This is a genomic window from Archangium sp. (assembly GCF_036277355.1).
Classification (GTDB): domain Bacteria; phylum Myxococcota; class Myxococcia; order Myxococcales; family Myxococcaceae; genus Archangium.
This window is the reverse complement of sequence record NZ_DASUNC010000136.1, coordinates 1-45,154: the sequence shown is the minus strand read 5'-3', so window position 1 is coordinate 45,154 and position 45,154 is coordinate 1. Positions and strand designations below refer to the sequence as shown.

The 45,154-nt window shown below is 70.9% G+C and carries 27 protein-coding genes and 1 pseudogene; 10 read left to right on the top strand and 18 right to left on the bottom strand.

Annotation, left to right across the window (positions count from 1 at the left end):
- Nucleotides 1-267: 267 nt before the first annotated feature.
- The 5 genes from VFZ09_RS32730 to VFZ09_RS32710 form a co-directional block, all read right to left on the bottom strand.
- Nucleotides 268-726, bottom strand: a complete 459-nt coding sequence (locus VFZ09_RS32730) for an immunity 26/phosphotriesterase HocA family protein (RefSeq protein ID WP_329731654.1) — start codon at nucleotides 724-726, stop codon at nucleotides 268-270.
- 3 nt (nucleotides 727-729) lie between these two features.
- Nucleotides 730-1,515 (bottom strand): hypothetical protein, encoded by a 786-nt coding sequence (locus VFZ09_RS32725; protein ID WP_329731653.1) that lies wholly within the window; start codon nucleotides 1,513-1,515, stop codon nucleotides 730-732.
- A gap of 471 nt (nucleotides 1,516-1,986) precedes the next feature.
- Nucleotides 1,987-15,723 (bottom strand): non-ribosomal peptide synthetase, encoded by a 13,737-nt coding sequence (locus VFZ09_RS32720; protein WP_329731652.1) that lies wholly within the window; start codon nucleotides 15,721-15,723, stop codon nucleotides 1,987-1,989.
- Nucleotides 15,724-15,736: 13 nt separating this feature from the next.
- Nucleotides 15,737-17,533 (bottom strand): hypothetical protein, encoded by a 1,797-nt coding sequence (locus VFZ09_RS32715; RefSeq protein WP_329731651.1) that lies wholly within the window; start codon nucleotides 17,531-17,533, stop codon nucleotides 15,737-15,739.
- A 102-nt stretch (nucleotides 17,534-17,635) separates the two neighbouring features.
- Complete coding sequence (locus VFZ09_RS32710; RefSeq protein ID WP_329731650.1) at nucleotides 17,636-18,247, bottom strand: hypothetical protein; 612 nt, start codon at nucleotides 18,245-18,247, stop codon at nucleotides 17,636-17,638.
- A 118-nt stretch (nucleotides 18,248-18,365) separates the two neighbouring features.
- Between VFZ09_RS32710 and VFZ09_RS32705 the strand changes: the two genes are divergently transcribed.
- From VFZ09_RS32705 to VFZ09_RS32690, 4 genes are all read left to right on the top strand, one after another.
- Nucleotides 18,366-18,533, top strand: coding sequence for a Xan family putative trans-acting RiPP leader peptide (locus VFZ09_RS32705; RefSeq protein ID WP_329731649.1), 168 nt, complete (start codon nucleotides 18,366-18,368; stop codon nucleotides 18,531-18,533).
- Between the two features lie 26 nt (nucleotides 18,534-18,559).
- Nucleotides 18,560-19,555 (top strand): aromatic ring-hydroxylating dioxygenase subunit alpha, encoded by a 996-nt coding sequence (locus VFZ09_RS32700; RefSeq protein WP_329731648.1) that lies wholly within the window; start codon nucleotides 18,560-18,562, stop codon nucleotides 19,553-19,555.
- A 130-nt stretch (nucleotides 19,556-19,685) separates the two neighbouring features.
- Nucleotides 19,686-21,599, top strand: a complete 1,914-nt coding sequence (locus VFZ09_RS32695; RefSeq protein WP_329731647.1) for a hypothetical protein — start codon at nucleotides 19,686-19,688, stop codon at nucleotides 21,597-21,599.
- Between the two features lie 17 nt (nucleotides 21,600-21,616).
- Nucleotides 21,617-22,717, top strand: a complete 1,101-nt coding sequence (locus VFZ09_RS32690; protein ID WP_329731646.1) for a hypothetical protein — start codon at nucleotides 21,617-21,619, stop codon at nucleotides 22,715-22,717.
- A 36-nt stretch (nucleotides 22,718-22,753) separates the two neighbouring features.
- Here the strand turns inward: VFZ09_RS32690 and VFZ09_RS32685 are convergent, their stop codons facing one another.
- Entirely contained in the window at nucleotides 22,754-24,031 is a 1,278-nt protein-coding gene (locus tag VFZ09_RS32685) for a TldD/PmbA family protein (protein ID WP_329731645.1), read from the bottom strand.
- A 279-nt stretch (nucleotides 24,032-24,310) separates the two neighbouring features.
- On the opposite strand from VFZ09_RS32685, the gene VFZ09_RS32680 reads away from it, so the two are divergent.
- Nucleotides 24,311-25,663 (top strand): metallopeptidase TldD-related protein, encoded by a 1,353-nt coding sequence (locus VFZ09_RS32680; protein ID WP_329731644.1) that lies wholly within the window; start codon nucleotides 24,311-24,313, stop codon nucleotides 25,661-25,663.
- 12 nt (nucleotides 25,664-25,675) lie between these two features.
- On the opposite strand, the gene VFZ09_RS32675 is transcribed toward VFZ09_RS32680, so the two are convergent.
- Nucleotides 25,676-27,055 (bottom strand): hypothetical protein, encoded by a 1,380-nt coding sequence (locus tag VFZ09_RS32675; RefSeq protein ID WP_329731643.1) that lies wholly within the window; start codon nucleotides 27,053-27,055, stop codon nucleotides 25,676-25,678.
- A 62-nt stretch (nucleotides 27,056-27,117) separates the two neighbouring features.
- Here VFZ09_RS32675 and VFZ09_RS32670 point away from each other — a divergent pair, with 62 nt between their 5' ends.
- Together VFZ09_RS32670 and VFZ09_RS32665 are read left to right on the top strand one after the other, a co-directional pair.
- Nucleotides 27,118-28,476: a cytochrome P450 gene (locus VFZ09_RS32670; protein WP_329731642.1), complete on the top strand. Its 1,359-nt coding sequence runs from the start codon at nucleotides 27,118-27,120 to the stop codon at nucleotides 28,474-28,476.
- A 36-nt stretch (nucleotides 28,477-28,512) separates the two neighbouring features.
- Nucleotides 28,513-29,286 (top strand): 2OG-Fe(II) oxygenase, encoded by a 774-nt coding sequence (locus VFZ09_RS32665; RefSeq protein WP_329731641.1) that lies wholly within the window; start codon nucleotides 28,513-28,515, stop codon nucleotides 29,284-29,286.
- A 7-nt stretch (nucleotides 29,287-29,293) separates the two neighbouring features.
- Here the strand turns inward: VFZ09_RS32665 and VFZ09_RS32660 are convergent, their stop codons facing one another.
- The 6 genes from VFZ09_RS32660 to VFZ09_RS32635 all read right to left on the bottom strand — a co-directional run bounded on the left by VFZ09_RS32660 (nucleotide 29,294) and on the right by VFZ09_RS32635 (nucleotide 35,559).
- Nucleotides 29,294-30,568, bottom strand: a complete 1,275-nt coding sequence (locus VFZ09_RS32660; protein WP_329731640.1) for an acyltransferase — start codon at nucleotides 30,566-30,568, stop codon at nucleotides 29,294-29,296.
- Nucleotides 30,569-30,953: 385 nt separating this feature from the next.
- Nucleotides 30,954-32,165 carry an NAD(P)/FAD-dependent oxidoreductase gene (locus tag VFZ09_RS32655; protein ID WP_329731639.1) on the bottom strand — a complete coding sequence of 404 codons (1,212 nt, stop codon included), beginning with the start codon at nucleotides 32,163-32,165 and terminating at the stop codon, nucleotides 30,954-30,956.
- A 78-nt stretch (nucleotides 32,166-32,243) separates the two neighbouring features.
- Nucleotides 32,244-32,468, bottom strand: coding sequence for a heavy metal-associated domain-containing protein (locus VFZ09_RS32650; protein WP_329731638.1), 225 nt, complete (start codon nucleotides 32,466-32,468; stop codon nucleotides 32,244-32,246).
- 105 nt (nucleotides 32,469-32,573) lie between these two features.
- Nucleotides 32,574-33,890, bottom strand: coding sequence for a copper oxidase (locus VFZ09_RS32645; protein WP_329731637.1), 1,317 nt, complete (start codon nucleotides 33,888-33,890; stop codon nucleotides 32,574-32,576).
- Between the two features lie 3 nt (nucleotides 33,891-33,893).
- Nucleotides 33,894-35,297, bottom strand: a complete 1,404-nt coding sequence (locus VFZ09_RS32640) for a TolC family protein (RefSeq protein WP_329731636.1) — start codon at nucleotides 35,295-35,297, stop codon at nucleotides 33,894-33,896.
- A complete protein-coding gene (locus VFZ09_RS32635; RefSeq protein ID WP_329731635.1) occupies nucleotides 35,287-35,559 on the bottom strand; it encodes a hypothetical protein in 273 nt (90 codons plus the stop codon). The genes VFZ09_RS32640 and VFZ09_RS32635 overlap by 11 nt, the downstream gene beginning before the upstream one ends.
- Before the next feature lie 175 nt (nucleotides 35,560-35,734).
- On the opposite strand from VFZ09_RS32635, the gene VFZ09_RS32630 reads away from it, so the two are divergent.
- From VFZ09_RS32630 to VFZ09_RS32620, 3 genes are all read left to right on the top strand, one after another.
- Nucleotides 35,735-38,038 (top strand): heavy metal translocating P-type ATPase, encoded by a 2,304-nt coding sequence (locus tag VFZ09_RS32630; protein ID WP_329731634.1) that lies wholly within the window; start codon nucleotides 35,735-35,737, stop codon nucleotides 38,036-38,038.
- An 85-nt stretch (nucleotides 38,039-38,123) separates the two neighbouring features.
- On the top strand, nucleotides 38,124-38,504 hold the full coding sequence (locus VFZ09_RS32625; protein WP_329731633.1) for a cupredoxin domain-containing protein: 381 nt from the start codon (nucleotides 38,124-38,126) through the stop codon (nucleotides 38,502-38,504).
- Between the two features lie 10 nt (nucleotides 38,505-38,514).
- Nucleotides 38,515-39,093 (top strand): RNA polymerase sigma factor, encoded by a 579-nt coding sequence (locus tag VFZ09_RS32620; protein WP_329731632.1) that lies wholly within the window; start codon nucleotides 38,515-38,517, stop codon nucleotides 39,091-39,093.
- 40 nt (nucleotides 39,094-39,133) lie between these two features.
- On the opposite strand, the gene VFZ09_RS32615 is transcribed toward VFZ09_RS32620, so the two are convergent.
- The 5 genes and pseudogenes from VFZ09_RS32615 to VFZ09_RS32595 all read right to left on the bottom strand — a co-directional run bounded on the left by VFZ09_RS32615 (nucleotide 39,134) and on the right by VFZ09_RS32595 (nucleotide 44,271).
- Nucleotides 39,134-40,309 (bottom strand): HlyD family efflux transporter periplasmic adaptor subunit, encoded by a 1,176-nt coding sequence (locus VFZ09_RS32615; protein ID WP_329731631.1) that lies wholly within the window; start codon nucleotides 40,307-40,309, stop codon nucleotides 39,134-39,136.
- Nucleotides 40,310-40,314: 5 nt separating this feature from the next.
- The gene (locus VFZ09_RS32610) at nucleotides 40,315-42,804 is read right to left on the bottom strand and encodes an ATP-binding cassette domain-containing protein (protein ID WP_329731630.1); all 2,490 of its coding nucleotides are present in this window, start codon (nucleotides 42,802-42,804) and stop codon (nucleotides 40,315-40,317) included.
- The gene (locus VFZ09_RS32605; RefSeq protein WP_329731629.1) at nucleotides 42,801-43,106 is read right to left on the bottom strand and encodes a hypothetical protein; all 306 of its coding nucleotides are present in this window, start codon (nucleotides 43,104-43,106) and stop codon (nucleotides 42,801-42,803) included. The genes VFZ09_RS32610 and VFZ09_RS32605 overlap by 4 nt, the downstream gene beginning before the upstream one ends.
- 134 nt (nucleotides 43,107-43,240) lie before the next feature.
- Nucleotides 43,241-43,588, bottom strand: a pseudogene (locus VFZ09_RS51760) (protein kinase); the annotation flags it as partial.
- A 512-nt stretch (nucleotides 43,589-44,100) separates the two neighbouring features.
- Nucleotides 44,101-44,271 carry a hypothetical protein gene (locus VFZ09_RS32595; RefSeq protein WP_329731627.1) on the bottom strand — a complete coding sequence of 57 codons (171 nt, stop codon included), beginning with the start codon at nucleotides 44,269-44,271 and terminating at the stop codon, nucleotides 44,101-44,103.
- Between the last annotated feature and the right edge of the window lie 883 nt (nucleotides 44,272-45,154).

Sequence of the window (45,154 nt, the reverse complement as noted above, 5' to 3'; positions counted from 1 at the left end):
GAGTCCATCCGCAAGCGGGATGGAAAGTTGACGACCGAGCCGAAGCCGGAGAAGTGAGAGGCACCAGCGTCGCTCCGCTCCGATGATCGGCTTCGCCCGGAACTGGTGATCGGCTTGAGCCGGAATCGGTGATCGGCTTCGTCCGGAACAAGTGATCGCAATGGCCGGAATACGCAGTATGCGTCACGCCGCGTCATCCACGGTGAGCAGTGGGATGCCGCGCTTCTTCAGTTCGGGAGCGCGGCGCCCCCTGCGAGTAAAGGCCCCCTACTGACTCAACTCCCTCTTGATGCGCTCTAGTACTGCGTTGGGACGCCCCATGAAGGCATCAAGCAGACGTCTTTCGACACCGTGCGGTTCCCAAACAGTCGCTGGCTCGAGCCCGATACATTCTTCGGGGGTCGCCTCTCTCGAATTGCCGAGGGTGTCGAAAATCCAACAACGCCGGAGTGGGCCCACTTCCATTCTGAATTGGACAATGGGTTGCGTCAGGCGCTCCTCAATCTCTCTCCACCCAATGAGCTCCCATGACTTCGGGTAGGGATGCTTGACCATGATCCTGAAGAGAACGGGCTCGGATGCGATCCTGTCCAGGTCCGAGTCTGGACTGGTGGTCCTGTGATTGTAGAAGGCATCAAAATGCAATTCGAGAACCCTTCCATAGCCGAAGGAGCCGTCTGGGAGGGGAATTCTCCAAAATGAACCTGGCTTATGCGTTGGCTGCATGCCCTAGTACCCTGTGTAACGGTGAAGTTCGCCCCAGCGAATCGTGGCAGCATCATGAAGCCGTCTGCCCCGAGGGTTGTCTTTTGACACTGCGCGCACGATGTTCTCGGTTCGATGGGGCTTGCCAGTGTCGGACTGGGCGCCTCCACTGAAGTCTATCAGTTGCTGCTCTCTTCCGCGAATCCGCCAATACGCAGGGTCATCATACCTCTGAGCGTAGTCGATGGCGGCTCCAACGTCGAACACATCAAGTTGTGCATCATCGAATGAAACACCCCTCGGCTCTTGGTTCTCGTCAATGTGATGATTCCTGTCTCGGAGCCTGATGGCCAACTGTGCCTGGAGGTCAAGGGGCAGGCTGAGGTCAACGACCATGCTGGTCCGGCCAGAGTAGTAGAGGTTGGTTGCCTCATTGAACTTTCTGTAGGCCGCATAGAGACGGCCGCGTTTCTTTTTGCTTTCTCTGGCGGATTCCGTATCTGGCCACTCACTGGGCGGAGCGCGGGGAGAAGACACCGACTCAGGTTGGGGCGTGGGCGCGCTTGTCTCTACTGACACCGTGCCATCAGGCGCATGGTGAATGAGGATCTCCATCTCGATGGTGCTCGGAGTCGCAGAGTCCTTTGGGGAATACCGGCCTTGAACCCATCCAGAAACATCTCCGAAGTGCGTGCCGTAGAACTTGTCCGCGACGTCGATAGGGGTCTGCTCACCGTCCACAACCGCTTTGATGGTGAAGCAAAGCAGCAGAACACTGCCTGCGGCCGCGGCGACCGCGCCACTCGTCACCAGGGATTCTCCTACCGCAGCGCCAGTGCCTGCTCCTGCCGCGGTCGTGCCGCCTTGCGGCACCGGGCGAAGCATGCCGCGGGGGACCCCATCTCCTGTGCCTCCGCCCGGAATCCCTCGCAGCGGTGGCCGGGAAGGGAGAAGTGGAGCCGTCGGCTGCCTCGCTCCCGGCGCAGGCACGGCGGCAGATGCTCCACCTTGTTCTGCCTTCTCGAAGCCGCTGCTCGGGACGTAGACGCAGTACCTTGTCTGTGCAGTGGCAGGGAGAGCGCTCCGGGGTGCGCTACTGCACCCCACGAGCAACATGCATGTCAGCAAAGCCACCCCTCTGGGCACTCGGCGCCTCCTGGCATGGGCTCAGCTCGCGAAGAGCCCCTCGCGGTATTACAGGGAGGCGGAGCGTGCCGTTCAAGACTCCGTAGCACGGCATGAGGGAAGGGCGGCCTGTGCAGCCGGGGGCGGTGCCTTCTTTCACTCCCCACTCACTCCGAGCACCGCGCGCAGCCGTGCCGCCATGGCGTCCACCTGCGGCGGGTGGATGCTCCCGACGTGGCTTCCCGGCAGGGGCACCAGGTCCAGTTGCTCCCGCTTCACGTACTGGTCCCAGCCGAGCGTCTCGTCGCGGATGGAGCGGGACTCCTCGCTGGTGAAGAGCATCACCCGGCCGTGGAGCGCCGGCACCGTCCAGCGCTGCACCTGGGGCACCAGCACCTCGCCGAGCACGTGCCACACGCGCGCCAGGTGCTTGCCGTCGAAGTGCGGCGCCACGACTCCGGCGTCACGGGCCCGCTCGGCCACCCGCTCCCATTGGGCGGCGAGGCTCATCCCGGCCAGCTCGCCCTCCAGCGTCTCGTCCAGCACGCCGAACTCCTGCGCCATCAGCCGCACGCCCTCCATCTGCTGGGGCGCGTGCGTGGCGAGCGCCGTGAAGGTGTCCAGCAGCGCCAGCAACTCCACCTTCTCCCCCGCCGCCTCGAGTGCCGCCGCCACGCCGAACGCCGCGCAGCCTCCGTATGAATAGCCGAGCAACCGGTACGGCCCGTGCGGCTGCACCGCGCGGATGTCCTTCACGTACGAGGCGATGCGCTCGTCGAAGGTGGCGAAGGGACGCGCCGCCAGCGTCTCCGGTGCCTGGATGCCGAAGTGGCGGAACTTCCGGCCCAGCCGCTTGATGAGCGGGTAGTAGTGGTGCAGCTCTCCGTCTCCCGCGTGCAGGAAGAAGAGCGCCGGGGCGTCCTCCGGCGTCTCCGCTCCCGACAGGTGCACGATGCTCGTGGGCGGCGGTCCGGCTTCCAGTTGCTCGCGCAGGGCCTCCGCCGTCTCACGCAGCACCGGGTACTGGAACAGCGTGGCCAGCGGCACCGGGATGCCGAACTCCTCTTCCAACCGTCCCAGCAGGCGCATCGCCAGCAGCGAGTCGCCGCCGAGCTCGAAGAAGTTGTCTCCGGCGTTGACCTCGGGCCGCTGCAGCACTTCCTTCCACAAACGCTGGAGCGCCATCTCCAGCGTGGAGCGGATGGGCATCTCCAGGGTTCCCATCGCCGGGGTCTCGGCGGGGGCCGGGGCCGTGGGGGCCGCTGCCTCCGGAGCCGGCAGCGCCTTGCGGTCCACCTTGCCGTTGTTGTTGACCGGCAGCCGCTCCATCACGACGAAGGACGCGGGCACCATGTACGTGGGCAGTAGCGCCGCCACGTGCGCGCGCAGTGCCTCCGCCCGCACCGCCGATGGGGCCTGCACCCAGGCGCACAGCTGCTGCATCCCCGTGGCTCCCGTGCGCGCCATCACCACCGCCTCCTCCACCTTGGGGAAACGCCGCAGGCACGTCTCGATCTCCGACAGCTCGATGCGGAAGCCGCGGATCTTCACCTGGTGGTCCGCCCGCCCCAGGAAGCGCAGGCGTCCATCCGGCTGCAGCCGCGCCAGGTCCCCCGTGCTGTACATGCGCGCACCGGGCTCGTGGGAGAACGGATCCGGCATGAAGCGCTCGGCCGTCATGTCCGGCGCGCTCAGGTAGCCGCGCGAGAGCGCCGCCCCGCCGATGTACACCTTGCCCGGCAGGCCCGGCAGCACCGGCTCCAGGTGCTCGTCGAGCAGGTAGACGCGCACGCGCGGAATGGGCCGGCCAATCGGGAACGTCGGCGCCGTGCCCACGCCCTCGGCACCCGGGATGTCACACGTGGCCGAGGTGATGGTGCACTCGGTGGGCCCGTACACGTTGACCCACGGGGCATGCGCGCCTCCCACGCGCACCCAGGACTCGAACGTCTCGCGCTTGAGCACGTCTCCGCCCGGCGCCAGCAGGTGCAGCTTCGCCGGCACGCGCTGGCCCTGCGCCTCCATCTCGCGCACCCACTCCTCGATGTACGTGGGCGGCAGGCTGATGACCGTGATGCCTTCCTGCTCCAGGTAGGGCGTCATCGCGTGCGCCGGCACGAGCCCGCTGCGCATCACCACCGTGGCTCCCACCACCAGCGGCGGGTACAGGTCCTCGGCGGCCGCGTCGAAGCTCAGCGGGGCGAACTGCAGCATCCGGTCTCCCGGCCGCAGCCCGAAGCGCTTCGCGATGGCCACGTTGTGGTTCACCACCGAGCGGTGCTCCACCATCACGCCCTTGGGCTCACCCGTCGAGCCCGAGGTGAAGATCATGTACGCCAGCTGCGCGTCGGATACCTCGCGAGGCCCGGGGACGAGCTCGCCCGGGACGTGCCCGGGCTGCTCGGGGACTTCCACCACGGGGGCGTAGTCGTCGTGCGTCTCCATCGCCTCCGCGTCCACCCAGAGGCGGCGCACGCCGGCCCGCTCCAGCACCGCGCGCTTGCGAGGCTCCGGCCAGCCCGGATCCAACGGGACATAGGTGCCGCCCGCCTTGAGGATGCCCAGCAGCACGGCCATGGCCTGCGCGGTGGGCTCCATCATCACGCCCACCCGGTCCTCGGGCCGCAGCCCCTGCGCGACGAGCCGGGCCGCCAGCAGGTTGGCGCGGGCGTTGAGCTCGGCGTAGCTCCAGGTGGTGGTGTGGTGGGCCACCGCGGGCGCGTCCGGCGAGCGGCGCACCTGGGCCTCGAAGAGCGTGTGGATGCACGCCCCGGCCGGGATGTCCTGAGGCCCGCCGTCGAGCGCCGCCAGCACCCGCGCCCGCTGCGCGGAGGACAGGAGCGACAGCCGGGACAGCGCCACGTCCGGGGCTCGCACCGCCTCGGAGAAGAGCTGCTCGAAGGCGCGGGCCATGCGCTCGGCCGTCTCCGGCGTGAAGAGCGCGCTGTCGGTGGCGATGACGCCGGAGGTGGGGCCCTCGGGCTTCTCCACCAGATGCAGCACCACGTCGTACGCCGGGATGATGCTCTCTCCCTCCAGCGTGGACACGCCGAGCCCCTCGAAGGCCGGAGCCCCGAGCGTGTCCAGCAGCAGCAGTGCCTGGGCCAGCGGCGGCGCCGAGCGGTCCGCGTCCGGGTGGACGGCGTCCGCGATGCGCTTGAAGGGCACCTCCTGGTGGGCGGTGGCGTGGACCACGGTGCCGTGCGCCCGCTTCAGGAGCGCGCGGAAGGAGGGCTCGCCCGAGACATCGGTGCACAGCGGCACCACGTTGGCGAAGTAGCCCACCAGCCGCTCCGTGCCCGGCAGCAGGCGGCCCGAGAAGGGCGAGGCCACCACCACGCTCGACTGGGCGCTCAGCCGGTGCAGCCACGCCTGCATGAGCGCGAGCATCGCGGTGAAGGTGGACACGCCCTCCTGCCGGGCCAGGGCCTTGAGTGCGGCCACGTCTCCAGTGCGCAGGGACAGCCGCACCGGCCGCATGTTGGCGTTGAGCGCGGGCGCCCGGCGCGGGAAGTCGAGCGGCAGATCCAACACCGGCGGCGCGTCCGCCAGCGCCCGCTTCCAGGACTCGAGGCCCTCGTCGAGCCGGCGGAGCTGCTCGGGCCGGCGCTGCCAGAGCGCGAAGTCCGCGTACTGCACGGCCGCGGGAGGCAGCAGCGAGGGCTGTCCGGCGATCGCCGCGCGGTACGCCTCCGCCCACTCACCCAGCAGGGCCTGCAGGCCCATGCCGTCCAGCACGAGGTGGCTCACCGCCGTGACGAGCACATGCCGCGTGCCCGCCTCGTCCAGCCGCACCAGCTCGAAGCGGTACAGCGGTCCCCGGAGTGCGTCGAAGGGCTGGTGGTCGTGCCGCGTCGCGATGGCGCTCGCCGCCTTGCGCGCCTCCTCGGGCGGCAGGTGCGAGAGGTCCGTCCGCGTGAGCACCGGAGCGCTCCTCGGGTTCACCTGGGCGAAGACGGTCCCCGCCTCCTGGGTGAAGGTGGTCCGCAGCGTGTCGTCTCGGTCCACCACGGCCTCGAGCGCCGCTTCCAGCTTCGCGACGTCGAGCGGGCCCTCGAGCACGAGCGCGGACACCACCACGAAGGGCGGGGCCTCGGGCAGTTGCAGCGCGTACCAGAGCCGCTCCTGCACCAGCGAGGCCGGGAGGCGCGCGGGACGCTGTCCGGACGGCTTCCACTCCGCTTCCCGACGGGGCTCGCTGCCGAGCAGGGCCGCCAGTCCCGCGACGGTGGGCGAGGCGAAGAAGGACGCGAGGGGCAGCTCGGCACCGAGGGCCTGGCGCACGCGCACCACCAGCCGGGTGGCGCTCAGCGAGTGGCCGCCGAGGCGGAAGAAGTCCTCGTCGCGGTGCACCGTGTCCACACCCAGCACCTGGCAGAAGAGCTGAGCGAGCAGCTCCTCCACGGGCCCGCGCGGTGGCTCACCCGTGGGCCGGGCCTCGGAGGCGTCCAGGGGCAGGGCCTCCAGGGCCTTGCGGTCCACCTTGCCGTTGGCGTTGAGGGGCAGGGCCTCCCGCGTGACGAAGCGGGAGGGCACCATGTACGCGGGCAGCGAGCGCGCCAGGGCCCGGGCGAGCGCGGTGCTCTCCACTCCGGGCCCGGCGGGAACCACCCAGGCCACGAGCTGCTTCTCTCCGCCGTGGAGCTCGCGTGCCAGCACGGCGGCGTCGCGCACCTCGGGCAGGGCGAGGAGGGCGGCTTCGAGCTCCGCCAGCTCGATGCGCACGCCGCGCACCTTCACCTGGAAGTCGGCGCGGGTGACGAACTCCAGCAGGCCATCGGCGCGCAGCCGGGCGAGGTCTCCCGTGCGGTAGAGCCGCTCTCCGGGCCGGGCACTGAAGGGGTGCGGCACGAAGCGCTCGGCGGTCCACTCGGGACGGCCGAGGTAGCCGCGGCCCACGCCCGCTCCGCCGATGAACAGCTCGCCCACCACGCCCACGGGCACGGGCCGCAGGGACTCGTCGAGGACGTACGTCTCCAGGTTGGCGCGGGGCGTGCCGATGGGCGTGCTGCCTCCCGTAGGAGCCGTGCGCAGGAGGTGCATCGTGGTGGTGTCCGTGCACTCGGCCGGCCCGTACACGTTGCCGAAGGACACCGCCGGGTAGCGCTCCAGCCAGGTGCGGCACAGCGCGGGCGGAAGCGCCTGCCCACCGATGAGCATCCACCGCAGGCGGCGGAACGTGGGCGCGTGGGCGGCGTCGCCCTCCTCCAGGATGGACTGGAGGACGGACGGCACCAGCTCGAGGAAGGTGGCGCCACAGGCGTCCAGCTCCGCGGCCATACGCGGCGGCTCGCGGACCACCTCGTCGTCGACGACGTACGTGGAGCCGCCGAAGGAGAAGGCCCCGAGCATCTGCCAGACGGAGATGTCGAAGCCCATGCTCGCCGTCTGGGACAGCCTGTCCTCCGGCGTGAGGCCCAGGTCCTCCTGCTTCCCGAGCGCATGGTTGAGCAGGCTCCGGTGGTCGATCATCACGCCCTTGGGCGTGCCGGTGGAGCCCGAGGTGAAGACGACGTAGGCGAGGTTGCCGGGCGTGGCGCGGCGGGGCAGGGGCTCGGGGCTCTCGGCGTCGAGTCCCTCCAGGGAGAGCACGCGAGGACGCCGCGCCTCGGGGAGGAGGGCCAACGCCTCGGAGAGCAGCTCACTGGTGCCGCCGAGCGGAAGGACGAAGGGCGCACGGCTCTCGGACAGCAACTGCGCGATGCGAGCGGCGGGCAGTTGTGCGTCGAGCGGCAGGTAGGCACCCCCGGCCTTGTGGAGGGACAGGACGGCGCGGATGAGCCCCTCGGTGCGAGGAGCGAGGACGGCCACGAGCTGCTCGGGACCGACGCCCTGGGACACCAGCCGCCGGGCGGCGCGATTGGTGTGGGCCTCGAGGTCTCCATACGTCCACTGTCCGCCTCGGAATGCGAGCGCCACGCGCTGGGGCGCGGTGCGGGCGTGGGACGAGAAGCGCTCGTGGATGCAGGTGTCCAGGGGCCAGTCGCGCGTGGCGCCGCGGGCGGCGTGGAGGACGTCCTGGCGCTCCTCGGGCGTGAGCAGGGGCAGCGTGTCGAGCCGCGCGTGGGGCTCGCGCAGCGCGTGGGTGAGGAGCTGGACGTAGTGGCCCAGCAGGCGCTTCAGGGTGCCGGCCTCGAAGAGCTCGGTGCTGTAGCGGATGGCGAGCTGGTAGCCATCGGGGCCCTCGAGGATGCCGAGGGAGAAGTCGAGCGGGCTGCTCGCGGACTCCACCGTGAGGGGGCGGCCCTGGAGGCCCGGGAGCGCATCGGCGAGGGCGTGCTCCACCCGGTTCAGGTCGAACAGCACCTGGAAGAGGGGCGAGTGGCTCGGCGTGCGCGGGACGTCGAGCGTCTGCACGAGGCGCTCGAAGGGAACGTCCTGGTGGGAGATGGCCTCCAGGGTGGTGGCACGCACCTGGGAGAGCAGCTCGGCGAAGGAGGCGGAGGGCTGGAGGCGGGTGCGCAGCACCAGGGTGTTGACGAGCAGGCCGACGGTGTCCTCGGTGGCCGGGTGCGAGCGGCCCGAGACGGGCGTGCCGACGCAGAAGTCCGTCTGCTGGGAGTAGCGGTGGAGGAGTGTGGCGAACGCCGCGTACAGCACCATGAAGGGCGTGGCCTGGTGCTGGCGGCAGAAGGCGCGCAGGGCGTGGACGAGCTCGGAGGGGAGCGCCTGGTGGCCCGTGAAGCCGCCCTGATGCGAGAGCACGGCGGGACGGGGCTTGTCGGTGGGGAGCCGCAACAGTCCCGGCGCGCCCGTGAGCTGGCGCTTCCAGTACTGGAGCTGGGCTTCCTCGCGCGCACGCACGGGCGCGGTGCGCTGCCACGCGGCGATGTCGCTGGAGTCCAGGCGCACCGGTGCCAGCGAGGGCGTGCGGCCCTGGCCGAGCGTCCGGTACGCCTCGGCCAGCTCGCGCACGAGGATGTCCAGGGACAGGCCATCCACCAGCAGGTGGTGGAAGACGAGCAGCAGCACGTGGCGCTCGGGGCCCGTGCGCAGCAGCCGGAAGCGGTAGAGCGGGCCCTCGTCCATGGAGAAGGGCCGGTGCACCTCCTCGCGCAGCCAGTGGGCGAGCCGTTGCGGCGTGGCGGCTCCGTTCCACTCCTCGGCGAGCAGGAGCCGGCCGGGCAGCGGCTGGAGGACGGGCTGGGGCTGTCCCTCGCGGGACGGCACGGCCAGCCGCAGCACGGGGTGACGCTCCAACAGCCAGCGCAGCGCCGCCTCCAGCGTGTCCTCGTCCAGCGGGCCCGTCAGCTCGACGGCCTCGGGGATGTGGTAGGCGCCGGAGTCCGGGTGGAGCTGCTGGATGAACCACATCCGCTCCTGCGAGAAGGACAGCAGCGGCGGAGCGCCCGCGGGGCGGGGCGTGGGGGCGGGGAGATCCTCGGCGGCGGTGCCCCGGAGCTTCGACAGCGCGCGCGCCAGTCCCGCGATGGACGGAGCGGAGAAGAAGGCGGCCAGGGGCAGCTCGGCGCCGAAGGCCTGACGGATGCGGGCCACCAGCCGGGTGGCGCTCAGCGAGTGGCCGCCCAGCTCGAAGAAGTCGTCGTCGCGGTGCACCTTCTCCACGCCCAGCACCTGGCAGAAGAGCTGGCCGAGCAGCTCCTCCACGGGGCCTCGCGGGGCCTCGCCCGAGGGGGCTGCCTCGCTGGCGTCCACCGGCAGGGCGAGCAGCGCCTTGCGGTCTACCTTGCCGCTCGTGGTGAAGGGCAGCTCGGGCAGCGAGACGAAGCGCGAGGGCACCATCGCCTCGGGCAGCGACGCGGAGAGCCCCTCGCGGAGACGGGTCACCTCGCGGGCCGCGTCTCCCTCCAGCACGAGGAAGGCCTCCAGCCGCGCGTCCTTCTGGCTGCCGCGCACCACCACGGCCGCCTTGCGCACGCCGGGCTGGCGCAGGAGGGCGGCTTCCACTTCCTCCAGCTCGATGCGCACGCCGCGCACCTTCACCTGGAAGTCCGTGCGGCCCAGGAAGCTCAGCGTCCCATCCTCGTTCCACCGGACGCGGTCGCCCGTGCGGTACAGGCGGGCGCCGGGGTCACCGGAGAGGGCATCGGGCACGAAGCGCTCGGCCGTGAGCTCCGGGCGCTCGCGGTAGCCGCGCCCCAGGGGCGTGCCGCCGATGAACAGCTCACCGGGCACACCGGGAGGAACGGGCTCGCCGCGCGCATCGAGCACGTAGATGCGGCAGCGGTCCAGCGGGCGTCCCAGGCGCACGGGCTCGCCGAGCCGCATGCGTCCCGCGACGACGTTGATGCTCGTCTCCGTGGGGCCGTACGTGTTGACCAGCTTCGTCCGCGTCAGCGCGAGCTGGCGTACCAATGGGTCGGGCAGCACCTCGCCGCCGGTGACGAGCACCTTCAGCGAGCGGAAGGCCTCCAGCGCACCGGGCTCCTCCAGCGCGGTGGCCAGCGAGGAGGGCGTGATGACGACGTGCGTGACGCCGTGCTGGACCAGGTCGCGCCCCAGCCCGAGCGGGCCCACCTCGCGCAGCACGGTGCGCGCGCCGCGGGTGATGCTGAAGAGCAGCTCCTCCAGGTGGATGTCGAACGAGAGGCTTCCGGAGGAGGCCCAGCAGTCACCCGGCTGCGTCTCGTAATACGGATCGAAGGCCGCGAAGCAGTGGACGACGTTGCGGTGGGTCAGCTCCACGCCCTTGGGCTCACCCGTCGAGCCGGACGTATAGAGGAGGTAGGCGAGGTTCTCGGGGCGGGCCCTCGGCCAGGGCGTGGAGGACGGGAGCACCGTCTGGCGCACGGCCACCGGATCCACCATGGGCACGCCTATCTCCACGCCGTCGAACAGCGCGGGCCGGGAGACGACGAGCCGTGCACGGGCCTGCCGCAGCAGCGCGGCGCGGCGGCTCGCGGGATGCGAGGCCTCCAACGGGAGACACCCGGCGCCGCTCATGAAGATGGCCAGCAGCGACACCACCGCGTCGAGCGAGCGCTCCAGGCACAGGCCCACCACGGTCTCGGGCCGGGCGCCCGCGGCCACCAGGTGCGCCGCGAGCCGCGAGGCCCGCTCGGACAGCTCGCGGAAGGTGAGCGTGCCCTCGGGGGCCACCACCGCCGGAGCGCCCGGGGTGCGCGCCACCTGGGCCTCGAAGAGCGAGGCGATCGTCGCCTCGATGTCGAAGGGCCGCGCGGTGTCGTTGAAGGTGAACAGCACCTGTTCGCGCTCGGCGGGGGACAGCAGCGGCAGGGCCTCCACGGCCGTCCGGGGCTCGGCCACGGCGTGCCCCAGCAGGCGCAGGTAGTGCTCCAGCATGCGTTGCACGGTGCCGGCCTCGAAGAGGTCGGTGCTGTACTGGATGAAGAGCTCGTAGCCCTCGGGGCGCTCGACGACGCTGAGGGACAGGTCCAACAGGCTGCTGAGCAGCTCCTGCTTCAGCGAGCGCGTCTGGAGGTTCGTGAAGGCCCCGGCCAGCGGGTTGTCCACCCGGTTGAGGTCGAACATCACCTGGATGAGGGGCGAGTGGCTGGGCGTCCGGTCCACGCCGAGCGCGCCGACGAGGCGCTCGAAGGGGACGTCCTGGTGGGAGATGGCCTCCAGGGTGGTGGCGCGCACCTGGGAGAGCAGCTCGGCGAAGGAGGTGGACGGCCCGATGCGGGTGCGCAGCACCAGGGTGTTGACGAGCAGGCCGACGACGTCCTCGGTGGCGGGGTGGGATCGGCCCGAGGAGGGGATGCCGACGCAGAAGTCCTCCTGGCCGCTGTAGCGGTGGAGGAGCGAGGCGAAGGCCGCGTACAGCACCATGAAGGGAGTCACCTGGTGCTGGCGGCAGAAGGCGAGCAGCGCCTGGGAGAGCGCGGGAGGCAGCGGGTGGTATCCGACGAAGCCGCCGCGGTGCGACAGCACGGCCGGGCGGGGCTTGTCGGTGGGGAGCTGCAGCAGGCCCGGGGCGTCCTCGAGCTGGCGCTTCCAGTAGCCGAGCTGCGTCTCCTCGCGGGCGAGCACGGGCGCGGTGCGCTGCCACGCGGCCACGTCGGCGTGCTGGAGGCGCACGGGCGGGAGCGCGGGTTGCTGGCGCTGGTGGAAGGCGGACCACGCCTCGGCCAGCTCTCGCAGCAGGAGGTTGAGGGACAGGCCATCCACCAGCAGGTGGTGGAACACGAGCAGCAGCACGTGGTGCTCGGGGCCGAGCTTCAACAGCCAGAAGCGGTAGAGGGCGCCGGCCTCCAGCGAGAAGGGCTGGTGCACCTCACCGCGCAGCCGCGAGGCCAGCCGCTCCCGGGCGTCGGGCAGTCCCTCGAGGGACTCGACGCGCAGGGGCTCCTGGGGCACGGGCAGGACGACGGGGTGGGGCTGTCCCTCGCGAGACGGGATGAACAGGCGGAGCACCGGGTAGCGCTCCAGCAGCCAGCGCAGCGACTGGCGCAGGGCCTCGAGGTCCAGGGGGCCCGTGAGCTCGATGGCCTCGGGGGTGTGGTAGGCGCTGGAGTCCGGCTGGAGCTGCTGGATGAACCACAGCCGCTCCTGCGCGGAGGACAGCACGGGAGGCGAGCCCTCCGGACGCGGCGTGGGGGCGGGGAGGCCCTGGGCGCTGGTGCCCTGGAGCTGGGACAGCTCGCGCGCCAGTCCCGCGACGGTGGGCGAGGCGAAGAAGGCGGGGAGCGGCAGCTCGGCGTCGAAGGACTGGCGGATGCGGGCCACCAGGCGGGTGGCGCTCAGCGAGTGTCCGCCGAGGTGGAAGAAGTTGTCCTCGCGGTGCACCTTCTCCACGCCGAGCACCTGGCGGAAGAGCTGAGCGAGCAGCTCCTCCACGGGCCCGCGCGGCGGCTCCCCGGAGGACTGGGACTCGGCGGAGTCGAGGGGCAGGGCCTCCAGGGCCTTGCGGTCCACCTTGCCGTTGGCGTTGAGGGGCAGGGCCTCCAGCAGGAGGAAGCGGGAGGGCACCATGTACCCGGGCAGCGAGCGCGCCAGGGCCTGCTGCAGGGACGCGGGGCTGGTGCCGGCCCGGGCCGGGGCCACGAAGGCCACGAGGAGCTTCTCGCCAGGGCGCACCTCGCGGGCCAGCACGGCGGCCTCGCGCACCTCGGGGAGCGCCTGGAGCGCGGCGTCCACCTCGGCCAGCTCGATGCGCACGCCGCGCACCTTCACCTGGAAGTCGGCGCGGGTGACGAACTCGAAGAGCCCATCCGCGCGCAGCCGGGCGAGGTCTCCGGTGCGGTAGAGCCGCTCTCCGGGCCGGGTGCTCAGCGGATGCGGCACGAAACGCTCGGCGGTCCACTCGGGATGATCCAGGTAGCCGCGGCCCACGCCCACGCCGCCGATGAAGATCTCTCCCACCACGCCCACGGGCACGGGCTGGAAGGCCTCGTCGAGGAGGTACACCTCCAGGTTGGCCTTGGGCGTGCCGATGGGCGACCAGGTGCCCGCCGGGGCCTCGTGCGGCGTGCGCATGTAGTGGTGCGTGGCGGTGTCGGTGCACTCGGCCGGGCCGTAGGCGTGCACCATCCCGATGTGCGGGAAGCGCGCGAACCAGGTGCGGCACAGCGAGGACGGGAGCGCCTGTCCGCCGAGGAGCTGCCAGCGCAGACGGCCGAGGCTGTGCACGTTGGCGGCCTCGAGCTCCTCCAGGAAGTTCTGGAAGACGGGCGGCACCATCTGGTGGACGGTGGAGCCGGCCTCCACGAGGGCCGCGGCCAGCTTCAGGGGCTCGCGGATGACGTCGTCGTCGAAGACGTAGGTGCCGCCGCCGAAGCACAGCGGGCCGATCATCTGCCAGATGGAGATGTCGAAGCCCATGCCCGCGGTCTGGGACAGGACGTCGTCCGGGGTGAGGGCGAGGTCCTCCTGGAGCCACAGGGCGTGGTTGAGCATGCCCCGGTGGTCGCACATGACGCCCTTGGGCGTGCCGGTGGAGCCGGAGGTGAAGACGACGTAGGCGAGGTTGTCCGGCGTGGCGCGGCGGGGCAGGGGCTCGGGGCTCTCGGAGTCCAGCGCCTCCAGCGACAGTACATGGGGCCGCTGCGTTTCGGGGAGGAGCGCCAGGGCCTCGGAGAGCAGGGCCCCGGTGTCACCGAGCGGAAGCACGAAGGGCGCGCGGCTCTCGGCGAGCAACTGGGCGACGCGGGCGGCGGGCAGTTGCGCGTCGAGCGGCAGGTAGGCGCCGCCGGCCTTGTGGACGGAGATGAGGGCGCGAATCAGGCCCTCGGAGCGAGGGCTGAGGACGGCGACGATGCGCTCGGGGCCGACGCCGTGGGACACCATGCGGTGGGCGGCGCGGTTGGTGTGGACCTCGAGCTCCCCATACGTCCACCGGCCTCCGCGGAAGGCGAGCGCCACGCGTTGGGGCGCGGTGCGGGCGTGGAGCGGCAGGTACTCGTGGAGGCAGGTGTCCAGGGACCAGTCGCGCGTGGAGGGGCGGGCGTGGTGGAGGACGGCCTGGCGCTCCTCGGGCGTGAGCAGTTGCAGCGTGTCCAGCCGGGCCTGGGGCTCGCGCAGCGCGTGGGTGAGGAGCTGGACGTAGTGGCCCCGCATCCGCTCCACGGTGGCGGGGGTGAACAGGTCCTCGCAGTAGCGCAGGAAGACGTTGAAGCCGCGGCTGCTCTCGTAGACGGAGAGGGACAGGTCGAACTGGCAGGCGCGGGTGTCCACGCGCACCGGCCGCGTCTGGAGTCCCGAGGCGGAGAGCGCATCCGCCAGCGAGTGCTCCACGCGGTACAGGTCGAACATCACCTGGAAGAGGGGCGTGTGGCTGAGGCTGCGCTCGGCGCCCAGGGCGCTGACGAGCCGCTCGAAGGGAACGTCCTGGTGGGCGAGCGCCTCCAGGGTGGTGGTGCGCACCTGGGCCAGCAGGGAGGAGAAGGTGCTGGAGGGCGCGACGCGGGTGCGCAGCACCAGGGTGTTGACGAAGAGGCCGACGAGCCCCTCGACGGACGGGTGGGTGCGGCCGGAGACGGGCGTGCCGACGCAGAAGTCCGTCTGCTGCGAGTAGCGGTGGAGCAGCGCGGAGAACGCCGCTTGGAACACCATGAAGGGGGAGACCTGGCGCTCGCGGCAGAAGGCGCGGACGGACTCGGTGAGCGCGGCGGGCAGCGGGAGCAGCGGTGTTTCCGCGCCGCGGGTGGAGCGGATGGCGGGCCGGGGCAGATCCATGGGCAGCTGCAGCAGGGCCTGCGCGTCCGCGAGCTGGCGCTTCCAGTAGTCCAGCAGCTCGGTCTCGCGGGCGGAGACGGCGGGCAGCCGCTGCCACGCGGCGAAGTCGGAGTACTCGATGGCCACCGGAGGCAGCCGGGGCTCCTGCTGGCGGGCGAGCGCGGCATGCACCTCGCCCAGCTCGCGCATCAGCACGTTGATGGACCAGCCGTCGAAGACGATGTGGTGGACCACCAGCAGCAGGACATGCCGCCGCGGGGACACGCGGAACAGGCGGAAGCGGTAAAGCGGGCCGTGCTCCAGGTCGAAGGAGCGCGTGGCCTCCTCGCGCAGGCGGCGGGAGATGCGTGCCTCGAGCCCCTCACCGTCCGCCTCGGGCGCGAGCTCCTCCACCTCCAGCACGCGCGCGGGCACGTCCTGGAAGGCGAGCCGGGGAAGGCCCTCGGAGGTGGGGAAGGTGGCGCGCAGGGCCGTGTGCCGCGCGAGCAGGTGACGCAGCGCCGCGTCGAGCACGCCCGCGTCCACGGTGCCGTTCAGCTCGGCGGCCTCGGGCACGTTGTAGGTGGCGGCACCGGGCTGGAGCTGGTGCAGGAACCACATGCGCTCCTGCGCGAAGGACGGAACGGGGGCCTCGTCCGCGGGGCGCCGCACGGGCCCCGTCGCGAGCGTCAGGTCACCGGTGCCCGGGGTGCCGGCGCCCGGAGCGGCGGGGGGATTGCCTCGCTCCAGGAGCTGCTTGAGCAGCGCGCGCTTCTCGGCGGAGGACAGGGCATCGAGGTTCTTCGGGGAGGCCATGGTCGGGGACCTTCTACATCCTCATCTGGACACTGAATCCCACGCGGAAGAGGCTCAGCCCCGTTGCGGGGAGGGGCGCGATCGCGGGGTCGGGCACGAAGCGGAACTCGGTCCCGCGCTGGCCGAAGGGGGCTTCCACGAAGGCGAAGACCTTCAGCTCGGTGATGGGCACCACCATGAAGTCCACGCGTCCGTAGAAGGAGCGGTCGAGCACGTTCGACAGGACGGTGAAGTTCAGCGTGGGCACGTAGATGCTGCGGCGGGTGAAGGACAGCTGCCCCATGGCGTAGTAGCGGCCGAAGAAGAGCGGCTGGTAGTCGTCCTGCGCGATGAGCCAGGTGAGGTATGAGCGATCCTCGTACCCCAGCGAGTTGTAGAAGCCCTCCAGCCGCAGGCCGAGCCGGTAGACATCCGCGAAGCGGAGCTGGGTGTTCACCCCCGCGCTGGCGAGCAGCTTGGGCCCGCCGAACTCCCGCGGCTCGAAGCCGTCCGCGGTGCGCTGCCAGAGGCCCACGGTGGTGTCCTGCACCAGCGCGAGCTCCGCGTTGAGATCGAACGGCCCCGCGCCCATGGACCAGTCCAGGCCGAAGCGCGGACGCCGTCCCTGCAGGAAGGCCGCGGAGGCGGCGAATTCGCTGGTGCCCACCGCCACCTCGGCGCGCACGGCGCCGCCATAGCGCAACGGATCTCCCGCCGGGCCGTTGAGGTCCGCCGTGGCGAAGAGCGAGAGGTTCGAGGACAGCGGCTCGAAGGGGATGTTCACCTTCAGCATGTCCACGCCCGTGCGCAGATCAAAAGCCTCGAGCGGCTGCGGGTTGGGGCGCTGGAGGAAGTCGGTGGGGTTCCAGATGCGCGAGCTGCCCCATTTGATCTGCTGACGTCCCAGCGTGAAGAACACGCGGCTGGCGACATCGAAGCGCAGCCACAGCTGGTCGAGGATCACCCGCGGTCCGCTCAGGCCTTGGTCCAACGGGTCATAGACGAGCCGTCCCACCACGAAGCCGCGGAAGCTGCTGCCCGGGGTGGCATCCAGGTAGAGGTCCACCAGGGCGGGGATGCTCGGCCGCATCCGCGTATCCGGGCCGAGCCGCGAGCCGGACACATAGCCCTGCTGGAGGATGCGGCCTCCCATGGCGAGGGTGGTGCGCTGCAGCGACTCGGCTTCGCGAGCGGTCTCGGAGGCGGTGGGCGCGGAGGCGAGCGTCCGGGGCTCCGCGGGCGCGGACTCGGGCCCGGCCCCGGATTCAGACTCCGATTCGGACTCGGGCTCGGAGGACTCGACGGCCGCGGGACGCAGCGACATGTCGAGCTCGCCGGAGGCCGTGCCGGAGCCGGACGAGGGTTCTGGCGTGGACGCCAGCGGCTCGGACTCCGATTCCGATTCCGATTCCGATTCCGGCTCCGGAGCGGGGGCCACGTACGTCAGGGACTTCACCCGCTTCTTCTCGAAGTTCACCAGCAGCCCGAGCCGCGCGTAGTTCAGGGCGAAGCCCCGGGGCGTGCGCTGGACTTCGTAGCAGGGGCGCTCCGGGGGCGTGTCCTCGGAGCACTCCGGCCCGTGGGTCTTCTCGAGGCTGGCGCGCGTGGGAGGGCGCTTGGGAATGACGTCGATGCGCTGGAGCAGGCCCTCGGCGTCGAGGGTGAAGAAGGCGCCGCGCGTGCCCTCGGGGGCGGCGGTCCGCTGGTAGCTCAGGACGGTTCCGCCCTTGGGCGTGGGCGTGCGGCGGGTGGGCCTTCCGAAGGAGCGCAGCACTTCCTGGCCCGTGGTGACGCCGGGACGGGCATCGCGCAGCTCCTGGGCCCCGGCCACGCAACTCCACGTCACGAGAAGCACGGCGGCCAGACGGTCGAAGGGGGAGGTCATCCGGAGCGGGGGGGCGGAAGGCGGGTGGAAGTATAGCGAGGCGCGGGCTTACGAGCGCATGGCCACACCGGCGGTGATCCACAGCAGGCCGGCGATGGCGAACGGCAGGTCATCCAGCACGTAGCCGGGGATGGATCCGAACCGCAGGCCGGAGGTGGCGATCAGCACCACGGTGAGCGGGCCCGTGACGGCGAGGAGGGTGCTTCCCCAGCGTGGCAGCACCTGCTCCCGCCGGGTGGCGAGCCCCAGCAGCACGGCGCCCGTGCAGACACCCAGCACTCCCAGTGCGGCCAGGCCGCCGATGAACCGGGGGGGCCCCAGCAGTCCCGTCAGCATCAGCACGTTGACGGTGCCCAGGGCGATGGCGAGGGCGGCCATCACCGTCGAGGCCAGTCCCAGCCGGGGGGCCCGCCCCTGGAGCCGGGCCTTCAGCCCCATCAGGCCGATGCCGAGCGCCAGGAGGGCCCCGCTGAACGCGGCGGCTCCCAGCCGCAGCAACCCCGAGTCATTCACGTCCCGGGGGCCCTCGCCCAGCTCCCGCCCGGCGAGCGCCGACGCCCCATAGAACAGCAGCCACAGGCTCCCGCCGAGCATCGCGGCGAGGCCCTCCCCTCGGGGTTGCTCGTGCTTCGAGGACAGGGCGGCGGAGGGCTGGCTCATGGGCTTCACGGATTGAGATGTTGAGAAAAAGTGGGGCTTCCCTGGTTGACAGGAAGACCTTATCCGCACGAACATCTCGATTTACACTGAGTTCACAGCTTTCTTCCAGGAGCCCCCCATGGCCGCCGAAGAGACCACTCCTGTCGCCCTTGCGTCTTCCGCTGAGTCCACCCCCGTGCAGGCCGCCGCCCCCGCCGCGGCGCCGGAGAAGCTCGACGAGCTGGAGGAGATCAACTTCCTGCTCGAGGAGATCGAGAGCAAGATCGCTCCGCTCGCGCTGGCCTGAGCGTGCGGTGAGGGATGGAAACCGGCGTGCGCTCCTACGAAGAAGCCTTCTCGGCGTACTGGCACCCCGTCGCCTTCTCGCATGAGCTGAAGGAGCGTCCCCTCCCGGCGCGGTTGCTGGGCAGGGAGCTGGTGGTGTGGCGCACGGGTCCGGGCGTGGCGGTGACGCAGCGCTATTGCGCGCACCGTGGCGCGGACCTGTCGCAGGGAGCCGTGGTGGGCCAGGGGCTGCGCTGCGGCTTCCATGGGTGGACGTACGGCCAGGATGGGCGGTGCGTCCACGTTCCCTCGCAGCCTTCCGTGCCCATTCCTCCCAGGGCCGCGGTGGCGTCATACCGGGCCACCGAGCGCTACGGCCTCATCTGGGTGTGCCTGGCCGCCGAGCCCGCGGCGCCGCTGCCCGACTGGCCCGAGCTGGAGGACGGCAGCGTGGCCACCGTCGCGCTGCCGCTGCTGGACTGGAATGTCTCGGCGGGGCGCATGCTGGAGATCGTCCTGGACGTCACGCACCTGTCCTGGGTGCACGAGGGCACCTTCGGCAATCCGGCGCAGCAGCAGGTGCCACCCTATGACGTGGAGCGGCTGCCCCACGGGGTCCGGGCGCAGATCACCTATCCCGCGCTCGCGCCGTCCATCGGGGGCGCGCCGCCCAAGGTGGATCGCACCACGCTCACGTACGAGGTGACGTACCCGTTCGCGGTGCGCCTGACCTTCAAGCCAACGCTCTTCTTCAAGCACACGGTGTATGCGATCGCTTCACCGTGGTCGGAGGAGAAGATGCAGTGCTTCTACTTCTCCTCGTACCACCCGAACCTGAAGATGTTCCCGGACATCTTCGTGAAGTCGGAGCGGGCCATCCTCGAGCAGGACCGTGTGATGGCCGAGGCCCAGCGGCCGAAGGCCCATCCACTGGACTTCTCCGGTGAGGTCCACGTGAAGGCGGATCGGCTCACCAACGAGTACCGGCGGGGTGTGATCGCGCTCCGCCTGGGCCACCCCGTGGAGGGGCCCGCTCCCGACTGAAACGGTCCGTGTGCCTCCGGGTGGGCCTCTTGGCTTTACAGCGAGGCGCTTGGTAGGGTCGTACCGCCGGGCCAATGTCTCTTTCCGCCATGCCGCTGTGGCGGAGCGCGCAGGATTCGTCTCCCCCCCAATGAATCGTCTCCAGAAAACCCTCCTCCTCTGCGCTGTGGCGCTCGCTTCGGGCTGTGACGTCTTCCGGGTCGAGGACTCGGAAGGGACGCGTGGCCGTGGCGCCAAGGCCTTCGATCCCTATTCGAGCTCGGCCTCGGGAGCCATCTCGCTGTCGCTGCTTGGCTACAACGGCTGCGCCATGCTGCCCAACGGCGAGCCGGTGGCGCTGGGCAGCTCGCTGGATCCCAGCCTCTTCAACTACCCGGCCACGTGCGAGCGGCCGGACATGGCCTTCGCTCCGGGCCCCATTCCGCCCATCCCGCCCTTCGCGCAGATGAACGTGACGCCGGGCGCGCTCTACTTCCTGCGCGAGTTCTCGGTGGTGCACTCGGTCTTCAACCAGCACACCGACTTCAACGACCGGACCGCGCCGGCGAAGTGGATCCGCAAGCAGTCGCGCTTCAAGAACCTGGACTGGAGCGGGATGACGATGAGCCGCGACGAGTGGCGCACGCTCAACAACCGCGGCCTCTTCCAGCGCGAGACGTACTTCGACAACGCCGCGTGGATGCTCTCCACCGACGACGAGTTCAAGCTGGAGGTGCTGGACGCGTCGGGCAACATCCGCGTGTCGGAGACCTACAAGCGCACGGACTTCCTCGCCGAGAACTCCACCACGGGGCGCACCCGGGTGAGCTGGATGGTGATGGGCATCGGGCGTCCCGAGTACCCGGGCGACACCACGGTCCACCTGTCCGACCTGTTCGGGCCGCCCATGCACCAGACGGTGGTGAAGGTGTCCATGGTGGGCTCCACCAACCCGTTCAAGTCCTTCCGCATGCCGGACCTGACGGGCGAGGGTGTCATCCGCATCACCTGGAGCCTGCTGCCCAACGAGCCCTTCCTCTTCCCGGTCAACTTCGTGAAGGAGCAGGAGCGGGCGCCCACCTGCTACAAGCTCGGCGCGGACGGCCTGCCCGATGACACCCAGACGGTGCCCTGTGGCTTCGGCCTGCAGCAGACGGTGAAGATCGCCCCGCCGCAGAACGGCAAGTTCCACGTGCCGGGCGAGACGGTGGACTTCCAGATCGCCCTGCTGGACGGGGACGGCAACGCGCTGCACCCGCGCGACACCCTGCCCAGCTTCAACGAGTACATGGGCGACATGTCCAACGGCCTGCTGTACTTCAACGACTCGATGCTCTTCCCGTTCCGGGACGCGAGCTCCTCGGAGGCGGGCTACAAGCTGATCGGCCCGCTGCAGGATCTGCAGGTGGTCAACGGCACGTACGAGCTGCCCTACTTCGCGTTCCCGCAGAGCAGCGAGCCGAAGTACTACCTGGATCCGGGCAGCCAGTATTACGGCGGTGGCGGTGACATCCACCCGGCCACGCGGCTGACGGTGAAGCTGCCCACGAACGCGAAGCCGGGCACCTACTCCATCATGCTCAAGGGGCACCGCTACTTCATGGGCGAGCGCCTCAACCGGCTCGACTCGTTCTTCTTCCAGGTGGGCCAGGAGCAGGCCACGACGTACCCGGGCACGGTGGGCAACTGCCAGGTGTGCCACAACGGCGTGAACTCGATGACCAACGTGCACCACGGCGTCTCGGTGGACCACGTGGAGACGTGCAAGACGTGCCACAACGACGAGTCCATCGGCTTCCTGCCGGACGCGGTGCACCGCATCCACATGGGCTCGCGCAAGTACAAGCAGGACAAGGCGGACTGCACCCTGTGCCACCTGACGCGCGAGAGCACGCTGCGGCCCAGCATCAAGTCCTGCAATGGCTGCCACCCCGGGGCGCACGGCACGGAGTACTTCGACCTGGAGTTCCAGCCGGTGCACATCACGCCGAACGCCTACGGCAACTGCGCCAACGGGTGCCACGCCCTGAAGCCGCCCACCTCGCACAACCTGCCGCGCAATTGATTGCCATGAGGACCGACATGAGGGTTTCTCACTTCCTCTCCAGCGTTCTGCTCGCCGGCTCCCTGGTGGGCTGCTCCCTGGTGCCCGAGCCCGAGCTGCCGCCGCCGCCGTCGCCGTACACGAACCTGCCGGGCCGCACGAGCACGCTCTCGGGCGTGGTGTATGACCCGGAGGCCTTCTTCTTCCTGCTGGCCAACTGGCCGTCGGATCCGGAGCACCCGGAGGACGGCGCGCCGCCCGCGCTCTACGACGGCGTGCCCTTCCTGATGTACTCGTCGGTGCCGGAGGCGGGCATCAGCGTCCTGGCTCCGGACAACAGCGTGGGAGGCCGCACGGTGGGCTCGTTCACGGGCTCCTGGCAGCTGTCGGGCGTGCCCTCCAGCAACACCGTGGCGTACACCGCGCGGGCCACTCCGCCGGAGCGGGGCGTGGTGCTCGGCGAGGGGTACATGGATCCAGAGGCGCCGCCGCCGCCCGTGACGGCTCCCGCGGGCACGTACTACCCGACCACGACCCTGCGGCCCATCGTCCCGCACTCCACGCTGTGTCAGTTGCAGGTGGCCACGATGGTGGGCGACGCCGGTGCGCTCCAGGCGGTGGCCAACACCCTGACGGACATGGGGACGCCCACGACGGTGGCGGACCTGATGAACCCGGAGAAGACGGCCGGCGTGGCGCTGCTGTGGGTCTACGCGCCCAGCTACGAGCTGGACATCTTCACGATTCCCGCCGAGGGCATCGCCGCCGAGGCCAACATGGGCAAGCTCCTCGCCATCGAGTGGGCGCCGCCGGAGGAGGGCATCCCCGGGCAGTCGCCCATGGGCTACATGGCCATTCCGGAGGACGGAGCCATCAGCTCGCTGGGCTACTACGCGGTGGTGCTGCCCCCGAAGAAGGACGTGACGGACAAGCTGCGGGTGTCGTTCATCGACACGGTGACCTCGGAGGAGGGGGACTTCCCCCGGCCGTGGGTCATCCCGCCCGTGGAACAGGACATCCGCGAGGGCGTGTCGTTCGGCCGCGTCTTCTCCTTCCCCGGTGGCGAGCCTCCCCCGGTGGACGAGACGGAAGATCCGGTGCCGTTCCCGGAGTCCAACTCGCAGTGCTATCCGGAGTGAGCCGGAGCCCTGGCGGGATGCACCGCCCGGGCTGATTCACCGCCAGGGTTGGACGTGGAGCTGGCGGAAGCGGACGGTCGGCTGCCCGAAGGAGACGGGCAGCGGGCCGTGGTCGAGCTTGCGGCAACCGCGTGTGGCGAACAGGTTCTGGTAGTCCGCGCCCACCGCGTCGATGCTCGCCAGTGCGTCCAGGCCGTTGCCGCTCAGGATGCCGGGGGACACCATGCGCCCGGCTTGTCCGTCGCGGAGCTCCTGGGCCTCGACGATGTAGAAGCTGAAGTCCCCCGACAGCAGGTTCATGTGCCGCGGCAGCAGGTGGCGCACCAGCAGCCCGTGGGGGATGTTCGCGATGAGTTCCTCGAGGTCCCCCTGGTGCGGCTCGACGCGGGTGTGCGCCATGCGGGCGAGGGGCGGGTGTTTGAAGCCCACCCGGCGGCCGTGTCCATTGGGTGTACAGCCGAGCGCCCTCGCGCTGCGAGTGTCGAGCAGGGGCGTGCCGACGTGGCCGGCGTGGAGGAGGGGGACGGGTTGGGCGGGGTGGCCCTCGTCATCGCAGGCGTAGGCGAGCGCGCCGCGGCCATCGGTCGGGTCGTCGGAGACGGAGACGAAGGGCTCGGCGACGCGCTGCCCGAGTCGGCGGGCGAGGTAGGAGCCGCCGCGTGCGACGACATCGCCCTCGAGGGGGTGGCCACACACCTCGTGGAAGAAGGAACCGGAGGCCGAGCCGGGAGGGAACACCACGGGGAGGAGTCCGGTGGGGCAGGGCACGGCCGGGGTGGTGTGCTGGAGTTGCCGGGCCATGCGCTCCACGAGGGACTCGAGCTGGGGCAGGGCGGCGCGGAGGGCCTGGCCATCGGGGTAGGCCGCGCAGCGCCACAGCTCGGCGAGGCCGCCCGGGGTGGGGTGAAACACCTTGAGCTCGAGGAGGGCATGGTGCCGCCGGTCCTCGGCATGGTGCTGCTCACCGGCGAGGAGGATGCGCTGGTCCACCTCGCGCAGGAGGACGTCCAGGTGCGAGGCGCCCGCGGCCCGGGCGGTGTCCACGAGCCGCCGGGCGACGTCGGAGAGGACGGTGGCGTCCGGTGGGGAGGGCTCGGGTTCGAGCAGAGCGCGCGCCGGGTCCAGCAGCTCGGAGGGCAGGGCGCCGGGAGGGAGCGGACCTCCGGCCACTTCCGTCCAGAGCTGCTCCAGACCTTCGGGGACATCGCGGCGGACGGCGTAGCCGCGCTCGCAGACGGGAGCGAGCACGCGCAGTCCCGAGCGCTGGTGGACGACCTCGGTGACCTCGCGCCGCTCGACGAACCAGTCCCGCAAGATGAAGCGCCTCCTCTCTGCTTTCTAACCCCCTTCAGTCAGGTCCGAGAAGCGTGGCCAATTACCCCGCGCCAATTACCCCGCGCCAATTACCCCGCGCCCTCCGGGAGAGGGACGGGGTGAGGGTGCCACGGATCCCGGGTTGAACCCCATGCCCACACCGCGGGCCACGGGTTGAAGAACGGGCCCGGATACCCTCACCCCCACCCTCTCCCGGAGGGCGAGGGAGCGAGCGGGCCACCGTGTAGGGCATGATGTTGTCCCCGTGGAGAGAACGAGATGCCGGTGACTTCCGGTGAGGAGCGCGGTGAGAGCGGACCGAACGTATGCGCGGGCCTGGAGTTGCGCGCGCTGGCCGATGTGGCCCGATCCGCGCTGGACGCGTTCACACGAACGGAGACCCCCACGGGTGCCGAGCTCTTCCTCTCCGCGAGCCGCCGGCTGACGCTGGAGTACGAGGTGAGCACGGGCGTCTCCGTCCTCAGCCGGGGCGAGTCCGTATCGGCGGCGGCGCGGGTATGGCGGGAGGAGCGCTCCGGTTTCGCGGTGCTGCCCATCGGCGGACCCGACGACCTGGGACGCGTGCTGGCCACGGCCGCACAGCGGTTGGGCCCGAGTCCCCGCTCCATGCTTCCCCCGGTGCCGGCTCCCGCCGGGCCCGTGTCCCTGTCGCTACCAGAGCTCTCGGGCGCGCGAGCGAGGGACTCCGCGGAGCGGCTCGCTCGGGAAGTCGTGCCACCCGGCGCCGTGGTGCAGGCGGTGGTGGTCACGCAGTCGGCCGCCTGGAGCGCGCTCGTGCGGGGTGAAGACGGTCTCCTCACCGGAGTGTCCTCCCGGGAGGAGGCCTTCGTGCGCTGCGAGACCGGGCGAGGCGCCATCGTCGACGCCGTGGCCGCGCCACTCGGGGAGCCGTGGGAGCTGGAGTCCCTCCGGGGACGATTCGCGGAAGCCTTCGAGGCGCTGGAGGGCCCCACGGAGGCGGTGGACCCGGGCCTGCCGCTCGTGTTGCGGCCGGCCATCGCGGCCCCGCTCGTCGCGGCGCTGGCGTGGATGCTGCGAGGGGACGTGGTGGCCTCGACTCCCGCGCTCGCGCGCGCGGTGGGAAAGAAGCTCTTCCCCTCGGTGCTGAGCGTGGAGGACGACCCCCAGCACCCGCGCGGGACGCAGCGGCGGAGCACCGATGACGAGGGCATTCCCACGCGCCCCCTGCGGCTCATCGAGGAGGGACGGCTGCGGGGCTTCCTCCACTCGGCGGGGACGGCGGCGGGGCTCGGGGTGGAGCCGAATGGCCGGGGCCTGCGTTACGAGGGCTCACCACCCGCGCCCTCTCCGGTGAACCTCTTCGTCGTGCCGCGCGGGGACGCACTCCCCGAGCGCTACACGGAGCTGGTGGCGCGCATCGAGACGTTCACCACGATGCCGCGTCCCGGCGTGGTGGCGATGATCGCGGGAGGGTGGGAAGTCGATCAGGGCCGGCGCGTGCGCCGGATCGCGCCGGTGGAGCTGAGCCTGCCCGTGCTGGAGACGTTCCGGACGCTGCGAGGTGCCGGCTCGGACCTGGTGTTCTTCCCCACCGCCGAGGGCTGTGGCACGCCGACGCTCGTATTCCCCCCGCTGTGGAGAGGGGAATGAAGCCAGCGCGGCTCAGCGGCGGGCGCGAGGAGGCTCACAGCGCCGCACCGCGCGCCAGCGCACCAGGTCATCGAGCAGCGCGCGGAAGGCCTTGCGGCTGAAGGCGCGTGCCGTGAGCCGGGAGAAGAAGGCGTCCTCGAGTGCCTCCATACTCTGGGGCTTTCCACTGTCGAGGGCGGTGAGGAGCCGCTCGAGCCGGCGGCGCACGGTGGGGGACGGGGAGAGGACGGTGGAGTGGCCATGGGCGGACACCATCCACTGGCCGCCGGGCAGCGGGACGCCGACGATGGGGCGCGAGGGCTCGGCGCGGATCCACTCCTTCGAGGAGAGGGGCGGCTCGGTGGCCACGGGTGGAGTGCCCTCCATGGTGCCACCGGTGAGGAAGCGGACCCACTCGGCGGTGCGCTCGCGCTCGACGGTGAGCACGTGGCGCCGCTGGCTCTGCTGCTGGAGGGACTTGCGCAGCGATGCGGGAAGCTTCCAGCCGGGCCCGCGAGGCAGCTCGGTGGGGCGCAGCCGCTCGGGCCACTGGCCGCCCACGGGTCCCATCTGGGCGAAGAACGGGGAGCGGAAGCTCACCCCGAGCGAGGCGCTGACGGCGAGTCCCTCGGAGGGCTCGGCGCGGTGCCAGTAGGAGGCGGGCCAGTACATCAAATCCCCGCGCTGGCCTCGCAGCAGGGTGGCCTGGGAGAGGAGCCTCTCCTCCTCGGCCTTGTCCTTGAGGACGATGCCACCCGGGCGGTGGATGAAGTCGGGATCCTTGGGGACCTCGTCGCGCTGGGAGAGCGCGTCGAAGGGCCAGAGGCTGATCGTCTTCTGGCCCTCGACGACGAAGTAGAAGACGTGCAGGTCGTCCTTGTGGATGCCGAAGGGGGTGTAGCGGTAGTTGCCGAAGAAGACGGCCGAGTCTCCGCCGCCCAGGGGCACGCCGAGCTGCTCGCGGAAGCCGGTGAGGAAGCTCTGCATCTGGAGCCAGTGGCCCCAGTGGAAGCACTGCGTGCTGTTGAGGGTGATGCCGAAGCGCTTGCCGCCGAGCCACTTGGAGATGCGGGCGATGTACCCCTCGGCATTCACGTCCTCGGGGAGGGGGAGGTGCTGGGGGGTGAGCGGGAAGACCATCGAGTAGTACGGCATCCCGTTGGGGCCGTCCTCGTGCTCGATGAAGAAGCGGAGGATGCGCAGGGGCGGGTACTCGCCGCGGTTGCAGCGCGCGCTGGCCTCGACAAGTGCCGCGAAGATTTCGTCGAGGGTGGGGAAGTGCGCCGCGAAGAGGCCCCGGTAGAGGACGGGCTCGCGGTCCCAATGCTTCCGGGCGAAGTCCTTCCAGAAGGAGCGGGGGAGCAGGAGGGACGGTTCACCGGGAGTCTGGGGCGCGGGGAGGGGAGCCAGCATCGAGGTGCGAGCTTAGCACCCGCGGGATTCGAAGGCGCCGGGGTGGGGTAGGGTGGCGCACCATGACTCCTCCCTCCACGGGTGAATACGCTCCCTCCAAACTCGAGTTGTTCCAGACGGCCCGGCGGCTGGGGAGCCTCGGGTTGATGATGCACATCTGGCGCAACCATGGAGACCTGGCGCGGGTGCGGCTGGGTGGCAATCGCTCGTTCTTCCTGGTGGTGCACCCGGCGCACGTGCGGCACATCGCGGTCACCCACCGCCAGAACTACGAGAAGGGCCCGAGCTACGACGGAGTCCGCCGGCTGATGCTCGGCGATGGGGTGCTCACGGCGGTGGGGGAGGACTGGCGCCAGCAGCGCCGGATCATGGCGCCGTTCTTCACCCCGCGCGGGGTGGAGAAGTACTACCCCGTGTTCATCGCGGACACCGCGCGCTACATCGAGCGGCTGCGGTCGGCTCCGCGCTCGGGCCAGCCCGTCGACATGTTCGACGAGATGATGCTCATCACCGCCACCGTCATCCTGCACTCGGTGTTCAGCACGGACTCGGACGAGACGCTGCTTCGCTTCAAGGACGCGGCGGAGACGCTCATCGCCTACGTGTCCAACCGCGACCGGAAGCTCATTCCGTTGCCCGAGTGGGTGCCCACTCCCGAGAACCTGCGCTACCAGCGGATGCGCCGGGCCGTGAATGAGTACATCGGCGGGCTCATCGCGAAGCGCCGCTCGCTGCCCGAGGGCCAGTGGCCGGATGACCTGCTCACGAAGATGATGACCACGCGAGACGAGGAGTCGGGGGCCACCATGGCGGACCGGATCCTGCTCGACAACGGCATCACGCTGTTCTTCGCGGGGCACGAGACCACGGCCCGCACGCTCTCGTTCCTGTGGTACGCGCTGGCCCGGAATCCAGAGGTGGAGGCACGCCTGCACGCCGAGCTGGACGCGGTGCTGGGCGAGGCCCCGCCGGCGCTCGAGGACCTGAAGAAGCTGCCGTACACGCTCCAGGTGGTGAAGGAGGTGCTCCGGCTGTATCCGGCGGCGCCCATGTACGTACGGGACGCGGTGGCGGAGGACACGTTGGACGGAGTGCGCATTCCGGCGGGCTCGCGGATGCTGCTGTTCCCCTATGCAACCCACCGGCACGAGGGCTTCTGGGAGGAGCCGGAGCGCTTCCACCCGGACCGCTGGCTGCCCGAGCGAGAGGCGGCGCGAGATGCCCACGCCTACCATCCGTTCGCGGCGGGCCAGCGCATCTGCCTGGGGAACAACTTCTCCCTCTTCGAGACACACCTGATGACGGCCATGTTGGCGCGCCGCTTCAAGATGCGCCTGGCGCCCGGCTACCAGCTCCGGCTCGATGCCTCCGGCACGCTGGGGGCCCGGGATGGCATGCCGATGTTCATCGAGCCGCGATAGCATCGAGGGACTGCAACCCAGGCAGGGAGGACGGGAGTGAGCGTCGCGACCATCGAAGAGGGCCCGTTGCTGGGTCCGAGCTTCTTCCTCTCCCGGACGGCGCTCCGCTCGCTCGCGTTGGCCCACCGTGACGGCTACGGCGCCGCACGGCCCTATCCCCATGTCGTCATCGATGGCTTCCTGGGAGAGCGGCTCGCATCCGGACTGGCGGAGGTCTTCCCGGGCGCCTCCGAGGCCCACTGGAAGCGGCGAGATCACCAGGAACAGGCGGCGCGCCTGGGGCAGCTCCAGCGCAAGGCCTTCGAGGGGGTGCATGGAGCGCTCCGGCACCTGCTCTCGGAATTGTCGAGCATGTCGTTCCTCGACTTCCTGGAGACACTCACCGGCGTTCAAGGGCTCATCGCGGATCCGCACTTCCGGGGCGCCGGGCTGCACCTCACGCTGCGGGGAGGCCATCTGGCGCTTCACGCGGACTTCAACCGCGACCGCTTCCGTGCGCTCTCACGGCGGCTCACCGTCCTCTACTACCTGAACCCCGGCTGGGAAGCGGCCTGGGGCGGTGACCTCGAGCTGTGGAATGCCGACCTCACCCGGTGCGAGACGAAGATCGCTCCGCTCCTGGATCGGCTGGTCGTGATGGCGCACGGCGATACGTACTGGCATGGCCACCCGTCTCCCCTGGAGTGTCCCGAGGGACGGGGCCGAGCCGCGGTCGCGGCCTACTTCTACACGGCGGAAGCGTCGCCCGACGCGCCGGAGGCCCACAGCGCCATCTGGGCGCCAGGGCGTTCCGGGTCCTCGACGGAGTGACGTGGGCTCAGGAAGCGGGCGGCCCGGCCACTCCCGCCGAGAGCTCGCCCTCGGCGACGCGTCCCGGTGCCGCGGCGCCGGGGTTCGCCTCCGTGGGGGGCTGGAGGATGCGCTTCGACCTGCGGCGCGCGGCGGAGAGGAGGGGCTCCTCGAAGAACTGGTAGCTGACGGCGGCCAGCACCGTGGTCACCGCGATCCACACCGCCAGGAGGACGACAGCGCGCAGCGCGGAGTCGGCGGGCAGGGCGGAGGTGGGGAGCAGCCTGTCCACCCACGTGCGGGTGATGGGGTGGAAGATGTAGAGCCCGAAGCTGAGCTTGCCGATGTACGTCAGCGGCGCGAGCGCACGGGCCTCCCAGCGGCCCAGGGTGAGCATGCGCGCCGCGGGCCGCTGCACCCAGAGCAGGCACGCGCCGAAGACCAGGCCGATCACCAGGAAGCCCACGACGGGGCGGTGCGGGAAGTACACGAGGACGCCCAGACACAGGGCGATGACGGCCCAGGTGGAGAGGCGGACCTGGCGCTCGGAGCGGGCCCACGTCCAGCCATTGAACGCGTGCGAGGCGACGGCGGTGATGAGCCCCACGGCGAGCTGGTCCATGCGCGACAGCGTGCTGTGGAAGAGCTTGAAGACGTAGAGGTTGTCGGGGATGACCCCGTCGCCGCGCAGGGTGAACAGCTCGTGCCGGTACACGAGCGACACGGCGATGGCGGCCAGGGACAGCCCGAGGAACGCCGAGGCCAGTGTGTCGCGGCGCCGCGAGCAGACGAGGATGAGCAGACCCACCGCGAGGTAGAACTGCTCCTCGATGGCCAGCGACCAGAAGATGCCCAGCTCGAGCGTGTTCTGGCCGAAGTAGTTGGACGTGAAGGTGACGTAGGGCCGCCACCAGTCGCGCAGCACCGAGGCGGCCTCCGGGTTGAAACCCGGCAGCCCCAGGGCGTAGACGGCGAGCAGCACGAAGTAGAGCGGGAAGATGCGCGCCGAGCGCAGCAGCCAGTACGCCTTGGCCTGCTTGCCCTGGCCGCGCTCGCCCGAGGTGGCTGCCCGCTCCAGGCAGGTGCTGCCGATCAGGAAGCCCGACAGGACGAAGAAGAGATCCACGCCCCGGCCGCCCCACTCGCCGAGCTTGCCGAAGTGATGGCCCAGGCCCGAGGGCAGGTGGTGGAAGAGGACGGTGAGGATGGCGATGGCCCGCAGGACGTCCACGAAGGCCATGCGGTTGCCCAGCACTCCGGGCGTGTGCTCACGCCGGGCCTCGCTCGGGTGTCCAACGCTCATTCCAGTCTCTTGGCTCACGGGTGGGGCGTGGGGGTGTACACGGTCACTCCGGGGACTTCAACCCTGCCCGGCGGACGGCCACCGGGGGCGCTCGCCCTCCCGCTTGCCTGTCCTGGGGGCCCGAGCCGGTTCCGCCCCCTGGCACGAGCCGATGATTCCTTGGCGCGATCGGATGGGCATGCCCTGGCGCTCTTCGTGACTCTTCGTCTGGCCCCCGGTGCCAAGACCGCCAGATAGGGCTACTGGCACCTGCGGGAGAAGCGGCTTCCCCAGGCGCTCGCGTTCCTGGAGCGCGGCGTGGCCCTGGGCCGCGAGCAACAGGATGCCCACGTTCCCGACTTCCAGCGGCACGTGGACGCGCTGCGCGCACGGCTGTAGGGGGAGCTCACGCACCTGGCGCGAGAGAACACTGCTCGTCCTGGAGAAGCTCGGGCTGGGTGGGCAGGCCTGCCTGGATGAGCTTCCGCGCCGCCATCATCTCGCGAGGCCTGTTCATCGCGAAGGCCGAGATGGGCTTCCGGTCTGCGAGGAAGAAACACACGAAGGAGCGGTCGGGGAGGGAGCCGCGCACGACGGCCTGGTCGGCTCCTTCCGCTCGCCCCGCGAGTTGCAGCCGCACACCATACTGCTCCGAGCCCGCCCCCGGCAGCACCAGGGCCGGGGTGGGCCTGCCGGCCATGCCCTGACCCGCGGCGATCCCCTGGGTATGTGCACTCCCGTAGCTCTCCAGGCGCAGGGCGCTCCCTTCGCCAGGGTGGAGCACACGTGTGACGTCGCCCGCGGCCCAGATGCCGGGCACCCGGGTGCGGCAGTGGTCGTCCACCATCACGCCGTCGTCCAGGAGGAGACCGGAGCCGAGGAGCCAGCCGGTGTTGGGCTGCACTCCCACCGCGAGCAGCACGAGCTCGCAGGCGAGGGTCTCGCCGTTGGAGAGGCGCGCACGCTCCACGCTTTCCTTGCCCTCGAAGGCGTGGACACGGGTCGACGTCAGGACGGTGACGCCGTTCGCGCGGTGGAGCGCCTCCACCGCCTGGGTCGCCACGTTGGAGCTCCCGAGGAGGCGCTGGAGGGGGGCGGGACTGGACTCCACCACCGTGACGTCCATGCCCAGCTGCCGTGCGGAGGCCGCCGCCTCGAGGCCCACCAGGCCCGCTCCGACGACGAGCAGGTGCCGGGTGCGGGAAAGCCGCTCCTTGAGGGCCTCCGCATCCGCACGGGTGCGCAGCGTGAGGACTCCGTCGAGCTCCGCCCCGGGGACGGGCAGCCGTCGCGCGCTCGCCCCGGTGGCGATGAGCAACTGCTCGAAGTGGAGCCGGCGGCCATCCGAAAGGCGCACCTGCCTGGCCCGGGTGTCGAGCGACTCGGCGTTCTGGCCGAGCATCAGCTCCACGCCCATGTCGCGGTAGAAGGACTCCGGTTGGATGAGGAGCTCGTCCGGGGGAGTCCGGCCCAGGAGGAATCCCTTGGAGAGCGGTGGCTTTTCGTAGGGGAGGCTGTCCTCGGCGGAGACGAGGACGAGGCGTCCCTCGTAGGCCGCGCCTCGCATCGCCTCCACTGCGCGAACGGCTGCGATGCCACTTCCGATGATGAGGTTCATGGGGCTCGGGAGGGGAAGGAGCGCCAGACGGAAGCCCGGACACGCGGGGCCCGCCGCCTGGCGCTCGTCGCGGAGACATCACACCGCCGGGGTGGACTCGTAGCCGGCGTCGCGAAGCGCCTCCACCATGGCCGTGAGCGGCGCGGAGGCCGGGTCGTGCTGCACGTGCACCTTGCCTTCCTTCACGCGCACCTCCACCGCTCCCACGCCCTCCAGGCCTTGCAGCGCATCGGTGACGTGGCGCACGCACGAGTTGCAGGTCATTCCGGAGACGGCGAGGGTGATTCGCTGCGAGTTGCTCATGGGAGTCTTCCTTTCGGGTGAGCGGGGCGGAAGCTCTTCCGTCCCCGCACCTGGAAAACGCGGCGGCGCCCGGCGAATTACAGGCGCCGCACGCGTGAAATGGCGTCAGGCGAGGTCGATGCCGTCCGCGCGCATCCGGGCCGCGTCGGCGGGTCCCGCCACGGTGCCGGCGGGATGCTGGTACCAACCCTCACGGTCCTCGGGCCGCGGGTCGTCGCGCACCTTGAGCACGGTGAACATGCCGCCCATGTCGATGTAGCTGAAGGGCCCGTGGGCGCCCCGCATGGGAAGGCTGTTGGGCGGGAGGGCCATCTCCATCTCCCCCATGCCTCCCATGCCCGTCGTCCCCATCGTCATGTACTCGGGAGCCACCCGGCTCATGCGCCGGTCCAGCTTGCGCGTGTCCACCCCCACCATGTTGGGCAGCCCATGGCCCATCTGCGTCATCACGTGGTGGGTCATGTGGCAGTGCATGGCCCAGTCCCCGGGCTCGGTGGGGACGAACTCGATGACGCGCGTGGCGCCGGTGGGCACGAGCACGGTGGTCTCCGGCACCTGGGCGGAGGCCGGCACGTAGCCCCCGTCCGTCGCCGTCACCTTGAAGTTGAGCCCGTGCAGGTGGATGGGGTGGTGGTCCATGGGCGAGAGGTTGCCCAGGCGGATGCGCACCCGGCTGCCCGTGCGCACCAGCAGCGGCTCGGTCGCGGGGAAGGACTTGCTGTTGAAGGTGAGGACGTTGAAGTCACTCATCTCGTTGGGGTCCGGCCGCTTCGCCCCCACGTCCAGCTTCCACTCGTGCGTCATCAGCGCGAAGTCGTGCTCCACGCGGGGCCCACGCGGGGTGCGCGGGTGCACGATGAACATGCCCTCCATGCCGAGCGCGATCTGCGTCATCTCGTCGTAGTGCGGGTGGTACATGTACGTGCCCGGCTCGCGCACGACGAACTCGTAGACGTACGTCTCCCCCGGTGGAATGGGCTTCTGGTTGAGCCCCGCCACCCCATCCATGCCGTTGGGGAGGATGATGCCGTGCCAGTGCACGGTGGTGGGCTCGGGCAGGCGGTTGGTGACGTAGAGGCGCAGCCTGTCTCCCTCCACCGCCTCGAGGGTGGGCCCGGGGGAGCGGCCGTTGTAGCCCCACACCCTGGCCGACAGGCCCGGGGCGAAGGTGTGCTCGAGCTCCTCGGCGATGAGGTGGCCCACCTTGACGCCGCCCACCACCTTCCACGGCAGGGTGGCGCCATTGGGGGTGACGACGCCTGGCTGCCCACCCGGAGCGACGACGCGGCGGGGCTGGAAGGGCGGGAGCTCCGCGGGGGCGTGGGGGCCGGGCGTCACCTCGGCGTGGGCCACGCCGGCCCGGCCCAGCAGGGCGGCTCCGGTGGCCAGGCTGCTCCACTGCAAGAAAGAACGACGGTCCATGATTCAGTGTCCTCCGGCCTCACCGGCGGGCGTGCCGGGAGTGGAAAGGGTTTGAAGGGGAAGTCCCACGCGCTGCCCGCCCAGGAGCGCGTCCACCGCGGCCCGCGCCGTCCAGTAGTCCTGGAGCGCCGAGGCGTGGGCCAGCTCGGCGTCCAGCTGCTCGCGGCGCGCCTGGAGGAGCTGGAAGATGCCCACCTGCATCGCGTTGAACTGCAGCTGCACCTGCTGCATCACGCGCCGGCGCGCCGGCACGATGACGCCGCCGTACTGACGGGCGCGGGCCTGGGCCATCTGGAGGCGATTGCGCGCCTCGCGCGCGGCCGAGCGGATGCCGGTCGCCGCCGCCTCGTAGCGCTCCGAGAGGGCGTCGAACTGCGCCTCGACGGAGGCCACCGTGCCCTGGCGCCGGTCGAAGAGCGGGAGGGACAGGCTGGCACCGCCACCCACCTCCCAGGTGTCCCCGTCCCGCTCCGCGTGCACGTCCACCTGCACCTCCGGCACCCAGCCCGCGGTGCGCTCCAGGGCGGTGCGGCGGGAGAGTCCGTCCAGCCGGGCGCGCATCTCCCCGAGCTCGAGGCTCGCCTCGACGGCCCGCCGCTCGAGCTGCTCCGGCGGGGCCGCCGCCTCGGGGGCCTCGGGCAGGCCGCTCGCGACGGTCCACCGCGTCTGCTCCCCATGCAGGCCGAGAAGGCGGTGGAGGCGCTCGCGCTGCTCGAGGACGGCCAGCTCCAGCTCCGCCGTGGTGGCGCGGGCCGACTCGTAGGCGGCCTCCTGGCTGGCCAGGGTGAGCTCGGGCACGTTGCCGGCCTCGTAGAGGGCCCGCGCCGCCTCGCGCCCCGCGGCGAAGGCCTCCAGCGCCCGCGTGGAGGCCTCCAGGCGCTGCCGCGCTGCCTGGAGGGCGTAGAAGGCGCTGCGCACGTCGTAGGCCAGCTGCACCACCGCGGCGGCCGCCCGGTAGCGCGCGGCCTCCATGCCGGCGCCCGCCACCGCGGTGCGCAGCGGCGTCAGCAGGGCGTGCGTGAGGTCGAACCCGATGAAGTAGTCCTGCTGCAGGGGCGCGCCGGGCTCCATCGTGGCACGCAGATCGAACTCCACCTCCGGGTTGGGCAGCAGCCCCGCCTGGATGAGCTCGCCGCGGGCCACGCCCATGTCCCGCATGGCCCCGCGCAGCGCCCGGTTGTTGAGGAAGGCCACCTGCACGGCGCTCTCGGCCGTCAGGGGCTGGGCGAGCAGCGGCGCCACCTCCTCCTCCGTCCGCGGGGCCTGGGGGAGGGGGACGTTGACGGCGGAGGGGAGCGGTGCGCGTGTCAGCTCGCGCACCCGGGCGAGGTCCGCGGCGTGGTAGGGCGTGGCGCAGCCGACGAGGCCCGCGAGGGCCCCCAGGGACAGCAGGTGCCTAGTGCGCATGGGGGCTCCCCTCCGTCGTGGGCCGCGGCTCGGCCAGGCCCTGCCAGTCCCCCGTGGGCTCGCCCGGCAGCGGCGGCTCCTCGCCGAGTGCCACCCCGACGGCGGCGGCCGGGGCCTCCGGTGCGGCGGCGGAGGCGGCCGAGGTGGGCGGGGGGGCCACCTGGCGCGTCCGCGAGGCGCATGCACCGAGCCCTCCTCCCGCCACCCATGTCAGTCCCAGCAGGGCGGCCATCCGCCTGCCCTGCGTCCATCGTTTCTCCATCTGTGATTCCTCCAGCTTCGGGGCTCTCGAGCGCTGGAGACGTAAAGGGGGGCGCGGGCATTACACCGCGACGGGAGGGGGGGCGCTCGCCGGGCTGTAATGGGCGGGGAGGGGGCGCGTCTGCCGGGGCATGAGCGGCGGTTTTCGCCGCTGCGCAACCAGAGGAGTGCAAGGCATGCAGACCCCGGTCCAGAAACTCCAACCCATGCAGGGAGGGGCCGCGCCCGGTGCGAGCGACGAGCTGCCCATCCTGGGAATGACGTGCGCCGCGTGCGTGCGGCGCATCGAGAAGGCCCTGGGGGCGGTTCCGGGCGTCGCCTCCGCGTCGGTGAACCTGGCCCTCAAGCGGGCGAAGGTGACGTACGACCCGAGCCTGACGTCGCCTTCGCGGCTGGCCGAGGCGGTGAAGCGGGCCGGGTACGAGGTCCCCGAGGTGCCGCTCGTGAAGGGCAGCGCGTCCGCCCGCCGCTCGGAGGCCGCGGACGCCGCGGAGGAGAAGGATCGGCGCGCCCTGAAGCGCGACTTCCTCCTCGCCCTCTCCTTGACGGTGCCGCTGCTGGTGGTGGCGATGTCCCACGGGGCCATCCCCGGGAGCGACGGGACGTGGGGCCGGTGGCTGCAATTCCTGCTGGCCACGCCCGTCGTCTTCGGCCCGGGGCGGCGCTTCTTCCGCCTGGCGTGGGCGGCGCTGAGGCACCGGGCCGCGGACATGAACACCCTCGTGGCCATGGGCACGGGCGCCGCCTGGGGCTACTCGACGGTGGCGCTCGTGGCACCGGGCCTCTTCCCCCACGCGGAGCACGGCATGGTGCCGCACCTCTACTTCGAGGCGGCCGGGGCCATCCTCACCTTCGTGCTGCTGGGCAAGCTGCTCGAGACGCGGGCCCGCAAGCGCCTGGCGGATGCGGTGCGGGGGCTCGTCGCGCTGCAGCCGAAGCTGGCGCGCGTGGTGGAGGACGGCGTGGAGCGGGACGTGCCCGTGGAGGCGCTCACCGCGGGGCACCTCGTGCTGGTGCGTCCGGGGGAGCGGGTCCCCGTGGATGGAGAGGTCGTGCGCGGGCAGTCCGCCGTGGATGAGTCCATGCTGACGGGGGAGAGCATGCCCGTGGAGAAGGGGGTGGGGGCGCCCGTCTTCGGCGGCACCCTCAACCAGAGCGGTGCCCTCACCTTCCGGGTGACGCGCACGGGGGGCGACACGGCGCTCGCGCGCATCGTGGAGGCGGTGGAGCAGGCCCAGGGCTCGCGCGCCCCCATCGCCCGTCTGGCGGACGTGGTGAGCGGCATCTTCGTGCCGGTGGTGCTGGCAATCGCCACGGTGACGTTCGGGGTGTGGCTGGCCGTGGACCCCACGGCCGCGGGCCTGGCCACGGCGGTGGAGCGCTTCGTGGCCGTGCTGGTCATCGCCTGCCCGTGCGCGCTGGGGCTCGCCACCCCCGCGGCGGTGGCCGTGGGCACGGGCCGCGGGGCGGAGCTCGGCGTGCTGGTGAAGGGCGGGGCGGCGCTGGAGGCGGCAAGCCGCATCGACACGGTGCTGCTGGACAAGACGGGGACGCTCACCGAGGGCCGGCCGACGCTGACGGACGTGGTGGACATCTCGGGAGAGGGCGAGGAGGTGCTGCTGGCGCGGGTGGCGAGCGTCGAGCGCGAGAGCGAGCACCCGGTGGCGCGCGCGCTGGTGGAGGGCGCGCGGGAGTGGGGCGTGACGCCGCGGCAGCCCGTGGGCTTCCGGGCCGAGGCCGGCTACGGGGTGGAGGCCGAGGTGGACGGCCGGAAGGTGCGGGTGGGCACCGAGGCCTGGCTGCGGCAGGTGGGGGTGTCCACCCAGCCACTCGAGGAGGAGGCGGAGCGCCTCTCCGCTTCCGGGCGCACGCCTTCCTTCGTGGCCGTGGACGGGAAGCTCGCGGGCCTGGTGGCGGTGGCGGACCGGCCGGCGCCCGGCGCGCGCGGCGCGGTGGAGGCCCTGCGGGGCATGGGCATCCGGGTGGCCATGGTGACGGGGGACCGGCGCGGGACGGCCACCGCCGTGGCACGCGAGCTCGGCATCCAGGAGGTGCACGCGGAGGTGAAGCCCGAGGACAAGGCGCGCCTGGTCGCCGAGCAGCGGGAGAAGGGGAGGACGGTGGCCATGGTGGGGGACGGAATCAACGACGCCCCGGCGCTGGCGGGAGCCCATGTGGGTGTGGCCATCGGGAGTGGCACGGACATCGCCGTGGCGGCCGCGGACGTGGCGCTGCTGCGCGGCGGCATCGTGGGGCTGCCCGGGGCCCTGCGGCTGGCGCGGAGCACGCTGCGCACCATCCGGCAGAACCTCTTCTGGGCCTTCGTCTACAACGTCATCGGCATTCCCATCGCCGCGGGGCTTCTCTACCCGTGGACGGGCTGGCTGCTCTCCCCGGTGCTCGCCAGCGCCGCCATGTCGCTCTCGAGCGTCTCGGTGCTGGCCAACTCCCTGCGCCTGCGGCACTTCCGCCCCGCCTGAGCCGGGCCGCCGCCCCCGGGGTGTAATTCCCGGGGAGCGGCTGCGTCTCTCCGGGTGCTGGACACACCCACCCTGGAGGTACCCCATGTGGAAGCCTGGTTCCCTGATTGCCGCCCTGCTCGCCCTCTCGCCTGCCGTGGGGGTGCTGCCGCCCATGAACGCCCATGCCGGGGAGGCGCCCACGCCCCGCGAGGTCCAGGTGCGCGTGGAGCGCGGCTACAACCCCGCCCGCATCGAGGTGCGGGAGGGGGAGCGGGTGCGGCTCACCTTCCTGCGCACCGAGTACACCCCCTGCACGAAGGAGGTGGTGTTCCCCACCCTCGGCATCCGCGAGGAGCTGCCGCCCCACCAGCCCGTCACCGTGGAGCTGCCGCCGCAGAAGGTGGGCGAGGTGGAGTTCCACTGCGGCATGAAGATGAGCCGCGGCAAGGTGGTGGTGACGCCCCACGCTCACGAGGCGCACTGAGGAGGCCGGCATGTCCGCACCCCAACTGGCGCCCGTCTCCCCCCCGCTGTCCGCCGAGGCCGTGGCGGACGTCCTCCTCGCCCACCGGCGCACCTTCCTCGGCTTCCTGCGCAAGCGCATGGGGGGCGGGGCCGCCGCCGAGGACGTGCTCCAGGAGGCACTGGTGCGCGCACTCACGCGGCTTCCGCTCCTGGAGGACGAGCAGGCCGTCCTGAGGTGGTTCTACCGCGCCCTGCGCAACGCCCTGGTGGACCAGCACCGGCGGCACGAGGCGGCCTCCCGCGCGCTGGAGGCGCTCGCGCGGGAGCCCGAAGAGGTTGGCGTGCCTGATGCTTCTCAGCGCCAGACCCCCTGCGGGTGCGTCACGCGCCTGGCCACCTCCCTCAAGCCGGAGTACGCGCGGGCGCTCGAGCGCGTGGAGGTGGAGGGCATCGCGGTGAAGGACTTCGCCGCCGAGCAGGGCCTCTCCCGCGGCAACGCGGCCGTGCGTGCCTTCCGCGCACGCGAGGCGCTGCGCAGGCAGGTGTCCTCCACCTGCGGTGCCTGTGCCGACGAGGGCTGCCAGGACTGCAGCTGCGGGGAGGAGTGAAGGCGCCTACTGGCCACCTAACCGGGGCAAGCCCAGAGCCCTACCTCTCGATGCGGTCGAAGAGCTTCGCCAGGACGGACTCGTAGAGCCGCAGCTGCCCGGTGACAATCTCGCCTCGCACCTTGTAGCCCGGGCGGACCTCGAACGGGTGTGGAGGGGGCAGGTCCACGATGGCGAAGAATTCATTGGCATCGTTCGGTGGGGACACGTAGCGGACCTGCCCCTTGAGCACCCCGTACCGATGGAAATGAAACGCGTCCACCTTGAGGTGCGCCGGCTGGCCTGCCAGCACTCGCTTCACCTCGTCCTGCGTCAGCTTGAACTTCGCATACAGCGCGCTCCCCTCCTCCAGCACGGGCGCCACCTCGACCAGGATTTCTCCCGCGAGGAGCCGGTCGCTGCTCGCCTTCGTATTGTAGACGTAGCGGATGGTGCCACGGATGTCCGCCCGCACCTCCCGCCTGGCCGCGAGCCGGCCGCGCAGCTCCTTCTCCTCGCGCTGCTTCTCCAGCTCCCTCCGCAGCTTGTTGGCCCGCTCGAGCAGCGAGAGCCGCGCCGCCTCCGCGCCGAGCAGCTCCAGCTCGACGCGGGTGAGCTCGCCGCGGTAGGTGCCCCCCAGCTTGAGCCCCGCCGCCTCCTGCTCCCGCCGGAGCCTCGACAACTCGGCGGCGGCGCTCTTCGTCTCCAGGACGCCGCGGTAGTCCGCCTCGTGCTCCTCCTTCGAGAGCAGCCCTCGCTCTTGCAGCCCGCGGCTGCGCTCCGCTTTCACCTCCGCCAGCGCCTGCTTCTCCCGGGCGAGCTCCAGCTGGCGGGAGAGCGCGTCCAGGCTCTGGCGGGCCTGGGCCTCCTCCACCCCGTGTTTCTGCCGCAGGAGCGTGAGCTGGCGGCGGTGGTGCACGACCTGCTCGCCCGCGTTGTCAATCTGCTCCACCACCGTCCGCAGCTCCTCCTCCAGGGCCTGGGAGTCCGCCTCCGCCTTTCGCGCGGTGGCGGCGACCTCCTCGTTGTCCAGGAGCATCAGGAGCTGGCCCTCCTCCACGGCTTGCCCCTCACGGACGTACTGGGCCACCACCCGCACCTCGTACGGCGCCTTGTGGACGGAGCGGGGCCGGTAGGAGAGCACCTCCCCCTCACGGACGTGCACGACGGCATTCACCTCCACCGTCGCGAAGAGCACCACCCCGAGGCCGAAGCACCCCACGAGCAGCGCGAACATTCCCCTTATATGGCCGAGGCCGCCCATGCCACCTCCCGGGCCGACGTGCCGTCCGTCATGCCCTCCTCGCCCGCCTCCTGGATGCGCCCGCCGCGCAGCAGGACCTTGCTGCTCAGCTGCAGCCCCTCCACGGGCTCGTGCGAGATGAAGAGCATCGCCCGATCGCCAATCTCCCCCAGCAACCTGGCGATGGCGGCCTTCGATTCCTGGTCGATCCCCCGGAAGATCTCGTCGAAGATCAGCACGTCCGCCTCCGAGAGCAGGGCGCGCAGCACCAGCACCTTGCGCCGCTGGCCGGTGGACAGGTTGCGCCCCCCTTCCTCGATGAGCCGCTCCAGGTTGTCCGGGTGCTGGACGATGCAGTCGTAGAAGCCGATTCGCTTCGCCAGCTCCACGATGCGCCGCGTGCTGTGGCGCCGGCCGAAGGTGATGTTGAAGCGCAGCGTCTCGTTGAAGAGGGTGTCCTCCGCCGAGACCAGCACCACCCGTCGCCGCAGTGCCCGCTCGCCGAGCAGCTCACGGGGGACGTCGTTGACCAGCACCGTCCCACTGGAGGGCTGCTGGAGCCCGGCCAGCACTCGCACCAGGGTGGACTTCCCGCTCCCGTTGGCCCCCATCAGGAGCACCTTCTCCCCTTTGTGCAGCGTCAGGTCCGCCCCGTCCAGGACGGAGAGGCCCGAGGGGTAGCGATAGGCGAGTCCCCGCGCCTCCAGCACCTCCACCCGCACGTCCTCCTCTGGCGCGCGCGGGGCGCGGCTGGCTCCACCCTCGCCGAAGTCGAAGTAGCGCCTCAGGATCACGAGGTTCTCCTGCAGCGAGAGGTTCTCCTCGAGCAGCGTGGTGAAGGAGGAGAAGATCTTCGCCGACAGGGCGATGAAGGTGAGGAGCTGTCCGAGCGTGATCGCCTGCTGGGCAATCAGTCCGCGGGCGCACAGCAGGATGAGCAGCAGCGAGGCCGCCGTGGTGACGAGGGCGACGGCCGCGGTGCTGGCGAGGTCGAGCAGCTTCCCCTTGCGCTGCGTCTCCAGGTAGCGCCCCGCCTGGGTCCCCAGCTGCGCGCTGAAGTGCGCCTCCAGGTTGAAGGCCCGGATGGGTTGCACCCCCTCCAATCCTTCCACCAGGCAGGAGAGCAGGTCGGCCTTGTTGCGGAAGCGCTCGCTCTCCAGCCGCCGGAGCACCGGCGTCACCGCCAGGAGGAGGGCGCCCAGCACCAGCAGGGTCAACAGGACGAGCGCGGCGGCCCGCCAGTTGAGCACGAACAGCACGACGAGCGCGTTGAGGGAGACACAGGCGTTGACGACGATTCGTGAGAAGTAGCTGGTGAAGAAGCTCTTGAGCTTGAGGCTGTCGCTGACGCGCTCGAGCAGGTCCCCCCGCGTGAAGGAGCGCAGGTATTGGATGCTCCCCGTCAGCATCCGCTTCCCGAAGCGCAGCAGGAAGTAGCGGTCCAGCTCCAATCCCAGGTGCACCGCCACGTACCGGGTGTACACCCCCATGAGGATGTCGAACAGCCTGAAGAGTCCCAGGCCCAGGACGAAGGTGGTCAGCACTCCAAAGTCGAACTGGGGGATGATCTCGTCGACGAGCAACTGGTTGACGAAGACGGCGGTGTGCGTCGTCACGGACGAGAGCACGGCGGCCAGGAGGAAGAGGTACCAGATACCGCGCAGCGCGCCGACCTCCTTCACCAGCCGCCAGAGCGGATGGGCCGGCGGCTCGTCAGGCACCTGCCGCTCCGCCCTCGAGGCCGGCGGCCGCACCACGAGCACCACGGGCGTCGCCAGCACCCGCCGCTCCTCACTGCCCTCCACCGCGCGGAAGCGCTGGGGAACGGACGAGAGTTGCTGGTGGTGGACCAGGTCGGCGAGGAAGGCCCGCTCGGCCGCCTCGTCCTTCAACCCGAAGTTCTGCTTCACGTAGCCGAAGTAGAGCAGCTTGTTGTACAGCGCCCCCACCTCGGCCTCGCTGGGAGGAGTGTCCAGCTGGAGCCCGTACCTCCCCAGCTCCTCCATCACCTGGCCCCGGATGCGGCCGCGCCACAGTTCCTGCGTCAGGGGCACCTGGACGGGGTGCACGCGCCGGACGAAGTCGGCCACCGTCCAGCGCTCCACCTGCCCGTGGGTGGGGTTGAGGATGCGCAGCCGCCCCCGCTCCACCCCGTCCACCACCACGTAGTGCAGCAGTCCGGTGGCCCGCACGCGCACCGTGGCCAGACACGGGGCGAGCTCGCCCAGCTTCCTCTCCAGCCCCGCGGCATCGTTGACGTCCAGCGGTTGCGTGCGCACCCCGAAGCCGTGCTCCTGGAGAAACGCCTTGAGGCTGTCGAGGCGCAATCCCTCGGCGTCCAGAGGAAGGGCGGCGGCGATGGTCTCGCGACTCATGGGGACCCCGAGCCGCTCGCAGAGCGTCTTCACCGCGCTGATTCCGCAGTCGTTGCTCCTCAACTGCGGGTCCACCTTCAGACGGGCCCGGCGCAGCCATTCCCCGAGGCTCATGGGCGGACGGGCTCCCCGGCCCGGACGGGCCGCGCGCCGCGCCGCCAGGCCGCACGCCAGCCCTCCAGCAGCTCCACGGCGTTGGGGAGGCGCTCCTCCGGAGCCTTGGCGAGGGCGCGCTCGATGATGTCGGCGAGGGCCGCCGGGATGCGCTCGCCCTCCGGAGTCCACACCGCGCGGGGGGCGGGTTGGCCGCGGATGGCCTGCGCCAGCCGTCTCCACAGCACCCTCTCCGCGAAGGGCGGGTGGCCCGTGAGGATTTCGTGGAGCAACACCCCCAGCTGGAACACCTCCGAGCGCATGTCACCCGGGCGGCTGCTGATGCTGAGCGAGCCGGGCTCGATGCGCTCGGGGGGGGCATGAAGGCGGGAAGGCCGCCATGGGGGACGGAGGCCTCCTCCTCCGGGTCGCCGCTGCGCCGCGAGAGGCCGAAGTCGATGAGCTTCACCCGGTGCTCGTCCGTCAGCATGAAGTTGCGCGAGTGGACATCGCCGTGCAGCAAGCCGTGGCGGTGCAAGTGGGCGAGCGCGGCGAGCGCCTCGGTCCCGATGCGCACCCGCTCCGGCAGGGACAGGGAGGACTCCGCCATGGCGTGACGAATCGAGTTGCCGCCGGCGTACTCCAGCGCGGCGTAGCAGGGCTTTCCGGGGTGGAAGGCCAACAGGCGACAGACGTTCTCATGCGGGGCCAGCCCGGCCATGAAGGAGAACTCCCGCTCGAAGAGCTCGCGCTCACGGTCCGCCCTGGGACCCTGCAGGATGAAGACCTTGAGCACCACGGACATCCCGGTGCCCACCTGCCGCGCGTGATGGAGCGCCACGTCTGACTTCTCCACGATCAGCGCTCCGACGCGGTACTCACCGAGCACCTGCCCGGGGGTGAGCGTCCAGGTGGACTCCTCCCGGAGGTCGGCCCCCGCGGAGCGCAGCAGGCCGGCGCGCCGCATGCGCTGGAAGAAGGTGCGCACCGTGGGGGCGATGGCCTCGGGTGGACACCCCGCCTGGCGCGCCAGCTCCTCCAGCGCCTCCGCCTCCGTCCGCGGCTTCCTGAACAGCTCCAGGTAGCTCTTGATGACGCTGTTGACCAGGTAGCAGTACTGGTGAGCGCGCGTGTCCACCACCATGAAGCGCTCGCCGGCGCTTGCGCCGGTGCTCGCATCCGAGCCACCGGGGAGACTCGAGCCCTCGCTCGAGGAGTGGAGCTCGAAGTACTCCGGAAACACATAGAGACGTTGCGGTGTCATGACCGGGACAAGGGCGTGGTGCGCCAGGGCTGAAGCCTGTTCTTCAGCCCGTTCTACTTGTGGCCAGACTTCCAGGAGCAGCTCTTGCTCTTGCTCCGACTCTTGCTCCTGCTCTTGCTCTTCTTGCTCTTGCTCTTGCTGGTGCCCCAACCGGCCTTGAACTCGAGGACGCGGTCCATCTGCTCTTCGGTCAGCTCATCGAGAATCTTCGAAAGATTCAGCATGGAAACCCCTCCAAGAAAGAACTGATGGCGAATGCTTCGGATGACGATGCCCTGGCGCACCCCGCCCCCCGATGCGACCTGCTCCGAATCGCACCGCAACGGAAAGCTAGGCAGCGGTCTTCTCGCGGTAGAACTGTCCCTGAGGCAGTCCGTGACGGCGAATAGTGGGCAGGAACTGCGCCTCCCCCTTGCCCGGCCTGGCGAAGCGCACCGGTTGCGAGACGGGCTCAACCGGCCTCGCGAGGCGCTGAGTGCCCACCCCACCTGAGCCATCCGAACCATGCCCTCGAGGACGTGCACAGCGGCAGCAAGAGGACAAGGAAGCGCAGGGCCATTGGGTAAAAGAAAAGAGCGCCAGACTTTCGCCTGACGCCCTTCTCCGAGTGGGTTGGAACCGCAGGACGTCAGCGGGGATGACCGCCAAGGTCCTTATGCCGAAGCACGGGCGCTCTTGATGCGCCCCTCGATTGACGCCGCTGAGAGCGGCGGGCCCGGGAACTGTCAGCCCCGTCGGATATCCCATCGGATCGGCTACCCGTCGGGGTGTGGCCATCAGCAAGCGTGCTCACGTCTCCATCAACAAGCGTGCGCGGTAACACGCAACAACATCATTCCCGCGCAGCCGGGTGTGCATTGTTGACGCGCAAGCTGGTTGATGGGCGCGTGAGCGAGCTGGGTGATGGGCATCACGCCGGTGGTGGTGCGCCACGGCGGGTGATGGGAAGGCGACGAGCCGCCACCCGGGAGAGTGGCGGCCCGCCGGGTGCAAGGCATCAGGAGGAGGAGACCTGGCGGTCGAGGACGCTCCGGGCGATGTCGGAGTCGACGAGCTTGCGCTTGCGTCGAGCGGCCTCACGCAGACAGAGGGAGGCGAGGCGATCCA

Coding starts and splice junctions, on each gene's coding strand:
- VFZ09_RS32730 (WP_329731654.1), bottom strand. CDS start 726: ATGCAGCCAACGCATAAGCCAGGTTCATTTTGGAGAATTCCCCTCCCA.
- VFZ09_RS32720 (WP_329731652.1), bottom strand. CDS start 15,723: ATGGCCTCCCCGAAGAACCTCGATGCCCTGTCCTCCGCCGAGAAGCGC.
- VFZ09_RS32710 (WP_329731650.1), bottom strand. CDS start 18,247: ATGAGCCAGCCCTCCGCCGCCCTGTCCTCGAAGCACGAGCAACCCCGA.
- VFZ09_RS32705 (WP_329731649.1), top strand. CDS start 18,366: ATGGCCGCCGAAGAGACCACTCCTGTCGCCCTTGCGTCTTCCGCTGAG.
- VFZ09_RS32695 (WP_329731647.1), top strand. CDS start 19,686: ATGAATCGTCTCCAGAAAACCCTCCTCCTCTGCGCTGTGGCGCTCGCT.
- VFZ09_RS32690 (WP_329731646.1), top strand. CDS start 21,617: ATGAGGGTTTCTCACTTCCTCTCCAGCGTTCTGCTCGCCGGCTCCCTG.
- VFZ09_RS32680 (WP_329731644.1), top strand. CDS start 24,311: ATGCCGGTGACTTCCGGTGAGGAGCGCGGTGAGAGCGGACCGAACGTA.
- VFZ09_RS32675 (WP_329731643.1), bottom strand. CDS start 27,055: ATGCTGGCTCCCCTCCCCGCGCCCCAGACTCCCGGTGAACCGTCCCTC.
- VFZ09_RS32670 (WP_329731642.1), top strand. CDS start 27,118: ATGACTCCTCCCTCCACGGGTGAATACGCTCCCTCCAAACTCGAGTTG.
- VFZ09_RS32660 (WP_329731640.1), bottom strand. CDS start 30,568: ATGAGCGTTGGACACCCGAGCGAGGCCCGGCGTGAGCACACGCCCGGA.
- VFZ09_RS32655 (WP_329731639.1), bottom strand. CDS start 32,165: ATGAACCTCATCATCGGAAGTGGCATCGCAGCCGTTCGCGCAGTGGAG.
- VFZ09_RS32650 (WP_329731638.1), bottom strand. CDS start 32,468: ATGAGCAACTCGCAGCGAATCACCCTCGCCGTCTCCGGAATGACCTGC.
- VFZ09_RS32645 (WP_329731637.1), bottom strand. CDS start 33,890: ATGGACCGTCGTTCTTTCTTGCAGTGGAGCAGCCTGGCCACCGGAGCC.
- VFZ09_RS32640 (WP_329731636.1), bottom strand. CDS start 35,297: ATGCGCACTAGGCACCTGCTGTCCCTGGGGGCCCTCGCGGGCCTCGTC.
- VFZ09_RS32635 (WP_329731635.1), bottom strand. CDS start 35,559: ATGGAGAAACGATGGACGCAGGGCAGGCGGATGGCCGCCCTGCTGGGA.
- VFZ09_RS32630 (WP_329731634.1), top strand. CDS start 35,735: ATGCAGACCCCGGTCCAGAAACTCCAACCCATGCAGGGAGGGGCCGCG.
- VFZ09_RS32625 (WP_329731633.1), top strand. CDS start 38,124: ATGTGGAAGCCTGGTTCCCTGATTGCCGCCCTGCTCGCCCTCTCGCCT.
- VFZ09_RS32620 (WP_329731632.1), top strand. CDS start 38,515: ATGTCCGCACCCCAACTGGCGCCCGTCTCCCCCCCGCTGTCCGCCGAG.
- VFZ09_RS32615 (WP_329731631.1), bottom strand. CDS start 40,309: ATGTTCGCGCTGCTCGTGGGGTGCTTCGGCCTCGGGGTGGTGCTCTTC.
- VFZ09_RS32610 (WP_329731630.1), bottom strand. CDS start 42,804: ATGAGCCTCGGGGAATGGCTGCGCCGGGCCCGTCTGAAGGTGGACCCG.
- VFZ09_RS32605 (WP_329731629.1), bottom strand. CDS start 43,106: ATGCGCTCGGAGGTGTTCCAGCTGGGGGTGTTGCTCCACGAAATCCTC.
- VFZ09_RS32595 (WP_329731627.1), bottom strand. CDS start 44,271: ATGCTGAATCTTTCGAAGATTCTCGATGAGCTGACCGAAGAGCAGATG.